The sequence below is a fragment of the Shewanella sp. NIFS-20-20 genome (genome assembly GCF_019209865.1).
In the GTDB taxonomy this organism is placed as follows: Bacteria; Pseudomonadota; Gammaproteobacteria; order Enterobacterales; family Shewanellaceae; genus Shewanella.
Map to the genome: position 1 here is coordinate 1 of NZ_JAHUTT010000015.1, position 57,671 is coordinate 57,671.

At 48.9% G+C, this 57,671-nt stretch carries 47 protein-coding genes, 1 tRNA gene, 2 rRNA genes and 1 pseudogene (1 of these 51 running past the window's edge); 25 read left to right on the forward strand and 26 right to left on the reverse strand.

Going from position 1 to position 57,671, the window contains the following annotated elements; translation table 11 throughout:
- The 3 genes from KU855_RS06805 to KU855_RS06815 form a co-directional block, all read left to right on the forward strand.
- Positions 1 to 93, forward strand: a 23S ribosomal RNA gene (locus KU855_RS06805); the annotation flags it as partial.
- Between the two features lie 97 nt (positions 94 to 190).
- A 5S ribosomal RNA gene (gene rrf, locus KU855_RS06810) occupies positions 191 to 306 on the forward strand.
- A gap of 78 nt (positions 307 to 384) precedes the next feature.
- A tRNA-Asp gene (locus tag KU855_RS06815) sits at positions 385 to 461 on the forward strand.
- A 415-nt stretch (positions 462 to 876) separates the two neighbouring features.
- Here KU855_RS06815 and KU855_RS06820 read toward each other — a convergent pair.
- Positions 877 to 1,917: pseudogene (locus tag KU855_RS06820) on the reverse strand (IS110 family transposase).
- Between the two features lie 249 nt (positions 1,918 to 2,166).
- Between KU855_RS06820 and KU855_RS06825 the strand changes: the two are divergent.
- Positions 2,167 to 3,438, forward strand: coding sequence for a CinA family nicotinamide mononucleotide deamidase-related protein (locus KU855_RS06825; RefSeq protein WP_218529557.1), 1,272 nt, complete (start codon positions 2,167 to 2,169; stop codon positions 3,436 to 3,438).
- Positions 3,439 to 3,488: 50 nt separating this feature from the next.
- Here KU855_RS06825 and KU855_RS06830 read toward each other — a convergent pair whose 3' ends face one another.
- The 3 genes from KU855_RS06830 to argE all read right to left on the reverse strand — a co-directional run bounded on the left by KU855_RS06830 (position 3,489) and on the right by argE (position 7,963).
- Positions 3,489 to 4,037, reverse strand: coding sequence for a DUF1439 domain-containing protein (locus KU855_RS06830; RefSeq protein ID WP_218529558.1), 549 nt, complete (start codon positions 4,035 to 4,037; stop codon positions 3,489 to 3,491).
- A complete protein-coding gene (gene ppc / locus KU855_RS06835) occupies positions 4,034 to 6,667 on the reverse strand; it encodes a phosphoenolpyruvate carboxylase (RefSeq protein WP_218529559.1) in 2,634 nt (877 codons plus the stop codon). Before ppc ends, KU855_RS06830 begins: the two co-directional genes overlap by 4 nt.
- 123 nt (positions 6,668 to 6,790) lie before the next feature.
- The gene (gene argE, locus KU855_RS06840) at positions 6,791 to 7,963 is read right to left on the reverse strand and encodes an acetylornithine deacetylase (RefSeq protein WP_218529560.1); all 1,173 of its coding nucleotides are present in this window, start codon (positions 7,961 to 7,963) and stop codon (positions 6,791 to 6,793) included.
- A gap of 258 nt (positions 7,964 to 8,221) precedes the next feature.
- Between argE and argC the strand changes: the two genes are divergently transcribed.
- The 5 genes from argC (at position 8,222) to argH (ending at position 13,638) form a co-directional block, all read left to right on the forward strand.
- A complete protein-coding gene (gene argC, locus KU855_RS06845; RefSeq protein ID WP_218529561.1) occupies positions 8,222 to 9,208 on the forward strand; it encodes an N-acetyl-gamma-glutamyl-phosphate reductase in 987 nt (328 codons plus the stop codon).
- 15 nt (positions 9,209 to 9,223) lie between these two features.
- Positions 9,224 to 10,009, forward strand: a complete 786-nt coding sequence (gene argB, locus KU855_RS06850) for an acetylglutamate kinase (RefSeq protein WP_218529562.1) — start codon at positions 9,224 to 9,226, stop codon at positions 10,007 to 10,009.
- Positions 10,010 to 10,028: 19 nt separating this feature from the next.
- Positions 10,029 to 10,937, forward strand: coding sequence for an ornithine carbamoyltransferase (locus KU855_RS06855; protein ID WP_218529563.1), 909 nt, complete (start codon positions 10,029 to 10,031; stop codon positions 10,935 to 10,937).
- Between the two features lie 41 nt (positions 10,938 to 10,978).
- Positions 10,979 to 12,196 (forward strand): argininosuccinate synthase, encoded by a 1,218-nt coding sequence (locus KU855_RS06860; RefSeq protein ID WP_218529564.1) that lies wholly within the window; start codon positions 10,979 to 10,981, stop codon positions 12,194 to 12,196.
- Positions 12,197 to 12,270: 74 nt separating this feature from the next.
- A complete protein-coding gene (gene argH / locus KU855_RS06865) occupies positions 12,271 to 13,638 on the forward strand; it encodes an argininosuccinate lyase (RefSeq protein WP_218529565.1) in 1,368 nt (455 codons plus the stop codon).
- A 65-nt stretch (positions 13,639 to 13,703) separates the two neighbouring features.
- Here the strand turns inward: argH and KU855_RS06870 are convergent, their stop codons facing one another.
- The 4 genes from KU855_RS06870 to gmk form a co-directional block, all read right to left on the reverse strand.
- Entirely contained in the window at positions 13,704 to 15,374 is a 1,671-nt protein-coding gene (locus tag KU855_RS06870) for an AMP-binding protein (protein ID WP_218529566.1), read from the reverse strand.
- A gap of 247 nt (positions 15,375 to 15,621) precedes the next feature.
- Positions 15,622 to 17,724 carry a bifunctional GTP diphosphokinase/guanosine-3',5'-bis pyrophosphate 3'-pyrophosphohydrolase gene (spoT, locus tag KU855_RS06875; RefSeq protein ID WP_218529567.1) on the reverse strand — a complete coding sequence of 701 codons (2,103 nt, stop codon included), beginning with the start codon at positions 17,722 to 17,724 and terminating at the stop codon, positions 15,622 to 15,624.
- Positions 17,725 to 17,759: 35 nt separating this feature from the next.
- Positions 17,760 to 18,038 carry a DNA-directed RNA polymerase subunit omega gene (gene rpoZ, locus KU855_RS06880; RefSeq protein ID WP_218529568.1) on the reverse strand — a complete coding sequence of 93 codons (279 nt, stop codon included), beginning with the start codon at positions 18,036 to 18,038 and terminating at the stop codon, positions 17,760 to 17,762.
- Between the two features lie 60 nt (positions 18,039 to 18,098).
- Complete coding sequence (gene gmk, locus KU855_RS06885) at positions 18,099 to 18,722, reverse strand: guanylate kinase (protein ID WP_218529569.1); 624 nt, start codon at positions 18,720 to 18,722, stop codon at positions 18,099 to 18,101.
- 217 nt (positions 18,723 to 18,939) lie between these two features.
- Between gmk and KU855_RS06890 the strand changes: the two genes are divergently transcribed.
- The 5 genes from KU855_RS06890 to KU855_RS06910 all read left to right on the forward strand — a co-directional run bounded on the left by KU855_RS06890 (position 18,940) and on the right by KU855_RS06910 (position 24,704).
- On the forward strand, positions 18,940 to 20,088 hold the full coding sequence (locus KU855_RS06890) for a hypothetical protein (RefSeq protein ID WP_218529570.1): 1,149 nt from the start codon (positions 18,940 to 18,942) through the stop codon (positions 20,086 to 20,088).
- A 54-nt stretch (positions 20,089 to 20,142) separates the two neighbouring features.
- Complete coding sequence (locus KU855_RS06895; protein ID WP_218529571.1) at positions 20,143 to 21,003, forward strand: NTP transferase domain-containing protein; 861 nt, start codon at positions 20,143 to 20,145, stop codon at positions 21,001 to 21,003.
- Positions 20,996 to 22,069 carry an aminoglycoside phosphotransferase family protein gene (locus KU855_RS06900; protein ID WP_218529572.1) on the forward strand — a complete coding sequence of 358 codons (1,074 nt, stop codon included), beginning with the start codon at positions 20,996 to 20,998 and terminating at the stop codon, positions 22,067 to 22,069. Before KU855_RS06895 ends, KU855_RS06900 begins: the two co-directional genes overlap by 8 nt.
- Before the next feature lie 231 nt (positions 22,070 to 22,300).
- Positions 22,301 to 22,786 (forward strand): DUF3015 family protein, encoded by a 486-nt coding sequence (locus KU855_RS06905; protein ID WP_218529573.1) that lies wholly within the window; start codon positions 22,301 to 22,303, stop codon positions 22,784 to 22,786.
- Between the two features lie 64 nt (positions 22,787 to 22,850).
- Positions 22,851 to 24,704 (forward strand): DUF4105 domain-containing protein, encoded by a 1,854-nt coding sequence (locus tag KU855_RS06910; protein WP_256260909.1) that lies wholly within the window; start codon positions 22,851 to 22,853, stop codon positions 24,702 to 24,704.
- Here the strand turns inward: KU855_RS06910 and KU855_RS06915 are convergent.
- From KU855_RS06915 to rbsD, 6 genes are all read right to left on the reverse strand, one after another.
- The gene (locus tag KU855_RS06915) at positions 24,701 to 25,705 is read right to left on the reverse strand and encodes a substrate-binding domain-containing protein (protein WP_218529608.1); all 1,005 of its coding nucleotides are present in this window, start codon (positions 25,703 to 25,705) and stop codon (positions 24,701 to 24,703) included. The genes KU855_RS06910 and KU855_RS06915 overlap by 4 nt on opposite strands.
- Positions 25,706 to 25,825: 120 nt before the next feature.
- The gene (rbsK, locus tag KU855_RS06920; protein WP_218529574.1) at positions 25,826 to 26,749 is read right to left on the reverse strand and encodes a ribokinase; all 924 of its coding nucleotides are present in this window, start codon (positions 26,747 to 26,749) and stop codon (positions 25,826 to 25,828) included.
- Positions 26,750 to 26,763: 14 nt separating this feature from the next.
- The gene (gene rbsB / locus KU855_RS06925; protein WP_218529575.1) at positions 26,764 to 27,648 is read right to left on the reverse strand and encodes a ribose ABC transporter substrate-binding protein RbsB; all 885 of its coding nucleotides are present in this window, start codon (positions 27,646 to 27,648) and stop codon (positions 26,764 to 26,766) included.
- A 9-nt stretch (positions 27,649 to 27,657) separates the two neighbouring features.
- The gene (gene rbsC, locus KU855_RS06930; protein WP_218529576.1) at positions 27,658 to 28,641 is read right to left on the reverse strand and encodes a ribose ABC transporter permease; all 984 of its coding nucleotides are present in this window, start codon (positions 28,639 to 28,641) and stop codon (positions 27,658 to 27,660) included.
- Positions 28,638 to 30,143, reverse strand: coding sequence for a ribose ABC transporter ATP-binding protein RbsA (gene rbsA, locus KU855_RS06935; RefSeq protein WP_218529577.1), 1,506 nt, complete (start codon positions 30,141 to 30,143; stop codon positions 28,638 to 28,640). Before rbsA ends, rbsC begins: the two co-directional genes overlap by 4 nt.
- Before the next feature lie 26 nt (positions 30,144 to 30,169).
- Positions 30,170 to 30,589 carry a D-ribose pyranase gene (gene rbsD / locus KU855_RS06940; protein ID WP_218529578.1) on the reverse strand — a complete coding sequence of 140 codons (420 nt, stop codon included), beginning with the start codon at positions 30,587 to 30,589 and terminating at the stop codon, positions 30,170 to 30,172.
- A 292-nt stretch (positions 30,590 to 30,881) separates the two neighbouring features.
- Here rbsD and KU855_RS06945 point away from each other — a divergent pair, with 292 nt between their 5' ends.
- Positions 30,882 to 32,315 (forward strand): MFS transporter, encoded by a 1,434-nt coding sequence (locus KU855_RS06945; RefSeq protein WP_218529609.1) that lies wholly within the window; start codon positions 30,882 to 30,884, stop codon positions 32,313 to 32,315.
- A 45-nt stretch (positions 32,316 to 32,360) separates the two neighbouring features.
- Here KU855_RS06945 and KU855_RS06950 read toward each other — a convergent pair whose 3' ends face one another.
- From KU855_RS06950 to KU855_RS06960, 3 genes are all read right to left on the reverse strand, one after another.
- Positions 32,361 to 33,020: a sulfotransferase gene (locus KU855_RS06950; RefSeq protein ID WP_218529579.1), complete on the reverse strand. Its 660-nt coding sequence runs from the start codon at positions 33,018 to 33,020 to the stop codon at positions 32,361 to 32,363.
- A 223-nt stretch (positions 33,021 to 33,243) separates the two neighbouring features.
- Positions 33,244 to 34,149: a 30S ribosomal protein S6--L-glutamate ligase gene (gene rimK, locus KU855_RS06955; protein WP_218529580.1), complete on the reverse strand. Its 906-nt coding sequence runs from the start codon at positions 34,147 to 34,149 to the stop codon at positions 33,244 to 33,246.
- Positions 34,146 to 34,583, reverse strand: a complete 438-nt coding sequence (locus KU855_RS06960) for an ATP-dependent zinc protease (protein ID WP_218529581.1) — start codon at positions 34,581 to 34,583, stop codon at positions 34,146 to 34,148. The genes rimK and KU855_RS06960 overlap by 4 nt, the downstream gene beginning before the upstream one ends.
- Positions 34,584 to 34,956: 373 nt before the next feature.
- Here KU855_RS06960 and yjjG point away from each other — a divergent pair, with 373 nt between their 5' ends.
- Positions 34,957 to 35,658 carry a pyrimidine 5'-nucleotidase gene (gene yjjG / locus KU855_RS06965; RefSeq protein WP_218529582.1) on the forward strand — a complete coding sequence of 234 codons (702 nt, stop codon included), beginning with the start codon at positions 34,957 to 34,959 and terminating at the stop codon, positions 35,656 to 35,658.
- Positions 35,659 to 35,712: 54 nt separating this feature from the next.
- On the opposite strand, the gene KU855_RS06970 is transcribed toward yjjG, so the two are convergent.
- The 3 genes from KU855_RS06970 to KU855_RS06980 all read right to left on the reverse strand — a co-directional run bounded on the left by KU855_RS06970 (position 35,713) and on the right by KU855_RS06980 (position 43,998).
- The gene (locus tag KU855_RS06970) at positions 35,713 to 36,345 is read right to left on the reverse strand and encodes a paraquat-inducible protein A (protein WP_218529583.1); all 633 of its coding nucleotides are present in this window, start codon (positions 36,343 to 36,345) and stop codon (positions 35,713 to 35,715) included.
- Positions 36,346 to 36,521: 176 nt separating this feature from the next.
- Positions 36,522 to 41,036: an SslE/AcfD family lipoprotein zinc metalloprotease gene (locus KU855_RS06975; protein WP_218529584.1), complete on the reverse strand. Its 4,515-nt coding sequence runs from the start codon at positions 41,034 to 41,036 to the stop codon at positions 36,522 to 36,524.
- A 427-nt stretch (positions 41,037 to 41,463) separates the two neighbouring features.
- Positions 41,464 to 43,998, reverse strand: coding sequence for a UvrD-helicase domain-containing protein (locus KU855_RS06980; protein ID WP_218529585.1), 2,535 nt, complete (start codon positions 43,996 to 43,998; stop codon positions 41,464 to 41,466).
- A gap of 191 nt (positions 43,999 to 44,189) precedes the next feature.
- Between KU855_RS06980 and KU855_RS06985 the strand changes: the two genes are divergently transcribed.
- The 7 genes from KU855_RS06985 (at position 44,190) to KU855_RS07015 (ending at position 51,594) form a co-directional block, all read left to right on the forward strand.
- The gene (locus KU855_RS06985; protein WP_218529586.1) at positions 44,190 to 44,924 is read left to right on the forward strand and encodes a hypothetical protein; all 735 of its coding nucleotides are present in this window, start codon (positions 44,190 to 44,192) and stop codon (positions 44,922 to 44,924) included.
- Positions 44,925 to 45,038: 114 nt separating this feature from the next.
- Positions 45,039 to 46,076, forward strand: a complete 1,038-nt coding sequence (locus KU855_RS06990; protein ID WP_218529587.1) for a P1 family peptidase — start codon at positions 45,039 to 45,041, stop codon at positions 46,074 to 46,076.
- 94 nt (positions 46,077 to 46,170) lie between these two features.
- Complete coding sequence (locus KU855_RS06995; RefSeq protein ID WP_256260910.1) at positions 46,171 to 46,827, forward strand: LuxR C-terminal-related transcriptional regulator; 657 nt, start codon at positions 46,171 to 46,173, stop codon at positions 46,825 to 46,827.
- A gap of 155 nt (positions 46,828 to 46,982) precedes the next feature.
- Positions 46,983 to 47,510, forward strand: coding sequence for a hypothetical protein (locus KU855_RS07000; RefSeq protein ID WP_218529588.1), 528 nt, complete (start codon positions 46,983 to 46,985; stop codon positions 47,508 to 47,510).
- Between the two features lie 81 nt (positions 47,511 to 47,591).
- Entirely contained in the window at positions 47,592 to 48,278 is a 687-nt protein-coding gene (locus KU855_RS07005; RefSeq protein WP_218529589.1) for a molecular chaperone, read from the forward strand.
- A gap of 51 nt (positions 48,279 to 48,329) precedes the next feature.
- Positions 48,330 to 50,741, forward strand: coding sequence for a fimbria/pilus outer membrane usher protein (locus KU855_RS07010; protein ID WP_218529590.1), 2,412 nt, complete (start codon positions 48,330 to 48,332; stop codon positions 50,739 to 50,741).
- Positions 50,728 to 51,594 carry a hypothetical protein gene (locus tag KU855_RS07015; protein WP_218529591.1) on the forward strand — a complete coding sequence of 289 codons (867 nt, stop codon included), beginning with the start codon at positions 50,728 to 50,730 and terminating at the stop codon, positions 51,592 to 51,594. The genes KU855_RS07010 and KU855_RS07015 overlap by 14 nt, the downstream gene beginning before the upstream one ends.
- A 1-nt stretch (position 51,595) precedes the next feature.
- On the opposite strand, the gene KU855_RS07020 is transcribed toward KU855_RS07015, so the two are convergent.
- Positions 51,596 to 51,946 (reverse strand): hypothetical protein, encoded by a 351-nt coding sequence (locus KU855_RS07020; protein WP_218529592.1) that lies wholly within the window; start codon positions 51,944 to 51,946, stop codon positions 51,596 to 51,598.
- A gap of 67 nt (positions 51,947 to 52,013) precedes the next feature.
- Positions 52,014 to 52,253, reverse strand: a complete 240-nt coding sequence (locus KU855_RS07025; protein WP_218529593.1) for a hypothetical protein — start codon at positions 52,251 to 52,253, stop codon at positions 52,014 to 52,016.
- 175 nt (positions 52,254 to 52,428) lie between these two features.
- Between KU855_RS07025 and KU855_RS07030 the strand changes: the two genes are divergently transcribed.
- Complete coding sequence (locus KU855_RS07030; RefSeq protein WP_256260911.1) at positions 52,429 to 53,160, forward strand: amino acid adenylation; 732 nt, start codon at positions 52,429 to 52,431, stop codon at positions 53,158 to 53,160.
- A gap of 688 nt (positions 53,161 to 53,848) precedes the next feature.
- On the opposite strand, the gene KU855_RS07035 is transcribed toward KU855_RS07030, so the two are convergent.
- Positions 53,849 to 54,934: a hypothetical protein gene (locus KU855_RS07035; RefSeq protein WP_218529594.1), complete on the reverse strand. Its 1,086-nt coding sequence runs from the start codon at positions 54,932 to 54,934 to the stop codon at positions 53,849 to 53,851.
- A gap of 467 nt (positions 54,935 to 55,401) precedes the next feature.
- Here KU855_RS07035 and KU855_RS07040 point away from each other — a divergent pair, with 467 nt between their 5' ends.
- On the forward strand, positions 55,402 to 56,016 hold the full coding sequence (locus KU855_RS07040; RefSeq protein ID WP_218529595.1) for an inovirus Gp2 family protein: 615 nt from the start codon (positions 55,402 to 55,404) through the stop codon (positions 56,014 to 56,016).
- 53 nt (positions 56,017 to 56,069) lie between these two features.
- Here KU855_RS07040 and KU855_RS07045 read toward each other — a convergent pair whose 3' ends face one another.
- From KU855_RS07045 to KU855_RS07055, 3 genes are all read right to left on the reverse strand, one after another.
- Positions 56,070 to 56,630, reverse strand: a complete 561-nt coding sequence (locus tag KU855_RS07045; protein ID WP_218529596.1) for a tyrosine-type recombinase/integrase — start codon at positions 56,628 to 56,630, stop codon at positions 56,070 to 56,072.
- A 129-nt stretch (positions 56,631 to 56,759) separates the two neighbouring features.
- Positions 56,760 to 57,173 carry a DUF2787 domain-containing protein gene (locus tag KU855_RS07050; RefSeq protein WP_218529597.1) on the reverse strand — a complete coding sequence of 138 codons (414 nt, stop codon included), beginning with the start codon at positions 57,171 to 57,173 and terminating at the stop codon, positions 56,760 to 56,762.
- A 190-nt stretch (positions 57,174 to 57,363) separates the two neighbouring features.
- Positions 57,364 to 57,671, reverse strand: the 3' portion of a protein-coding gene (locus KU855_RS07055; RefSeq protein ID WP_218529598.1) for a type IV toxin-antitoxin system YeeU family antitoxin. The gene runs 34 nt beyond the window's last position; only the last 308 of its 342 coding nucleotides appear in the window; the start codon falls outside the window, past its right edge; it ends in the stop codon at positions 57,364 to 57,366.

Below are 57,671 nucleotides of genomic sequence, written 5' to 3' on the forward strand. Positions count from 1 at the left end.
GGCCGTCCGAGACTAGGACGTTGATAGGCAAGGTGTGTAAGCGTTGTGAGGCGTTGAGCTAACTTGTACTAATGACCCGAGAGGCTTAACCATACAACCCAGATGGGTTTTGCTGGCTATGCCTAAAGAATCGATAAATACTTGATTAAAGATTGAGTACTCAATACAGCTTTCTAAATTACCAAATTTGTCTGGAGACCATAGCACTGTGGCCCCACCTGATCCCATTCCGAACTCAGAAGTGAAACGCAGTCGCGCCGATGGTAGTGTGGGGCTTCCCCATGCGAGAGTAGGTCATTTCCAGGCGCCTATTTAGCTCGAAAGAGCACGTCTCCTAGCCATGACACGCTAGCGACGATAAAAGAATTTAGACTTCGGTCTAAAGGAGCGGTAGTTCAGTTGGTTAGAATACCGGCCTGTCACGCCGGGGGTCGCGGGTTCGAGTCCCGTCCGCTCCGCCAACATTATGATGAGCCCTAACAGCAATGTTAGGGCTTTTTCGTGTCTGTGATTTAATGTGTTTAAATGTAGCGGCCGTCCCGTCCAACAGCATCCCTGCTTAACAGCCCAGTTCGGTAAAATATATCCCTATATAAATGCCAGTTCGGCATATATGGACCCATCCGGTTTGCAAGACATTCGATAGCGATTTTGAGAAGAGTTCATTGCACCCATATATTCGGCCTGTTATTGAGGTATGCCTCTGGCCCTGATGGATATCTGCTTCTACTGTCCTTATCATCCTTGCGGCTTCATTATGAGCCTATACCGAGCTAAGGTTTTCAGTAGATCAGTCTGACTGTCTCATCATCAATTCAAGTGTCTTAGCAACTTGCTAGTTGGTTAATTATTAACGTTTATTGAATCTATTCAGCACTATACTGGAAGTCGATATTCTTCGTCATGCGCCGCGATAACCCATGCCATTCTGGCGAGTTTATTGGCGACGGCTATACAGGCTCGGTTAAAACCGCGGCGTTCTGCTAACTGGATTGCCCAGCAACTAAACTTATCTTGCTTATTCTGGCTGTGTTACAACACGGCTCTGGCGCCGTGGATGAACAGGGTGCGTAAATACGCATTTCCCCGCTTGCTTATCCCAAGGAGGTTATCTATACCTCCACTGCTGTGTTGCTTGGGAACTAAGCCACACCAAGCTGAAAAGTGCCTGCCATTAGTGAAATCTTTACCATCACCTGCGGCGGCATAAAAGGCGGTAGCGGTGACTGGACCAATAGCTGGGATAGTTTCTAAACGCTGGCAAATCACATTGTTCTTAATTTCAGTGAGTACTTGGGCGTCACAACCCTTAAGCCGTTTTTCTATATCACTAAACTCTTCATATAACTGATAAAAAATGGCCCGACCTTTGGTAGTCAGCGCATTGGTTTCATCCGCTAAAATATCTGGGAACTGTACTTTATAAGCCGATTTACTTTTGGTCATCACAATGCCGTATTCCGCTAACATCCCTCTGACTTGATTGATTAAGGCGGTTGATTGTTTGTTTAAACGCTCACGCATACGGTGAAGCAGTTGTACATCTTGTTGCGCGACGCCTTTGGGTTTTACAAACCGCATGTTGGGTCGCTGCGCAGCTTCAGCGATGGCTAGCGCATCGTTGTAGTCATTTTTATTACCTTGCCGAAAAGGCTCCACAAATTGAGGTGCGATGAGCTTGACGTTATGGCCCAACAGCTCAAATTCTCTGGCCCAGTAATTTGCTCCACCACAGGCTTCCATCACAATCAGACACGGCTCAATTTGAGCAAGAAAGGGAAGCAAGTCCTTGCGTCTAAGCATTTTCTTTTTGATTAACTTGCCTGCTTTATCGACACCAACAGCATGAAAAACAGACTTTGCGATATCTAAACCAATTGTAGTAATCTTCCTAAGTGGACCCGTCCTCTTTCTGATGAGTTTTAGCGACTACATCGTGGCCCATTGTGAGGCCGATTAAAAGTGGATGGGTCCATTCCATTATCCTTGCCTCTCGCTTGTAGCATTTGGCTGCCGCCAAGCTTACCTTGCCTCTCACTTGTAGTGTTTGCTTGCCGTTAAACTGGCGATTCAATGACATTGCCATCTGTTGATAAATCACCTATTTCCTTGCTTAAGGTGTGGGGGTAACTTAAGTTATCTCCATCATGAGCGAGGGATTTAGCAATGAAATTAGAAATGATCTGCACTGGTGAAGAGGTGCTATCGGGACAAATAGTCGATACAAATGCTGCTTGGTTTGCCAATGTGATGATGGATCATGGGGTCGAGCTGCAGCAACGGGTCACGATTGGTGATCGTCTTGAGGATTTGGTGCAGACTTTTATTGAGCGCAGTCATCATGCAGATGTGATTTTGGTAAATGGCGGCTTGGGGCCAACCAGCGATGATTTATCTTCTTTGGCAATGGCGCAAGCCAAAGGCGAACCGTTGGTGGAGAATTCGCTGTGGCGCGAACGTATCGAGGCATGGTTTAGTCAACGGGGATACCTTATGCCAACGAGCAATTTAAAGCAGGCGATGTTGCCGGCTTCAGCTGTGATGGTCGATAACCCCGTGGGCACGGCATGTGGCTTTAGGGTCAAGCTCAATCGAGCCTGGCTTTTCTTCACGCCAGGGGTACCATTCGAATTTAAGCAAATGGTGACTGATGAGTTTTTGCCATTTATCACCTCAGAGTTTGATAGCATTGAGCCATCAAAGGTGTGCAAGTTATTGACCCTAGGGCGTGGTGAATCGAGCCTAGCTGATGTACTCGAACCTATGCCATTACCTGCGGGGGTCAGTATTGGCTACCGCTCTTCAATGCCCCATATTGAGATTAAAATTTTTGCCCGTGGACAGGCGGCTATTGATGCGCTTGAGACCGTTATTTTTAGTGTCAAACAGTTACTTGGAGAGGCTATTGTGGCCGAGTCGGTACCGACCTTAGCTGCAGAAGTACATCAACGTTTGCTTGATCAGGGAAAAACGCTGGCCTTAGCTGAATCATGTACCGGAGGCTTATTAGCTAGCCAATTAGTGGCATTTGCGGGAAGCTCGGCTTATCTACACCATAGTCTGGTGACTTATAGCAACGAGTCAAAGGTTAAGATACTCGGAGTCAGTCCTCAGATCTTGGATGGTTATGGGGCGGTTTCTCTCGAAACTGTTGCAGCGATGGCAATGGGAGCGAGGGCCTTGTTGGACAGTGACTTTGCTTTAGCAACCAGTGGTATTGCTGGGCCTGGGGGGGGGAGCGAGCAAAAACCGGTGGGCACGGTAGCGATTGCATTAGCCCATGGTGATTGTTGTTATCAACAATTAGTTAAATTTCCTGCCCGTTCTCGCGATTTGGTTAGGCAAATGGCCTGTGCCGTGGCTTATGATATGTTGCGTCGCGCCTTACTTCGTAAGGACGTGATTGTCGATTATCAAAGTATCAATCGATTAGCCTAAAGTGACTAAGGATGAGGGCAGTAGCACTCATCCTTAGTATTGGTAGTGGGTTATTTGAATACAAATACCAGTTTTCCAGGTTTAACTTCCATCTTATCGACTAACTTTGCGGCCCACGCTTGATGGCTGTCATCTTGGTTGAGCACATAGACTGGCTGGGTTTCAAGAAAGCCACTGACAAACCCCATAATTTGAGGTCCGATATCCTTAACAATCTTGTCAATGTCCTGCGGGGTAGAGCTAACATCTACTAAGCGTAAATTCCGTAAATAGATGCTATGACTTTGATTGTCATACCAAGGCACAGCTTCAAAGCTGGCATTTAGTGTCGCGCGCAAGGGCAGCAGTGGATTGGTGATTTCCACTTGGCTGGCGGTGATGACCTTCATGGTATCTGGAGTTTCACCCAGTAGCACTTGCACTCGATTTAGCTTAATAAGGGTACCGATAAACTGATTACCTTGTTTGACTTCATAAGTCATTTCTTTGTTTAGGTAATCAGTTAGTTCATTTTGGCTTATGCTGTATTGGCTGGCGCAACCCGTCAATAAGCTGGTGCATATTAACCCCACTCCAGCGAGCAATCGCTTTAATGTCATCCGGTGTTCCTCATGCCAGCAGCTACTCCAGCAATAGTGAGCATTAACGCCAATTGCGCGCTATCACTGGTATTGCCCTTGCGGGTACGTGCTAGCAACTCAGTTTGCAAGAAGTTGAGTGGATCGATATAAGGATTGCGCAGCTTGACTGATTCTCGGCTCCATGGGGTATGTGCCATTAATTCTGTTTCACCGGTTAGCGAGAGCACGGCATCGATGCCCAATTGCAGGCGTTGACGCAAGGTGGTGCCGAGGTGATGTAAGTCAGACTTCACTAAACAGATCTCGTAATAACGAGCTAAGTTTGGTTCAGCTTTGGCATACACCATTTCAAGCATGGAAATTCGGGTGTTAAAAAATGGCCATTTTTGCTCCATTTCTATCAGTAATGGCATATCTCCTCGTTCACAAGCTTGCTGCAAGGCCTCTCCGGCACCGAGCCAAGCAGGGAGCATTAAGCGGTTTTGCGACCATGCAAATATCCATGGGATGGCCCGTAAACTTTCAATGCCGCCATCGGTTCGGCGTTTAGCGGGGCGGCTGCCTAATGGCAGTTGTCCTAACTCAACTTCTGGCGTTGCTGCGCGGAAGTATGCAACAAAATCGGGTTCTTCTCGGACAATTTGGCGATAGGCCTGGACCGAGTCTGCTGCGATTTTCTCCATGGTTTGGCGCCAGCTTTCTTTGGGCTCTGGCGGCGGTAGCAGGGTGGCTTCCATCACGGCTGAGGTATATAGCGCCAAAGATTGTACCGCCAGTTTGGGTAATCCAAATTTAAAGCGGATCATCTCCCCCTGCTCAGTGACTCGGATGCGGCCATCGACCGATCCTGGCGGCTGAGACAAGATCGCCTGATGAGCGGGTCCGCCCCCGCGACCTATGGTGCCGCCACGGCCGTGGAATAAGGTCAGATTAACACTGTGCTGTTGGCATACTTTAACGAGTTGCTCTTGGGCTTGATATTGTGCCCACGCGGCGGCCATGACCCCAGCATCTTTTGCTGAATCAGAGTAACCAATCATCACCTCTTGCATGCCTTTGGTGTATCCACGATACCAATCAATCGCTAATAGGCTATCAATACACACCGCGGCGTTATTCAAATCATCCAGCGTTTCAAATAATGGCACCACTCGCATTGGATGTTGGCAACCGGTCTCTTTGAGTAGCAACAATACAGTCAATACGTCGGAGGGTAAGCTGGCCATTGAAATAACATAAGACCCCAGCGTGTGGTGAGACTGCTTAGCGATCAACCGGCAAGTATTCAGGACTTCTTCTACATCCGCCGATGGCTGCCAATGACTGGGGATCAGCGGACGACGATTTGATAACTCTTTCAGTAAGAAGGCTTGTTTTTCGTTTTCGTCCCAATGGCTGTAATCTCCCATGCCAAGGTAACGAGTCAGCTCCGCCAGTACGTCGCTATGGCGCTGGGCATCTTGACGAATATCAAGCCTCAGCATGTGGATTCCAAAACAGGCAAGTCGTCGCAGCATGTCTAACAACAAGCCATTGGCTATCAGGCTCATTTTACAATCGCACAGGCTTTGATAAAGCATTTGTAATGGTTGGCGTAAATCGTCAACGTGTTCAATTATCTCGCGGGTGTGAATATCGCTGGTGTGCCCTTCGATGCGGGCATTGAGGTAATCAATGGTATTTCTTAGTTTTTGGCGCAATTGGCGTAAAACATCACGGTAGGGTTCTTTGCTACCACCGGTATGCTCGCTTAATTGGTCGTTCGCTTCTTCCATGGACAGCTCGCCAATTAAGGCGACGACATCTTTTAGATGCAGGCGCGCCGCGGCATGACGGTTTCTGTCTAATACTTCAGCTGTGACCTTGGCCGTGACAAACGGATTACCGTCTCTATCGCCACCCATCCAGCTGGAAAATTTAACTGGGGCAAAATCGCTGGCGAGTCGCTGGCCTGTTCGCTCGTTAACTTGATCATTGAGTTGTCTTAAGAAGTCGGGGACGGCCTGCCACAGCGAGGTCTCAATGGTGGCTAACCCCCAGCGCGCTTCATCGACCGGTGTGGGTCTTTCGTGGCGGATTTCATTGGTGTGCCAAATTTGGGCAATGAGTTGGCGCAGACGCAGGGTCAGGTTTTGTTGCTCACGTTCACTCAGTTGGTTGTTTTCGAGTTCGGTGAGGCAATCGATGATGCTGGCATATTTTTGGATCATGGTTCGACGTGATATTTCGGTCGGATGGGCCGTTAATACCAGATCGATATCTAAGGTTTGCAGGCATTGGAGCATTTGGCCTTGATCAATACGACCATTCAACATGCGCGCGAGCAATTGATCGACCGGGTCGGGTACACAGACTAGCTCATCACAGTTTCTGCTGATGGTATGAAATTGCTCAGCAATATTGGCAAGATTAAGAAATTGATTAAATGCTTTGGCAAACGGCACTAGCTCTTCGTCAGGAAGATCGGTCAAGAGTAATAGCATTTGCTCTCGTGCGTCAGCGTTGCCTTTGCGAGAATCTTTCGCTAGTTGTCGGATTTGCTCTACTTTTTCTACAAAACCATCGCCCAAGTGCTGAGCCATGGTATCTCCGAGGATTTGCCCCAGCATGCTGACATTTGATTTCAGCGAGGCATACATGTCTGCCATGGTTGCTCCCAAAGTTAACTCAAAAAATCTAACCTAAAATCCCTAAGGGTCATTTGGCCAGTTTGGTAATGAATGACTATAGCCACTTCAATTCAACTGTACAGTAAATATTGTGTCAATGTCTTAGTTAAGGCAGCAGTTATAAATCAACTCCTTAAATACAGATTGCGCTTGGGGTAATACAGACGTGTCAATAAATTCATTGGGCTGATGCGCCTGCTCAATACTGCCAGGACCCAGCACTAAGGTCTGGCAACCTAACAGGCTAATGTAAGGGGCTTCGGTGGCGTAATTGACGACTTGAGGGGCTTGCTGACAGAGGCGCGCTGCGGTTTGTGTCCATGGCGCATCGAGTTTTCCGCCAAAGGCTTCATTGCCTGGGTATAAGTTGAAAATATCGACAGCTCCGGGATAGTTTTGCTGAATAGGGCTGAGATACTGGCGGATTAGTATTTCTAATTCTTCTAACGGGATCCCGGGGATAGGGCGTAAATCAATATGCAGTTCGCAACAGCCACAAATCCGGTTGGCGGCATCGCCACCATGAATATGGCCTAAATTGAGGGTGGGGTAAGGCACACTAAAAGAGGTTTGCTGATATTGATTAATCAAGGCTTGCTTGAGCTTGGTCAGTTGAGTAATGACGTCATGCATGATCTCGATGGCATTGAGGCCTTTACTAGGATCCGATGAGTGACCACTGCGACCCGTGATGCGGATGCCCTTGGCTAAGTGACCTTTATGCATATAAACCGGCGCCATTCCAGTTGGCTCACCGATGATCGCAAACTCAGGCGTAAAATGCCGCTGGTTAGCGAATTGCTCAACAAAGGCTTTCGCTCCATTCATGGTGGTTTCTTCATCGGCACTGGCAAAAATGTACAAGGGTTTGGTGAGTTGCTTAAGCGGTAATTCTTGTAAGGCGGCAATGCAGATGGCAAAAAAACCTTTCATATCGCAACTGCCAAGACCATACCAGCGATTATCGCGTTCAGTTAATTGGAAAGGATCTTGATGCCAATGTCCTTCATCAATGGGCACGGTATCTGAGTGACCCGCTAGCAGCAGCCCGCCCTGAGTTACGCCATTACTGGGTAATAAGGTCGCCAGCAGATTGTATTTACCACGACTGTCTTTGACGGCCTGAGTTTGGCAATGAAAACCAAGGTCGGTGAGCCATGATTGCAATAATTCGATGACTTCAAGGTTGGAGTGATCGCCGGTCTCGGTTATCGCACTAATTGAATTGGCTTTAATCAACTGGCTAAAGCAGGCTTTAAGATCCGGTAATCCCATGGTTAACCTCTAAAAATAAGTATTCAATATTGTTGCATAATTAATTATGCATGTTAATCTGTCAATCAGTTCCAATAATTTAATCATATAAGGATACGATGGTGATTTACTTATTAATGCCCCGCATTGATTGGCGTCCATTTATATTCAACATCTACTCCCCCTCGCGACGATAAGCCGGTGATTGTTGCTAGCTTGCCACGGGTGTAAGTTGCGCCCCATTTTGTACATTAATTCATTAACTGACAGACCCTACAAATGAAAAAAATTGCCATTATTGGTGCCAGTGGTTACACCGGCGCACAAATTACTGAATTAATTGATAAAGAATCAGGAATTTCGGTTTACGGGTTATATGTTTCTGCCGCCAGTGCCGATGCCGGTAAGTTGTTAGCTAATTTATACCCCGCTTGGCCGCAGTTAAGCTATCCATTGCAAGGGCTGACTGATGAGGCTAAGCAAGATATCGGAACCCATGCCGATGCGGTCGTGTTAGCTCTCGACCACCATGTCAGTATGGAGTTAGCTGCCTGGTTTTATCAACAGGGGCTAGCGGTATTTGATTTAAGTGGCGCCTACCGTTTTAGTGATAAGAGCATGTACCCTAAATGGTATGGCTTTGAGCACGAGTATCCCCAATTAATATCCGAGGCTGCTTACGGCTTAACTGATTGGCACCAATCACAAATAAAGCATAGTCGCCTGATAGCTGTGCCCGGTTGTTATCCGACCGCATCATTATTAGCGCTGAAGCCGGTGGCCGATTTATTAACCAATACCCGACCGGTGATCAATGCGGTGAGCGGAGTCACGGGGGCTGGCCGTAAAGCGCAAATGAACACCAGTTTTGTTGAGGTGAGCTTAAGTGCCTATGGGGTATTAAACCACCGTCATCAACCAGAGATAGTGACTCAGCTGGGTCATCAGGTCATTTTCACTCCCCATTTGGGTAATTTTAAGCGCGGGATCTTGGCTACGATTACCGCAGAACTTAAGCCTGGCGTGTCCTTGGCTGATGTTGAGTCGGCTTATCAGTGTTATCAAGCTAACCCCAATGTATTAGTCCAGCATGGCATCTTCCCCAAATTGGATGAGGTGGTCCATAGCCCCCGTTGTCATCTGGGTTGGCAGTATGATGAGCACAGTCATTACCTGGTGGTGACCAGCGCCATCGATAACTTAATGAAGGGTGCCGCGAGCCAAGGGCTTGAGTGCATAAAAATTCACTTCAATTTAAATGTCTAGGCGCTAGGAGTTGTTATGGATAAGCAAGTCTCCAATGTATTGATCTTAAAAGTCGGTGGCGCGTTATTGGAATGTGAAATGGGAGTCACCCGTTTGATGACCACGGCCCGTGGTCTGATTGCCGCCGGTAAATCAGTCGTCATCGTTCATGGTGGCGGTTGTGTGGTAGAGCAACAACTACAAGCCAATGGGATGAAAACGCAAAAGCGAGATGGATTGCGGATCACACCTGATGAACAGATGCCAATTATTGCCGGTGCCTTGGCGGGTACCGCGAATAAATTATTGCAGGCTGCAGCGATGAAAGCCGGTATTCATAGCGTGGGCTTAGGCTTGGCCGATGGCGGCTTGTTAGTCGCTGAAGTCAAAGATGAGTCGCTTGGCGCCGTGGGTAAAGTGGCGGCGGGTGATCCTGCCTTGATTGAATTTGTCTTATCTCAAGGCTGGTTACCTGTGATTAGCTCGATTGCCATCAGCCCCAAGGGGCAATTGCTCAATGTGAATGCAGATCAAGCGGCTAGCGCCGTGACCTCTATGCTCAAAGGTCAATTGGTGCTCTTGTCTGATGTGTCGGGCGTATTAGATGGTAAAGGGCAATTGATCTCACGTTTAGATCAAGCCTCCATAGAAAACTTAGTGAAGTTAGGCGTGATTGAGTCAGGCATGAAGGTCAAGGTCGAGGCGGCCCTTGAAGTCGCTCAAATGTTAGGTCAACCAGTACAAGTGGCCAGCTGGCGTGATGCTCAGCAAATGTCAGCCTTGGTTAAAGGCGAGCAAGTTGGTACTCAAATACAGCCGTAGAACAATCGAGGATAGTAGGATGCAGCATTTATTAAGTTTACAAGATCTGACTCAAGCCCAATTGGTGCACTTATTAGCATTGGCTCAAACCATCAAATCTGATCCCCGCGCTTATCGACAGGCGTTGGCAGGCAAGAGTATTGTGATGTTGTTTGAAAAGCCATCGCTGCGTACTCGTGTGAGCTTTGATATCGGTATTAATAAATTAGGCGGACACTGTTTGTACCTCGATCAACAAAATGGTCAACTCGGTCAACGGGAGTCGGTGGCGGACTTTGCCAGCAACCTCAGTTGTTGGGCCGATGCGATAGTGGCGAGAACATTTAGCCACCAAACCATTGAAGAACTTGCAGAAAATAGCAAGGTGCCGGTGATTAACGCCTTGTCTGATCTCTACCACCCGTGCCAAGGTTTGGCGGATCTATTGACCCTGACTGAACAGCTTGGCGATCTGAGCCAAGCCACTATTGCTTATGTGGGTGATGGCAATAATGTCACTCATTCATTAATGATTGGTGCGGCGATTTTAGGGGCCAAGTTGCGGGTGATATGCCCTCCTGGCCACTTCCCCGACGGCCAAGTTGTGCTCAAAGCCCAAGCGTTAGCAGCGCAATATGGCGGGGAGTTGATATTATCATCTGATGTAAATGCCTTGGTGGGTAGCCAGGTCATTTATACCGATACCTGGATCTCGATGGGTGATGACACTCCACTGGCAAATATCGAGGCTAAGTTTGGTTCATATCAAGTCAATAAAGCATTGATGTCGCTGGCCGATGCCCAGTATTTCATGCATTGCTTACCTGCTCATCGTGGTGTTGAAGTCACCGATGAAATTTTAGATGGACCACAGTCCTTGGTACTGCACCAGGCAGAAAACCGTATGCATGCTCAAAATGCGCTGTTAGTGACCTTATTGGCTCAATAATTAGAATTTAGTTCAATCGATTTGCTTCAAAGGATGATGATATGTCTGTTCAACACAAAGTAAAAAAAGTCGTTTTAGCCTATTCCGGCGGATTGGATACCTCGGCCATTATACCGTGGTTAAAAGAAACCTACGACAACTGTGAAATCGTCGCCTTTTGTGCGGATGTGGGGCAGGGGGATGCCGAGTTACAGGGGTTAACCGAGAAGGCATTGGCTTCTGGGGCATCTGAGTGTCATATCGTTGATTTAAAAGAAGAGCTGGTCAAAGACTATATCTATCCCACCATCGCCACCGGCGCCATTTACGAAGGGACTTACTTGTTAGGTACATCGATGGCTCGCCCGATTATCGCCAAAGCCCAAGTCGAGGTGGCTAGAAAAGTCGGGGCGGATGCCTTGTGTCATGGCTGCACGGGTAAGGGCAATGATCAGGTTAGGTTTGAAGGATGTTTTGCGGCATTAGCCCCAGATCTGACGGTAATTGCACCTTGGCGTGAATGGGAGATGCGCAGCCGGGAAGATCTATTAGCGTATTTGGCTGCCCGTCATATTCCCACTTCGGCATCGGCGACTAAAATCTACAGCCGTGATGCCAATGCTTGGCATATTTCTCATGAGGGGGGGGAGTTAGAGGACCCGTGGAATCAGCCGAGTAAAGGCGTATGGACCATGACGGTTGACCCAGAAGATGCGCCTAACACCCCCGATTATGTCACGCTTAACGTCGAGAATTGCCGCGTGACGGCAGTCAATGGTGAGGCGATGTCCCCTTACCAAGCGCTGATGACACTCAATGAAATGGCTGCCGCCCATGGCGTTGGCCGCATCGATATCACCGAGAATCGGCTGGTGGGCATGAAGTCTCGCGGCTGTTACGAAACCCCTGGGGGCACGGTCATGTTTGCCGCGCTGCGGGCGATTGAGGAGTTGGTGCTGGATAAAACCAGTCGGACTTGGCGTGAACAAGTGGCAGGACAAATGGCGCATCTAGTGTATGACGGCCGCTGGTTTACCCCGCTATGTAAATCTTTGCTGGCGGCGTCAGAAGCGTTAGCCGAACTGGTCAATGGTGAGGTGGTCATTAAGCTGTATAAAGGCCAGGCCACCGCGGTGCAGAAGCGCTCGCCAAATAGTCTCTATTCTGAAGTGTTTGCCACCTTTGGTGAGGATGAGGTGTATGACCAAAAACACGCGGAAGGATTTATCCGCTTGTATTCATTAGCGAGTCGCATTCGGGCGTTAAATTCGTCTAACTAGGCGACAGGTGAGACTGCCGCGAGAGCGCTCGCGGCCAATTAATAAGGTATTTTGGTGGCAAAGAGGGTAGTTACATGGCTTTATGGGGCGGAAGATTTCAGGGTGAACCAAGCGCATTATTTAAACTGTTTAATGACTCACTGCCGGTGGATTATCGATTGTTTGAACAAGATATCCAAGGCTCCATGGCATGGGCTGATGCGATTGCGAGTGTGGGTATTATCAGTCGCGATGAATGCGCTGAGCTGAAACAGGCCTTACAGCAACTATTAGCTGACGTGCAGCATCAACCTGAAATCATTGTCGCCAGTGGCGCCGAGGATATTCACAGTTTTGTTGAATCCGCCTTAATTGCTAAGGTAGGAGATTTAGGTAAAAAGCTACACACAGGCCGTAGCCGAAACGATCAAGTGGCCACCGACCTTAAGTTATGGTGCCAGAGTGAGGGCTCGGCATTGATTGTTCGTCTGCAGCAGCTCATCCAAGCTCTGTTGGCGCTCGCCGAGCGCGAGCTTGATGCGGTGATGCCAGGATACACTCACTTACAGCGGGCGCAGCCGGTGACGTTTGGTCATTGGGCGTTAGCTTATGTTGAGATGTTTGAGCGCGATATTGGCCGCCTGCAAGATGCCTTAACGCGGGCCAATACCTGTCCGCTGGGAGCTGGGGCTTTGGCTGGCACGGCATATCAAATAGATCGCCATGCGTTGGCCGCCGCCCTTAACTTTGATAGCCCAACACTCAACAGCTTAGATAGCGTGTCTGATCGCGATCATGTGATCGAGATAGCCAGTGCCTCATCTATCAGCATGATGCACTTGAGCCGAATGGCCGAAGATCTGATCTTTTTTAATTCGGGAGAGGCCAACTTTATTTCGTTAAGTGATCAAGTCACCTCGGGTTCATCGTTGATGCCGCAGAAAAAGAACCCCGATGCATTAGAGTTAATTCGTGGTAAGACGGGGCGTGTCTACGGCAGTTTAATGGCGATACTCACTACCATGAAGGCGCTACCTTTGGCTTACAACAAAGACATGCAAGAAGATAAAGAAGGCTTGTTTGATTTGGTTGATTCCTGGGCCATATGTCTTGATATGGCGGCGCTGGCATTGAGTGGGCTTAAGGTCAATCGCGATAACGCTTACAAGGCCGCTCAGCAGGGTTATGCCAATGCGACCGAACTGGCTGACTATTTAGTCGCTAAGGGCATGCCATTTCGCGAAGCCCATCATGTGGTCGGGGAAGTCGTGGTGTATGCCATTGGCAACAATCAAGCCATCGAGGAGTTAAGTGTGGAGCAATTTCAAGGCTTTGCTAGCGTCATTAGCCAAGATGTGTATCAACATTTAACCATAGAAGCTTGTCTTGCTAAACGTGATGTACTCGGTGGAACTGCGATTAAGCAGGTGCAATTTGCGTTGGCAGCGAAGCGGCCAAAGTAAGGCTATCTTGATGAAAAAAGCACGCTACCAATAGCGTGCTTTTTTATCTCAAAATGATGGTGTGATTAAGCCTGAGAAGCCAGCTCCTCTTGCCAGCAAACCTTACCACCACGAGTGCCATCCACCATGGCGCTATAGCGTTGCTCTAGGACATGGCGCTTAATTTTTAAGGTTGGGGTCAGCACATCGTTGTCGATAGTCCATGGTTCATTGACGATCACAATCGCATCGATAGTTTCATGGGACTCTAGGGTTGGATTGATGGTGTCTAGCGTTTGCTTGAGCGAGCTTCGCACTTGCTCCTTGTTTTCATGTTGCGCATATTCAGACAGCTGGACTAAGGCAATCGGGTGGGGTAAGCCTGAGCCGATCACACAAATTAGCTCAATCAATGGGTTTTGCGCCAGACTGCGCTCAATCATCACGGGGGCAACGTATTTGCCTTTAGAGGTCTTAAAATTATCTTTCACCCGCCCGGTAATGCTAATGCAACCATCATCATCGATGCTGCACAGATCGCCGGTATGGAAGAAACCGTCAGCATCAAAAGACTTGGCGGTTACTTCTGGCTGCAAGTAATAACCTGACATCAAGCCCGGAGATTTAATCAGTAGCTCACCTTGATCACTTTGGCGGACATCGCAACCAATCACGGGTTTACCCACGGTGCCAATTTTAGTGACATCAAATGGATAGTTAATAATTGAATAAGCACAGTTTTCTGTCATGCCCCAGGCTTCGCAGATATTCATGCCAATGGAGTGATACCATAGGATGAGTGCTGGTGGAATAGGCGCTGAGCCAGATCCTAATAACCGACAATGTTCAAGGCCTAAGCCTTTTTGAATTTTACGTTTCACCAAGCGATTAAGCAGAGGGATTTTAAGGAGTAAAGATAACCTCTTATAACCGCCAGCTTGCTCAAGAATATTCTTCTGGAACAGGCTCCATAGTCTGGGCACCGAGAAAAATACCGTCGGCTGAGCACGTTTTACATCCGCCACAAATGAATCCAAGCTTTCGACAAAGGACACATTACTGCCAGAGTAAAAAGACGAACCTTGAATCGCCACGCGCTCAGTAATATGAGCCAAGGGTAAATAGGAGATCAGTCGATCGCTGCCGTCGGTTTTTAAGTCGCGGACCACGGCTTGGCAAGTCCAGGCATAACTGGCAAAGGTTTGAATGGCCCCTTTAGGTTTGCCGGTGGAGCCCGAAGTATAAATGATGGTCATGACTTGCGACGCCTCTGGGCGAGGAGCCTCAGTTAAGGGCTGACCCATACCGAGTAATTGTTGCCAGTGGTATTGAGCCTTCATGGTGTCATAAGGGAGGGCTAAGCGTAAAATATCACCGCCTACCCCCTCTTCTTGCTGCTGCCAGAAATCGAGTTTGCCAATAAGAATTGCCTTGGCACCACTGTGCTCCAGTACGTAGCGAATTGTGTCGCTATTGGCGGTAGGGTAGATGGGAACGCTAATGTAACCGCCATGCATTAAGGCAAGATCAGTAATAAACCATTCGGCGCAGTTCTTCGATAAAATGGCCACCTTATCGCCAGGTTGCAATCCTAGATGACGTAATGCCCCGGCCAATTGCTCAACTTGCTGCTTCACCTCTTGCCATGTGAAAGTATTTATTTGGCCGCCGACAGGTTGCTTTAGATAGACATCGTTTCCCTGGATTTTTGCCCAGTGGTACATCATATCCACTGGAGATTTATATGCATTTTCCATCCGCAAATCCCTGTTCTGTTGTAGTTTTTGTCAGTCTGATTTGGTTTCAGTATGGCGATTTTTGTGATCCGGCGCAAATAGTTTGCTGTTTTATTGTGCAAGCTTAATTAGGGCTTAATTGACCGTGATGACGAGGATTGATAAATAGGTATATACAAGTGAGGCGGCGTAAGGGGCAATGATGAGAAGGGCAGACTCTAACGTAGCAAGGCTAGCAGTGAGTAACTGCCAGCCAAACACATCGCAGTTATTTATTGCGTGAGGTACGAACGACCTCGGGAAGTACTCGAATCCGGCGCATGACATTGGCCAAATGGACACGATCTCGCACTGAAATACGTAAATTAATCAAATAAACTCGGCCATCACGCTCTTCGGTGCTGAGATTATGAATGTTGGAGCCTTCGGCGGCAATAATCGAGGTGATTTTAGCCAATGCCCCTTGATGATTAATAATTTCAATTTTGAGGTTTGCTTGAAACTCAGCCCCTTCGACAGTGTCCCATTGTACCGACAAGTACTTATTGGGCTCGCCTTGGTAACCGCGAATGTTAGCGCAGTTTTCCATGTGCACCACCAGACCTTTTCCTGGGCTGACATGAGCAATCACAGGATCGCCTGGGATCGGGCGGCAACAATTAGCAAAGGTGACCAACATGCCTTCGGCACCGCGGATAGGCATGACTCCAGGTGTGCTTGGATTTGAGTGGATAATATCGCCCAGTAAGCGCTGCGCGACCACTATGCTCATGGCATTACCTAGCCCAATATCGGCCAGCAATCCTTTTAGGTTGGCATGCTTGGTTTGTTTAACCACTTTGTCGATGGTTTCTTGCGGGAAATTATCCAGTTTATTAACGCCTAACGCATGATTTAACAAGCGGCGTCCAAGTGACACGGCATCATCTTGTTTTAGGTTTTTAAGCACCTGACGAATCCGTGCACGAGCTTTACCGGTAACGACAAAATTGAGCCATGCGGCATTGGGGCGAGCCCCTTTTGCGGTAATGATCTCGACCGTTTGGCCAGAAATTAACGGTTGGCTTAATGGGTAAGCTTGACGATTAACCTTGGCACCGACACAGGCATTACCGACATCCGTATGAACTTCGTAGGCAAAATCCACTGGAGTGGCGCCTACAGGCAATTCAAGGATCCTACCTTCGGGGGTAAATACATAGATTTCCACCGGAAAGAGTTCAGTTTTGACGTTCTCAACAAATTCAAACGAAGTCGACGCACTTTGCTGTAGTTCGAGCAAAGACTGCATCCACTTGCGTGCTCGCATTTGGGTGGTGGTGCCTTGATTGGATTCACTGCCATTTTTATACATCCAATGGGCAGCAACCCCTTTATCGGCCATCTGATCCATGTCTTCGGTACGGATTTGGATCTCTACCGGGACACCATGAGGGCCAAATAATGACGTATGCAATGATTGATAACCATTGGCTTTTGGGATGGCAATATAGTCTTTAAACCGACCGGGTCTGGGTTTGTACAAGCCGTGCATGGCACCCATGACGCGATAACAAGTGTCAATATTGTCCACTAAAATACGGAAGGCATAAATATCCATGACTTCTTGAAATTGCAGTTCTTTATTGCGCATCTTGTTGTAGATGGAATAGAGGTTTTTTTCACGACCTTTGACACTGCTTGGGATCTTAGCATCTTGCAGGCGTTCGCGAATGGCGACTTCAATATTATGGATCAGCTCTTTGCGGTTACCGCGGGCGGCTTTAACCACTTCTTTGAGTACCCGATAACGCATGGGGTAGTAAGCTTGGAAGCCTAAATCTTCAAGCTCAGACTTGATATTGTGAATACCTAAGCGATTGGCAATAGGGGCATAAATTTCTAAGGTTTCACGAGCGATGCGGCGCCGTTTATCAGGGCGAAGTGAGCCCAAGGTTCGCATATTGTGGGTGCGATCGGCGAGCTTGATGAGGATAACCCGAATATCTTGGGTCATGGCCATCACCATTTTGCGAAAGTTTTCGGCTTGGGCTTCTTTCTTGTCGCGAAATTGGAGCTTATCAAGTTTCGAGACACCTTCGACCAACTCAGCCACACTGGTACCGAATAGCTCTGCCAAATCTTGGTGAGTGACATAAGTGTCTTCGATGGTGTCGTGTAGTAGGGCGGCCATTAGCGTCTCATGATCGAGACGCATATCCGCCAAGATGCGGGCGACAGCCACAGGGTGAGTAATATAGGGCTCACCACTGCTGCGCATTTGCCCTTCATGGGCATCGCGAGCCACTTGATAGGCCTGCTTGAGTAATTCTACCTGCTCAGCCTGTAAATAGGCGGAAGCAGACTCCTTGAGACCTTCAAACAGATACAAGTGGCGACACTCCTACGCAACTAAGACATTGGGTCTTACAGGGAACGACCTTCAGCAATGGCAGCAACTGCGGCTAATTCAGCAGCTTCACGCTCACGCACCGTTTGGCGCTCATCGGCTTCCAATGTTTGAGCATTGACTAAACCTAATTCGATTTCACGCAGGGCGATAACGGTTGGTTTATCATTTTGCTCTTCTACCATAGGGTCTTTGCCCTGGACAGAAATTTGGCGAGCACGGCGTGCCGCAACCAGGATCATGTCAAAACGGTTGCCGATTTGTTGAACGGCATCTTCTACAGTAACGCGAGCCATGTATTGGAACTCCAGTAATCTCGATAAGGAAAAACGACGGAAAATTGTACACTAAGGCAGCTATTGTGCCAACAGATCGTCAAGCATACCACTATGCCTTAGGGTCTGGCTAGCTAGCGTCAAACGCTGACTGGCGATAATAGATATTAAATCATTGATAGCAATGTCAAAATCATCATTTACTATCACGAAGTCATATTCATTATAGTGGGACATTTCTGAGACTGCCTGCTGCATACGGCTGGCAATCACTTCGGCGCTGTCTTGGCCGCGGCCAGTTAAGCGACGTTCTAACTCAGAGCGCGACGGTGGCAAGATGAAAATACCGATAGCTTCAGGCATTAACTTTTTGACTTGTTGCGCCCCTTGCCAATCGATATCTAAAAACACATCGATGCCTTGCGCTAAGGTGTGTTCAATCACAGTTCTTGAAGTGCCGTAATAGTTACCAAACACTTGCGCCCACTCAAAGAATGCGGCTTGTTCAATCAACTGAGTAAACTCTTCGACAGCAACGAAATGATAGTGCTGGCCATTAACTTCGCCCGGACGTGGTTGACGTGTCGTATGCGACACCGACACTTGCATATCCGCAGGATTGTCTTTCAGCAATGCTGAAATCAATGATGATTTGCCTGCACCACTGGGTGCCGAAACGATAAATAAGTTGCCACGCGCGCTCATAGCTCAATTCCGATGCTTAAATCAGGCTCGTTGCCGGCCGTTATGCCTCAATCAACGAGTCAAAAATGGGGTAGCCGTTAATTATACCCGCGAATGACCTCTCAAGTCACCTGACGAAAGTTGGGTCGAGTATTGCGGTTAACGCTGACAGCATCGGTGCAATTGGTTACTCTTGAAGCTTGCCAACTGGCGTAATGATTTAAAGGCAGGGGTTCCAGTGTTTTTGCAAACTCTTTTTAGCACCCGAGGGTGTGACAACCGTTATCGTTTTAGCAGCATTAGTGCACTGTGTTATTTGTTATTGCTGGGATTTGGCATGTACGTCAGTGCCGCATGGTTAGCGCTAATCGCCGTGCCCTTAGCGACGGCATTGCAATTATCAGCGTTGCGCCGTGGCCACGATGCTGGGCTGCGCAGTCGTGCCATCGTCTTTATATTGCTGCCATTTTTAGTGGTGTTTATCACCTTAGTCACAGACGTTGAGTGGCTGGCCTGGTTATTAACCGGGGTGCTGGCGCTGCCATTAAGCTTAATTTTGGCAAGGTTGGCGCCGGCCGATGCCATGGCAGATGTGCATTACCATTGGGGCTTTTGGAGCGAGCAAATGCCCAGTGTAGACAATACCCCCCGCCCCCGTGCGGCTCGAGTAGAGCCGGTGGTTGGTGTGGCCAGTGGCGCTGTTGAGTCTCAAGATCCCCAGGCTTATGACGACCCCATGCCAGATGACCCTTTGGTAATGACAGTGCCAGAGGCGGTGGATGTTGAGCCTGAGCAGGCGCAGCATTATCGCCGAGAAATGCGACGTCAGGGCTCGTTAAGTGCCTTACTGGCGCCGGTGTTGGAGCCAATAACTCATTATTTACAGCCACGCCTGCCCACGTTAACGCCATGGATATTAGGGATTAGTGCCGGTGTGGTGGTACTGGCTGCTGGTGGCTATTGGTTGGCCATGTCGCCCAAGGATAGCCAACGCCAGCCCGCGCAGCCGATAGCCCCTAAGGTCGACACCAGTGCTCGAGTTGCTTTGCCCGACGGTTTTTACTTGCAGCTAGATCAAGGCCAATTGCTATTGCAGTGGTTTGGAGAGACCAAGCACGTAGGCGAATTATGGTCATTAACCACGGCGCAAGGGGATAAACGTTGTAGCCAATTGGTATTTAATAATGGCAATCAATATCGGCCGCTGGTGGTCACAGTGGAGGCCAATAGTCTCACCCAAGCGCGCTTTTCACCATTAGATAGCGACCAAATTATTGAAGATGTTGCTTATCGTGGTCAATTGAGTGTGTGTGGATATCAATTTGCGTTGAAAGGAACCCAAGCGGTGCTCGAGAGCTCGCCTGAGTTTGCTCGAGCGTTGAAGTAGCCCTAAATCAACCGATAGCGTACACTTACGCCTTTCTTTTTTTAGGGTGTAGTCATGTCAACAAGCTTAACCTTGGTGGTGTTGGCGGCCGGTCTTGGCAGTCGTTTTGGTGGTGATAAGCAATTAGCGGCATTAGGGCCACAGGGGGAGTCCTTGTTACTGCTCTCAATGATGAGCGCGCAACAGGCTGGATTCACTCGCGCCGTGCTGGTTATTCGCCCCGAAATTGAAACCGCTGTCGCCCGCATGTTGGCACCCATCGAAGCCAGCATGGAGATTGTTTTTGTCTATCAAGATCTTGATGATATGCCGCTGGCCGATGCTGGAGGCGATCGCGTCAAGCCTTGGGGCACAGCTCAAGCGTTATTTGCGGCTAGGCATGTGGTCACCGGGCCGATGGCAGTGGTCACCGCGGATGATTTTTATGGCCAATTGGCCTTTAGCGTGATGGCAACAGCCTTAGCCAATGCCACGAGTGATTGGCACATGGTAGCCTATCAATTGGATCATACCTTGTCTGAGCATGGCGGGGTGAATCGAGGCATTTGCCAAGTCAGCCATGGCACCCTTGAGCGCGTTCAAGAGTGGGTTAACATCGAAGCCACGGCGACAGGGTTAGTCGGTGATTATCAAGGGCAAACGCTTGCGCTTGCTAATGATGTGCCGGTATCAATGACATTCTGGGGATTTACGCCAGCAATTTTCCCCTGCTTAACTCACGCGTTAACCGAATTTATTAAGCATCATGGCCAGTCGTTGACTGCCGAATGCTATTTACCTGACGTGGTGCAAACCGCCATAGATAATGGCCAAGTATTGCGGGTATGGCCAACCACAGATAAATGGCTGGGCGTTACCTACCCGCAGGATGCGCATCGCGTTCGTACCAGTTTAATGGAGTATTGGGGTGATTAATTTTATTGGGCGACACGTGTTGCCACACTTTGCCATTGATGAGGCCGCGGCAAAAATCTCGCCGTTAGGTAATGGCCACATTAACGACACCTTCTTGGTGCGTTGGCCACAAGGCGAAATGGTATTGCAGCGCCTCAATACTCAGGTATTCCCCAATGCCGAGGCATTGGTTGGTAATGCTGCTAAGATCAGTGAACATTTGCTGGCGCAAGCTAATGCCGGTGACTATCCACTGCAAGTGGTTGAGCCTGTGGTAACGGCCGACCAGCAAGCGGCTATCGATTTAGGTGAACGTGGCTACTGGCGGGCGATTAGCTATTTGCGCCATAGTGCGAGTGTTGAGGTAGTCGAAAATGCTGAACAAGCGCGCCAAGCGGCACGCGCCTTTGGTGATTTTGCGTTTGGATTGAGTGGGCTTGATGCCAATCACATCATTGATGTGATTCCTAAGTTCCACTATTTCCCCGGGCGTTTACAACAGCTACAAACAGCAGCTAGCGCCGATAGTGAACATCGGCTCGCTGAATGTCAGGCTTGGGTAGATTTTGCCTTAAGCCAAACGGCATTGATTAGTGAGCTGGATGAGCTAGAGCCTAAGCTCCCGTTACGTATCTGTCATAACGACACGAAAATCAACAACATGCTTTTTGATAGCCGCACCAAGTCGGCCATGGCGATTATCGATTTAGATACTTGCATGAAAGGGCACTTGATGTATGACTTTGGCGATATGGTGCGCACCTTTTGTTCGCCAGAAGCCGAAGATTCGACCGCGCTGGACAAGGTCGCGGCTCGCGCCGATATTTTTGCAGCTATCTGCGAAGGTTACACCGAGGCGTTGGCGCCAGTGTTAACGAGCGATGAGCGTCAAAGCTTATGGTTAGGGGCACGGATCATGCCGCTCATGATTGGGGTGCGGTTTTTAACCGATCATCTTAATGGTGATAAGTATTTCCATGTGCATCGTCCCAATCATAATTTGGCGCGTGCGGTGAACCAATTTAGCCTGTACCAGAGTTTATTAGCCCAAGAGACCGAATTTAAGGCCTTGCTAGGACAAGACTGAATTCAATTCATGTCTAGGTAAGCGATTGATCTAACCCATATTGGCCTGATTATTATCCGTGTTAAATGATAAGGATGTTAACAATATCTCAGCCAGTCGGCGGCTAAGCGATTACACTAGTTAATTCGGTGATGTTTTTTGCCATCCCCGAATTCTGCGCGCTTCTTACGGTAAGTAATAAGCTAGATAGGCGCAGCGGATTGTGAATATCGAATAATTAAGGAATGAATGATGAAAAAAGCATTATCTGTTGCAAGTTTATTGCTTGCCATGTTGCCCGCTTCACAAGTATTAGCCGACCAAGATATCGGTTGTGGTCTGGGTACTGTCCTGTTTGAAGGTAAATCAGGCGTGGCTCCTAAAGTTTTAGGTGCGACCACTAACGCCACTTTTGGTAACCAAACATTCGGTATCACCTTTGGTACCTTAGGTTGTCAATCTGAGGGAACCATTACCTCTCGCGCTAAGTTGACTATGTTTATCGATGGTAACATGGATAATTTGGCTCGCGACATTGCCCGTGGCAATGGTGAAACCCTGTCGACCCTGACCGAAGTTTGGGGCATTAGCGACGCCGACAAAGCGAGCTTTAACTTAGTGGTTAAGCAAAACTTTGCCGTTATTTTTAGTGGTGATGAGGTTAACTCTCAAGCCGTGATGGCCAACCTTAATCAAGTCGTGGCTAACAGCGAATTATCAGCATACACCTTATCATAAGGGTGATTTTGTGGTGGAAAAGTCAGTCAGTGATGGCTGACTTTTTTTTAGGGAATGTTTTATCTTGTTGCGATCAGCCATTTACACCCTGAGTGCACTCCTGCTGGCCTGTGCCTCAAGTTATGCCAGTGAGGACTTGAGCACCTTAGCTGTGGCACCCACTTGGCTCAAGCTTGGTCACTACCTTAAGCAAGGGGAGGGATGGCAGAGCCAAATCGATCACGGTCGATTCTTCTTGGCCGCCAACGGCAAGCGTGATCCTAAGGCCGAACTGGCTGCGACGGTAGCGGCATTGAGTCGCGAACAACACAGTGGTGATTTTAGCTTAACCTGCTTATATCCAGCGCGGTTTCAATGGTTACAAACTCAAGGGTACGCCCACTGGCAGACGCCCGCTTGCCCCGAGCGCGATCAATGGTTGGCCATTATTGATCCTGCGGCGATGACCTTAGTGTTTCCCACCGCCTTTATGAATAACCCCTCGTCGATGTTTGGGCATACCTTATTGCGGGTCGATGCCAAAGATCAGACCCGGCATCGCGAGCTGGTGGCGTTTGCAATTAACTTTGCCGCCAATGCTAATGAAGCCGATAACGCCATGCTTTATGCTTACCGAGGCTTGGTGGGTGATTATCCGGCGGCGTTTTCGTTAATGCCTTATTACCGCAAGGTGCGCGAATATAACGACTACGAGTCGCGGGATATTTGGGAGTATCGACTCAACCTCAGTGAGGCCGAAGTGCACTTTATCTTGATGCACTTGTGGGAGCTGCAAGATGCCTCGTTTGAGTATTATTTTCTCGATGAAAATTGCTCGTATCAGTTATTGTCCATTCTGCAATTAGCCAGAGACGAGTGGCAATTTACCCAAGCATTCCCGCTGCACGCTATTCCTGCTGATACGGTCAATATTTTGGCCGAAGCCGGCTTGCTGCAAGCGCCTCAGTATCGGCCAGCTTTTGGTACCCGCCTTAATCATTATGCCAGTCAGATGAGCGCAAGTGATGTCGAGCAAGCCTTGGCGATTAGTCGCGATGAACTGGATGTAGAGGGGGGGAACTTACCTGCTGAGCAACAGGCCAAATTATTAGAAATGGCCTATGAGATGCTCAATTTTCGTTTTTATCATGATGGCCTCGAACGCGCCACTACCGCGCCTAAGCTGTCGGCATTATTGCATCAACGCAGCCGTGTCAATGCTCCGTCCCCGTTTACTGAGGTGCCGGTGCCCGATGGCTCACCGATTGAGGGGCATGCATCAATGCGAACCGGCGTTGGGGTGAGTCGCGAAGGTGAGACGCAGGCGCTGACTTGGCAATGGCGCGGCGCGTATCATGATCTGCTCGACAACCCTCTGGGATTTGTACCCGGCGCGCAAATTAGCTTTTTAGATCTTGAGCTGGCGCTCGATGACGATGCCCAGTTACGGCTCAATCGCCTCTATTTACTCGATGCCATGTCGCTGGCGCCCTCCAATATTTTATTTGATTCATGGGCATGGAATTTACGTTTGGGTTCCGATAGGCAAACTCTCAATGATGGCCGCCAGAATCGCTATTTTGTTCAGGGTGGGGTGGGGAAGGCATTTGGCGATCCTCGCGGGGTGCATAGTTACCTTTTGGCCAGTGGTGAGCTTAATGCCGCGCCAGTATTGGCCAGTGCGCTCAGTGTCGGGCTCGGCGCCGAAGCGGGACTCGTGTTGGAGCAGAGCAATCTCGACAAATGGTGGCTCTCGGCGCAATACCTGTGGCAGAGCGATAAAGCCATTGAGGCGCGCTCGGCGGTCAGCCTTAAGTGGCAACTTAATTTACTCCCCCTTGCCGGCGGTCAGCAATGGGCATTGCGCACTGAGGTGGGCTATCAACAATGGCAAGACAGCCAAGCCTACGCCAAGCTGAATTTGCTCTGGTATTATTAGGCGGTAACGCGTTTCACCGAATCCCTGACCACTAAACTGGGCTCGAGTTGGATGGTTTGGCTGCTGCCGGGGTTGTCGAGGCGCGCCAGTAAGACGTCAACCGCGGTGTGGCCGAGTTGTTGTTTGGGTTGGTGAATGGTGGTGAGCGCTGGGGTTAAGTAGCGCGCCAGTTCAATGTCATCATAACCAATCACAGATAACTGCTCTGGGATCGCAACGCCTGCATTAAAGGCGGCGTGAATAAAGCCCATGGCCATCATGTCATTCCCGACAAACATCGCCGTCGGTAAGCTTGGGGCTTTGACTAAATCGGCAAAGGCTAGCGCGCCACCATCACATTCAAAATTACCACTAACTTGCCATTCTGGCCGCAGAGGCAGCTTGGCCTCGTTCATGGCATCCATAAAGCCGGCTAAGCGCTGCTGAGCCGGTAACTTATCGAGTGGCCCGGTGACACACCCTATGTGTTGATGGCCTTGGTCAATCAAGTAACGGGTGGCTAAATACCCGCCTTGACGGGAATTGTCTTGGATCTTATCGCACTGAAAATCCGTTGGCCCCCAATCCATCACCACCGTCGGTAAGTTCGGTTGGTTACTCAGTTGCGAAAACGCTTGGGCTTCGGCTTCGCTGCACATCAATAGCAGGCCGTCCACTTGCTTTTGCAGCAAGGTCGATAGGTGAAAGCGGATCCGCTCGGCATCGCCTTCGGTATTGCACAGCATTAGGCTGTAACCATGCTGATAGCAATGGGATTCCACGCCTTTTACCACTTCGGCAAAAAATGGATTGGTCGAGGTAGTCACCAGCATACCAAAGGTGCGGGTGTGCTTGGTCTTTAAACTGCGCGCTAGCGCTGAGGGGGCATAGTTAAGCTCGTTGACCGCGGCCAATACTCGCTGCTTTACTCCATCGCTAACAAAGCGAGTGTTATTGAGCACGTGACTGACGGTCGAGGTCGATACTTGCGCGTGCTTAGCGATGTCTTTAATGGTGGCCATGGGCGTGCTTAACTGTCCTAAAAATCGGCTGGCCGCAAGCGGCAATTGCAGCGCATTTAAGCTTAACTCAAGCAAGAAAGCAGAGCTTTTTAACTTAAATGCGCTCCTATAAAAGTAAAATTAACGGCGATGGGTCGCTAAGAACTCATCCACTTCGCTGCGCATCGGGATTGAGGTTTGCGCGCCAAAGCGGCTCACACTAAGGGCTGCCGCTCCATGAGCCAACACGATGGCATCAGGCAAATTCATGCCTTGCTGTAACCCGGTGAGCATGGCCGCATTAAAAGTGTCTCCCGCCGCGGTGGTGTCTTTTACCGCGACGCTAAAGCCGGCAATGTGCTGACCCTGACCGCGCTCACTTAAATACACGCCTTGGCTACCTAAGGTAATCATGACGGTGGCGATCCCTTTGGCATGCAACTCAGTGGCAGCCTGCGCCGCGTGCTCCAGGGTATCGACCTTAATGCCAGTCAGGAACTCGGCTTCGGTTTCGTTGGGGGTGATGATATCAACTTTTGCTAATAATTCATCACTCAATGCCATCGCGGGCGCGGGGTTGAGAACCACTAAGGTGCCAGCGTCTTTCGCGGTCGTGGCCGCGGCATAGATAGTATCAAGTGGGGTTTCTAACTGCATTAATAAGGTGTCGGCAGCCGCAATTAAGCCCAGATGCGGCGCTAATCGCGCCGGAGTTAACGCGGCATTGGCCCCGGGGGCGATACAAATGCTGTTCTCACCATTATCGGCCACTTGGATCATGGCGACCCCAGTGGTCATCTGCTCCGCAGTCATAAGGCCTGACACTTCCATGCCTAAGGCTTGATATTCAGTCAGCATACGTGCACCGAAGTCATCATCACCGACGCACGCAATAAAGGCGATATCGGCGCCCAAGCGGGCCGCAGCCACGGCTTGATTAGCCCCTTTACCGCCTGCAATCACTTGATAACCACTGGCCGTTAAGGTTTCACCAGGGCGCGGGAAACTCGGTACTTGCACCACATGGTCAGCGTTTACACTCCCTAAGACAACGAGCTTACTCATAGTGCTCTCCAATATTATTGACTGATAACTTTTAATGGCACAGGAATGAACGCCTCAAGGGCTTGGCCTTGTAATAATTGGTGCGCCGAGGCCACACCTAAGGCACCAATGAGTTCTGGCTGCTGGGCAATAGTGGCGGCTAAACGCTGGCGTTTGACGACGGCAATGCCTTCATCTGTGCCATCAAAACCGACGATTAATAATGATTTACCAGCAGCTTGTGCCGCGCGCACTGCACCTAATGCCATTTCGTCATTTTGGGCAAAGACGGCATTGGCAGTGGGATTGGCAATTAGTAAGTTTTCTAACACATTCATGCCTTTCGCGCGGTCAAAATCGGCAGGTTGGCTGGCCAGTACCGTCAGATTTTGTGCACCGGCGCCGTCGCTAAAGCCTTGGCCACGCTCGCGCGCTGCCGAGGTACCCGCAATACCTTCGAGTTGAATGACTTTAGCATCGCTGCCTAACTTGTCGGCAATAAATTGCGCTGCCAACTGACCGCCGGCAACATTATCTGAAGCTATGTGACTGGCGACAATGCCACGATTGGCGCCTCTATCCAAGGTCAGCACTGGGATGTTGTTGTGATTGGCGAGGCGGATGGCGTTGGTGGCTGCATCTGAATCGGTCGGGTTGATCAAGATGGCTTTGACGCCACGGATGGTCAAGTCTTCTACGTTGGCCAATTCTTTGCTGGGATCATTTTGTGAATCGAGCACGATTAATTGATATCCGAGCTCTTGAGCTTTGGCTTCCGCTCCTTGCTTCATGGTGACAAAGAACGGGTTATTGAGGGTCGATACCACCATGGCTAAGGTTTCTTGGGCAACGGCGTGATTGGCCAAGGTTAACGACAGACCGAGGACGCTAGCGTGAATGGCACGTTGTAATGACTTCATTGGGTACCCTTATTTATGTTTATTATCGACCATCACCGCCAGCAAGATCACGCTAGCTTTGACAATCATTTGGAAGTAAGAGGAAACATCAAGTAGGTTTAGCGCATTGTTTAAAAAGCCGATAATTAAAGCCCCAATTAAGGTCCCCATAATGCGACCTTTGCCGCCGGCCAGGCTGGTGCCGCCTAAAACCACGGCCGCAATCGCATCGAGTTCATAACCCATGCCCGCGGTAGGTTGCGCTGATGACAGGCGTGATGTCACGATAATGGCCGCTAGCGCGGCTAAGGTGCCACACAGGGCGTAGACGCCAATTTTAACCCGATCCACATTAATACCCGACAGTTTGGCGGCGGCTTCATTGCCACCGACGGCATAAATATATCGGCCATAACGGGTGTGATTTAACAGATACCAAATCGAGGCGAACACCATCACCATCAGCCAGACTGGCACTGGAATGCCAAGGGCTGAGCCCGTTCCAAACCAGGCAAACTGATCGGCCACATCGGTAAAGCCGGTAGAGACTGGGCGGCCGTCGGTATACACCATAGTGACGCCGCGCAGCAGTGTCATGGTCACTAAGGTTGCAATAAACGCTTGGACTTTCCCTTTGGCAATAATAATGCCGCTGATTGCACCAAGTGTGGCACCTGCAACTAATGCGGTAGGCACGGCCACGAGTACGGGGACTTCCATACCAATCAAGCTGGCCGCGAACGCGCCGCACAATGCTAGGACTGAGCCCACACTTAAATCGATGCCCGCGGTTAAAATAACCAAGGTCATGCCAACCGCAATAATGGCATTGACTGAGGTTTGGCGCAGAATATTAAGCAGATTATCCACACTGAAAAAATGCGGATTGAGCAAGGATACCAACGCAATCAACAATATCAGCGCCAGTAGCGATTTTTGTTCGATCATCCAAGTTTTAATCCGTGCGCTTGGCAGTGACGGCGCGGCCGCAGGCTGAGTGCTGACAGACTTCATAGCGTTCCCTCTACATGGTATTTGCCGATGGCAGCGGCAAGAATGTGTTCTTGATTGGCTTGATGACGCTCAAATTCGGCGCTGATCTGCCCTTGGTGCATGACGACAATGCGATCGCTAAGCCCCAGCAATTCCGGCATGTCCGATGACACCATGATCACCGCGAGTCCCTGGGCCTTACATTGATTGATGAGTTGGTAAATTTCTTTACGAGCGCCCACATCCACGCCGCGGGTCGGCTCATCTAAGATCAGTACTTTCGGGCGGGTCATTAAGCCTTTTGCTATCGCCACTTTTTGCTGGTTTCCGCCCGAAAGCAGACCAATGGCTTGCTCTTGGCTTGGGGTTTTAATATTAAAGGCCAGAATAAACTCAGCCACTTGTTGTTGCTCGCGCTGATGCTGAATTTGACCAAACTGCGATAGGGCCTTAAGGCAGCATATCGACATGTTCTCTTTGACCGACAGCTCAAGTAACAAACCATCGCCTTTTCTATCTTCTGAGATATAAGCAATCCCTTGCGCTAGGGCATCTTGGCTCGACTTAATCGTTAGCACCTCGCCATGGAGTTTGAGCGTGCCCGAATGATGAGCCGTGGCGCCAAAAATTAGCTTCATCAATTCGGTGCGACCCGCGCCCATTAAGCCGGCGACCCCAAGTAACTCGCCTTGTTTAAGTGAAAAACTCACGGGGGGAGTCTCGGGGGCGCAATAATCTTGTAATTCTAAGCAGGTTTCAGCGCGGCGATGATCTTGGTACGGGTATTGTTCATCGAGCTGACGCCCGACCATGAGCTCAATCATGGTGTCTTCGTTCAAATCGTCAATGCTACGTTCAGCAATGAACTGACCGTCTCGCAACACGGTGACATCATCACAAATGGTAAAAATTTCTTTCAGACGATGGGAGATATAAACAATGCCGCAGCCTTGCGCTTTAAGCTCGTTGATGACCTTAAATAAACTCAAGGTTTCCACGTCAGTGAGGGCGTCGGTGGGTTCATCCATGATGATGACTTTGGCCTCAAATGAAATCGCTTTGGCAATTTCGACCAGTTGCTGCTCGCCTAAGCTTAATTGCCCCAATGGGGTGCGACTGCTGTGCTTCACATCTAAGCGCGCCAATAATTGATCCGCTTGCTGATACATGGTTGGCCAATCGATGGCACCAAAACGATGACAAGGCTCGCGGCCCAAGAAGATATTTTCGGCAATGGATAATTCAGGGATCAAATTAAGTTCTTGATGAATAATGCTGATCCCAGCCAATTGTGATTGGCGAGGCCCGCCAAAACGCGTGGCTTGGCCTTGGTATTCGATGCTGCCGCTATCGCAATCGTAAATACCGGTGAGCACCTTCATTAAGGTGGATTTGCCAGCACCATTTTCGCCCATCAGCGCCATGACTTTGCCTGGATACACCCGCAGGCTAGCACCATCAAGCGCCTTAACGCCGGGAAAGGTTTTGACTATCTTGTATAATTTGAGGATGGCTGATTGCATGTCTGTCAGACCTTATTGGCAGTCAGTTAAAAGGGCACACCACAACTAAAAATCACATTGGCGTAGGGGGTACACTCGCCGCTGCGAACGATGGCGCGACTGTGATGACTTTGCTGTTTAAACGCATCATGGCTGATATAAACCACCTCAATCTGGCGCCCGCTATGGCGCTGCTCTTGCTCGATACGTTGCAGAATTTGCTGATGAACTTGAGGGTTAATTTCAATAATTTCAGTGGCTAACGTCACCGATTGAATTTGTAGTTCAGTGAGGAGGGCATCAATACAGGCCACTAAGCTTGGGACGCCGGGTGATAGCGCCATGTCAATGCGCTCAACGTGAGCTGGGATCGGCAGGCCAGCATCACCCACAGTAATTTCATCAAAATGCCCGCATTGGGCGACTAAGGCTGATAACGCAGGGTTAAGTAGGGTTGTTTTTTTCATGGGTACCACGATGTTTATTCAGCACGGGCGGTCATGGCTGGTTAATCATGCTGACTGAAAGCCGTCATCGTGAAAAACACGGGCGAACCGTTTGCGCAATCGTTTCGATGGCTGGACTTTAGGCAGTTATTGGCGTTAATGCAGCTACAAGTGGTTAAAATTGTGAGTGCTATCACGCTTAAATTGATGGGCGTAACAAGCGCGAAACAAGGCTGGCTGAAAAATGAGCTTTGTATGATAATTGGCCGATAATAATCACAAAATTAATGGTTCAGCGGTGACAGGGAAAGAAATGGAATCTGGGGCTTCGCAACTCACCTCCCCGATAGACGGTATTAATTGTCATCGCCGCTGGCGCAAACTGTGGTTGCGCTTAACCTTGCGCCGCTCGCAGCAAGAAGCCGTGGCCTCATCAACCATGACGGCGACTAGCGATAACTTCTTTAATGCCTACGCCATTTTTTTGGGCGCCAGTTTGGCGCAAATGGGCTGGGTCACTGGCCTGCCTCAATTGTTTGGGGCGATTACGCAATTACTGTCCGTGTGGCTAGCCAGTCACTTTTGTCGTAAACATTTTATTGTGGCCTGTGCGGCGCTGCAGGCGCTGGTGGTGGTGGCTATGGCGGCGGTGGCGGCATTTGAGCCTCTGAATGCCGTGTGGATATTTATTGGATTAGCCGTGTTTTATCAGGTATTTATTAATCTTATCCAGCCCCATTGGCGGGCGTGGATGGGCTCGGTCGTACCGGCACGCCGCCGCGGGGCATTTTTTGCTGCGCGAACGCGGTTAACCATGATGGCCTCACTCAGTGTATTTGTGATTGGCGGGCTGATCTTGAACCAAACCGATAGCCATCAGCTGGCTTGGCTTGGGTTTAGCTTGTTATTTTCTATCGCCGCAATGGGGCGGCTCGTGTCGGCGTGGTTGTTATGGCAAATGCACGATCCCATCGCCACCCTGCCAAAAGTCAAAGGTGTGTTTGGGCAAACCTTGGTCAATTTTGCGGGGGCATGGCGCGACAAGACCTTCCGTCACTACAGTTTATTTGTCGCGGGTATGCAGTGTATGGTGGCCATTTCTGCGCCATTTTTTGCCGTGTATATGCTGGAAGATTTGCAGTTTACTTACTTTGAATTCGTGATGGCCAGCGTGGCATCTGTGCTCACCCAGTTTGTCACCTTACACTTTTGGGGGCGCTTTAGTGATTACTATGGCAATCGCTTAGTCATGATAGTCACAAGTTGTATGATCCCCAGTTTGCCGCTGCTGTGGCTGTTCTCCGACAACTATGGCTATATCTTGGCCGTACAGGCATTTTCAGGATTAGCGTGGAGCGGTTTTACCTTAAGTACCGCCAACTACCTGTATGATATTCGTCCTTTTCGCAGTGATTTTGCCACGTATGCTGCGCTGCAAGCGGCACTGAGTGCTGGCCTCGTCTTTATTGGCGCCATGTTCGGTGGCACTATCGCTAGCTATGCGGCGGATTTTTTAGTTTGGAGCGGGTGGGGCACTTGGTTAACCAGTCCGATTTTTGTGGTGTTCTTAGTGTCGGGATTACTGCGCGGGCTGGTGGTACTATGGTTTGTACCGCGTTCGGTCGAGCCGAAAGTGCGGCCTAGATTACAGCTGCGTAAAATCGTGTTCCGTATCCGCGGCTTTAATGCCATCTCGGGCATGAGTCTAGATTGGCTGACGGTGGTGAAGCGGCGCCACCGAAAATAACTCTGAATAAAGCTCGCCAGCCTTGCCAACACTCCCGCGGCCGTATTACACCGGATAATCAAAATACTTGCGCTGTAAGGGGCCGGCGGCATGACTGCTGATCTTATTGGGATGCTTATATTCGCCCCAACCGGCGACGTCGGTGCCGCGATTTAACCGAGGGAAATCCAGCGGTGACTCGGCACCAGCGGTTGGTGCTCGCCCAATAAAGCTCAGCAACTGCGACAGACTGCCAGAACCACTGATATCGAGCCTTAACAAATCATCGCGGCCGGCAAAATAGCGCAATACTTGTCGTTGGTGGTTGTGATAGCAGTGGGCTAGATGTTGCTCATCGAAGGGGGTGTCCACTTGGTCGAGTTTGAAGGTTTGATTAAAACTGCGCTTCATTATCGGGTGGAATTTGCCATGGATTGGGTCGAGGTGTGGCAGCATTTTTTTCAGTAGCATCTGCATGGAGGGGATCCATGCTCCGAGCGGCCGCTCGAGATAGACAAACTTAGCCCCAGCGAACAAGACGTCGAGTTGACGATAATCACTGAAAATAGGCACATCGGATAGGGCATCCGCTTGCTGCACGCAATGCTGAGTGAACGCCATATGGGCGACATTAAGCCCGTGCTCTAATAAGGCCACACTGACACTGGTGGTCCCCGTGCGTGGCAGGCCGATGATAAATATCTTGCTTGGTTGATTTGATGGCATAGGCACCGCATTAGCACACAGACATAGGTCTCAAACAGGAAAGCGCCAGCAGCGCCGCTGATGATTACATAACATATTGAGCCTATCAATGCATCCTCCTGCACCCTACTGCGGGGGGCTTGAGGCATGCTATCTCAGCCTTATATCAGTGATGACGGTTGATGCGCCATGCCCCTAGCCGCTGGCATGGCGCAGATGAGCTAAGTTAATCGACGTCGAACAACTAGCCGGTGCCTTTAGTCTTAGTGCTTTTGCTGGCTTTATCGGACTCGAGAAACGTAATGATTTTTTCGGCCACATTAATGCCGGTGGCCGTTTCTATACCTTCGAGGCCGGGTGAGGAGTTAACTTCCATGACTAATGGGCCGTGCATGGAGCGAAGAATATCGACCCCAGCCACATTTAAGCCCATGGTTTTGGCGGCGCGAACCGCGGTTGATCGTTCCTCTGGGGTTAATTTGACTATGCTGGCGCTACCTCCACGATGAAGGTTAGAGCGAAACTCACCGGCGAGTGCTTGACGTTTCATGGCGGCAATCACTTTGTCACCAATCACAAAGCAGCGGATGTCGGCGCCGCCGGCTTCAGAAATATATTCCTGCACCATGATGTTGGCTTTAAGTCCCATAAAGGCTTCAATCACGCTTTCTGCCGCTTTGCGGGTTTCGGCCAAGACCACGCCGATGCCTTGGGTGCCTTCGAGCAATTTAATCACGCAAGGCGCACCGCCCACCATGTCGATAAGGTCGGGAATGTTCATGGGCTTATTGGCAAAACCTGTGATTGGTAAGCCAATGTTTTTTCTAGATAATAACTGCAATGAACGGAGTTTGTCCCGTGAGCGGGTAATGGCCACGGATTCATTGAGCGGCTTGACCCCCATCATTTCGAATTGGCGTAATACTGCCGTGCCATAAAAGGTAATGGAGGCACCAATTCTTGGGATGACGGCATCAAATTTAGGTAATTCTACCCCCTTCACATGGATGCTGGGTGAGGTCATATTGATGTTCATATAACAGGTGAGCGGATCGACAATTCTCACTTGGTGGCCACGTTCTTCAGCGGCCTCTTTTAAGCGGCGAGTCGAGTATAAGTTACTGTTGCGAGACATTATCACTATGTTCATTGTGTGGCTCCGGTTAAGAAGGAGGCTTGCGAGTCGACCACAAATCGGCCGGCTAATGCGCGACGTCCAAGTAGCATTCTAAATTTCATGTTGTCACGATTGGTAAGCGTGAGTTCAATGGTGAATTGATGTGGACCTAAAATCAGGGTCGACTGGATGACATAGCGTAATTGTTTATGACCACCAGAATCAGTGACATAGCGGCGATCAAATACAGGGCTTTCGCAAATTACCTCGTCAGTCGAGTCTTGCTGAGGGTGAAGCCAAAATCGAATCCAAGCTTGGCCCTTCCTTGTAAAAGGCTTTATTTTAAATGCATGTAAACATGAAGTTTTTGCACCAGTATCGACTTTTATTTTGATCGGCGTCGTGACAATATCTGGCAGCAACCCCCATTCTCTCCAGCCAATCAATGGCAATGGTTGTGCTGTCATGTTTCGTCCTTGGAAGCGTTAGTGTATTTACATCGGTTGATTAGCATGGGCTCGTGTGTTTCAACAACGAGGCCGTATGCCGGGGAGTGTTTACATAAATACACTGCCGTATCTATCGGCCTATTCGGCAAAAAATAGCGGATATATTTATATAAAAACAATGCGTAGTGTTGATGTTCAAGCTTGTTACTCGCACGTGGCTTGAGTGAACATTAGCTGCCAGCATGGTTAATGTTAACATTTTAGCAGCATTTGTGTAGCCAAAATTTGGGCATGCATCAAATTATTTATATGAGAACCTAGGTTATCAAAATAAAGACAAACTGTGGCATTGACGTCATACTAAGTACTGACAGAAGTAGAGGGTGTGGTCATGAATCTAGATGCTTACCAGTTCGACTGGATTCTGTTTGATGCCGACGAAACCTTGTTTCATTTTGATGCGTTTGCCGGTTTAAAACTGTTGTTCAGTCGCCATGGAGTGGCTTTTAGTGAACAGGACTTCGAAGAATATCAATTGATTAACAAGCCGTTGTGGCTTGAATATCAAGAGGGCACCATTGATGCCCAACATTTGCAGCTCACCCGATTTGCCGCTTGGGCCAAGAGGTTAGGTTGCAGTGCCAGCGAGCTTAATCAAGGCTTCTTAGCGGCCATGGCCGACATTTGCCAGCCCTTGCCCGGGGTGACTGAGTTGCTGGAAGTGATCCGTGGCCATTATCGGCTAGGGATCATTACCAACGGCTTTACTCAGCTGCAGCAAGTACGTTTACAAAAAACCGGCTTGAGTGAGTATTTCTCGCTGGTGGTGATTTCCGAAGAAGTGAGAGTGGCTAAACCCGCTCCTGCGATTTTCGAGCATAGCCTAATGTTAATGAGTGATGTCTCCCGCAGCCAAATAGCACCCCATAAGGTGCTGATGGTCGGTGATAATCTGCATACTGATATCGTTGGCGGCAACCGCATGGGTTTAGCGACCTGCTGGTATAATCCGCAGGGACATCCGCGAGATCCTGCGGTATTGCCAACCATTGAGATTTGTCATCATGACCAATTAAGGCAGCTGCTGAGCTAAATCGGTGGCTCATCTTAAGGCCTGCCCGTGGCGTATAGGCAGGCCAAGTCGGGTTTATTGACTGTGGGCTGATGGCCGAGCTTGGCCAGAGGCTCTGCTCAGTAAGTGGCTGGATACAATGGCAAACAAGCAGTAGCCGCAAAACAGCCAGAAGCCCAGGGCTAACTCGGCATGCATGATGATAAGATCCCCCATTTGCCCCGAGGCATTGCCAGCCATGTAGCTGACAATAATCGCCACCACAAACACATCTACCATGCTCCATTTGCTGATGGCACCAATGAAGCCATACAGCGCTGTGGATATTTCTCCTTGCTTGATCACGAGCAAGGCGGCTTGCGATAGCAGTTTTAGGGTGGGCACTATGATCGAAAACAGCGCAATTAATAGCCCAACCACGACATTACCACTGCTCATCAAGTCTTCTACTGTGCCCCAAATACTGCGGCTCTTATGAAATATCTCGACTTGCCCCTGCAACTGATCTAAGCCCATCAATGCCGAAATCGAGCCAAGAATGCCGCGCACATCTTGATCTGCTGTCATTAATTCTATGGTCGTTTTCGCAAATTGCGCTTTGTCGGCATTGGCGCTAAGGCTCAGCATCGGCTGAGTGACGCCTGGGATCAGCAGCGCGAGGGCGATAATGATCAGCAGCAAATGGGCCATGGTGCGTTTAGATGACATGGTGACTCCTGATGGTTGGATACCAGATGGGATACTACTGTAGAACCGACTCGTATTTCGAGTGGAATTTGCATTATCAGGGCAACCCTGACCTAGGCGAGAGGTGTGGATGAATGCCGACGCCGTGACATCATCCAGCGGCGCGGGGCCGCTGGATGCGCTGTGATGAGGGGATGTTAGAGACGAGTGAGCTGTCTTGGGCGGTTCACCTCGCTCACGCTATCAATCGTCAGCGGGTCTTTGCGAGGTTGTGGCAAGCTAAGGGCGTTGACCTTGTTAATGCCGTTACGGCTAATCCCGCCCTCATAACTGGGGCTAGTGCTTGCAGGCGTCATATAGGCAGTTGCGCCGGGATTCCAAGCCTTAAAAAACTCACTTAAGTCAGTTTGACTGGCGTAAGAGGCGCATAACATCAAGCGATCGCCTTTAGTTAAGCTGCTATCCGCCTGCTGGCAAAGGTTGTCACCGGGTAAGGTAAACTGGCCGTCATCGGCATTACGCGTCAAGCGATGCATTAAGGTAAACAAGTTCCAGCCTTGCATGCCTTGACGATCACTGTAGTAATCTGGCACGGCGCCTTGATACCAATCCTGAATGGCAAACTCGGTTTCGGCCCACTCTTTGAGTTGCGCAAACATGACTAAGCGCTCACCGGCGCCACCATCAGCCCACGCTTGGCCGTTGGCTGCGGCAAGGTAATCAGGGGCGATCCGGATATCTTGAGCCACACGCTCCATAGTGCCAAGGTGCTTATCTTGCATATACAAGCCGAGCAAGTTGTTGGCAACCTCAGTGGCGCCCTCGACAGTAAACGGCGCTTCGGCGGCGTTATGGCCGACTTCATGCCACAACAACCAATTATTGAGCGGCGTAATCGTCAGATTGCGACTGTTGGCGTTGAAGCTACTATTCATCACCGGATAACCTGAGTGCGCGGCGCCGATGCTGATAGCGACATCGTTGACAAAGTGATGTCTATGGTTGCCAATACTGTGATCGGTAGCTTGGCGGTTATGTTGGCCATCAAGGTCTTCATCGCGTCCATAAAAGCGATTCAAATCCGCGCTAAATTGATCCAGTTCCACGCTAAACTGGCCGAGATCACCCTGATAGTTGTCGGCAATCAGGTTGGCCTTGGCGGCTGTATAGATGAAGCTTTGGCTAACCACATCGCCGATGGGTGCCGGTGATGACTGCGGGTTAATCCACTGGCCTGCGTTGCCATCATAGCGATACAAAGGCGCATCGACCGTGCCGGCGAAGGTCAGGGTGACCGTTTGTGCGTGGCGGCCTTGGGCATAAATTAAGCCACCATAAGGGACTGTTAGCTCATAGCTAGCGCCAATATTGGTGCCGTTATTTAGGGTAAAGCTTTGGCTGATCCGCGGTGGACGCATCAGGCCAAGCTCGTGTTTTTCGCGGCCGGTTAAATCATCGTTTAAGGCCACGGTAATGGTAATAGGCTCATCGCTATCAACACTGACGCTAAAGGCTTGTTGCGCTACGGCCCACTGACCTGTGGCTTGGCGATGACCGGCAAACCACGCCGCAGTATGACCGCCTAATTCGACTTGGCTACGGCCTTGGCTGGTGGTGCCATTGGCTTCACCTGGGTATTGGCGAATATCGACTTTGATATCCAGATCCCAAAACGAGCGGCCTAACATTAAGCGGGTGACGGGCTTCTCCATGTAATTGAGTGGATAGCTGGGGTTCATGTAGCCGGCATAACGGCCATCGGTGTCACCCAGCAACATGCCAGTGCTCTGCATTTGTTGATGCACATCTGCAGGGCAAGTGGTGCCACCGCCGGCGCGATTGGCGCTATAACAGTTGAGGAACTCGGTAAACCGCTTAAAGCCAAGCTCATCATCCAGCCCTGCCTCAAAGCGATAATCTAAGTTATTCCACAGCCAGACCGTCATGTTGTGGTAGAGGCGGTTAAGATCCACGCTGCTTAAGCGCTCGCCTTGTTTCCCTTTGCTGCGGAAATATAACTCGTGTTGATATAAGCGTTCGATATTGCTGCCGAGGTTGGCGGCTTTGATCATCGCCTTGGCCGTGGGATCGCTCAAGCTCAGTTCAGTGTAACGGGGCACCATCATCCCGCCGGTGAGCGGGATGTTATTGCCGGGACGATACTCGAGGCAATTGATCTCATAGTGATAGCTTGGATCTTGACACTCTTGGTAAAGCGGGGTGCCATCCTCAGCGGTAAAGGCCCCTAAAATACGTGCTTTATCGGCCGCCAGATCGGTAGAATTGCCTTCATCAATAAAGGCGAGCAATTGAATGATCTCACCTTTATCGTTCGTTTCACTCCATTTAGCCACTTCCAGAGTGGGCTTATCGTCGGGCTTATTGGTTTGTTGATACAGCCAAGTGACGCTGCCATCGCTGTTGATGGTGTAAGGTGCCACGGTTTGGTCTTGATCGTTTTTGACGGCGCTATAGCGCTCGATAACCCATATGGCATGCTCGTGTTGGCTCCGCGGTCTGTCGGCATAACCGCCATTGGGGCCATTGCCATTACTCACGACTGAGCCGCCCTGACCGAAGGCGATACCGGCGCTGTCTAGCAGACGGGCATAGGCGGTGTCCTTGTTGTTAGATATCAAGGTTTCCATGATCAAGATACTGCCGCCACGACTCATATAGTCAATTAAGTCGCTGACATCATCTTGGTTGATCTTCGGTTGAGTGACATCCGCGCTCATGACCAGATGGTAATGGTTACCATTGGTGGCGAGGGCGTACTCAAATCCATTAAGGATCAGTAGCGGCATGGTAGCAGGATCGAGCCCTGCAAAGCTGGTCAGTTGCTCGGTGGTGACACCAAAATCTGGATGGATAATGAAGTCGGCGCTATTGCCCGGCACTTGCCCATGACGCTTAAAGTAAACGGTCGCAATATTGGTGCCGACAGTGAGTGGTTGATCAAGCGTAGCGCCGGTTTGACCTGCGCTCAGATAGTTAAAGACGTTTAGGAAAAAGCCTTTCATATCATCGCTATCGTTGGATTTCATGCATTGGCCGTTGGCAACGCCACCTTCCCAACTGTAGCCATTAGGGCACACTAATACAGAGTTATATCTTGCATTGCCCATGACCATCATTTTGCCTTGGCCAACGTCACCTAAGCTAATGAACGGGAGGTTAAAGGTGGCGGTTTCGGCGCTGACTTTATCAACGATCACCTGAGATGGCGCTTCGGTAATATAGGCTAAGCTGTGTGGATCCCATGCTTGCTTGCTACCAAAGGGCAACCAATAGTTATTATCGTTGCGAGCCATTAAGATCGGGAAGGCAGAATTGGCAATATTAACCGTGCTTTGACCGCGAGCATTACCTGTGCTGCCGTAAAAGTTAGTGCTGTCATGGAACACATGGAATTTGTTCACCGCCTTCCAGCCTTGTTGCTGCATGGCGCTGGTACTACCCCAAAGCTTTTGCACCTCAGCTAAAATCTTGCCGGCGTCATCTTTAGCAGTGACTGCTGCGCTGATGATCTTTGGCGTATCGCTGCGTAAGCAGTCGTTTTTGCATAAGATACTATCGATTTGCTGGGCTTGGCCTTGGTTAAATTGAGCTAAAAACTCGCCCGCAACGACTTGGGTTTGGCCGTTGCCGAGATCCAATGACTGATCGTGTGCGCTCAGTCTTAAGGCAATGATTTCGTTAATAACGTTAGGGTATTGGCTAAAGGTTTGACCGACCAAAGCCGGGATGAGCCAATGATCGCCCTTATCTTCGCTATAACGCGTCACTAAAGTTTGGATATTTTGGCCTAAGTCTCCCTCGCCCAATTGTGACAAGCGAACTTGTTGCTGATTGCCGCGAGTGCTGCCTAAGGTCAAGGTATCAATACCAAATTCAACGGTATCGCCCCAAGCAAAAGTAAACACACCTTGGGCGTTAGTGATGCCACGGCTCGCGCGACTAAAGAATTCCACTCCTGCCACGGGTTTGTCGTCTGCGTCGGTTAAGGTGGCGCGGCTTAAAATGGTATCTTTGGGCTGATAGTGATAATTCGCTTCGGCATTGGCAGCCACAAACGAGGCGCCTAAATCGCTCGATGCCCCAGGGGTGACAGCCGGCTGACTGTCGGGCACATGAGTCGATGGTAATTTACCGACTTGGTTATCATTGGCTTCTTTTTGATTAATAAGCTCTGCAAAAGCATCATGGTCCATCTGGAGATCATGCTGATAATAATTGCTAAATTGCAGCGCTTGCAGGGCACTCAAGCGTAAATCAATAAACTGACCTCGGCTGGTGCCCATGGTGCTGATTAAGGTGTGAGCATTGCGGGTGGCATTGGGCTGTTCACTAAATTCATCACTGCTTGCCAGCAACAGTTGCTTGCGCTCAGTGCGAGTGCCTGTGCGCGCTTTATCGGCCTGTACATTGCTAAAACTTGCCAGCAGAACGTCTTGACCTTGGTCTTGATAATGGCAGCTGACAGAGTCACCGACAGTGATTTCAAAGGCTGAGGCATCTTGCTGATTACACTTAACGCCCTCGCCAAAGGTGCTGTCACCATCGAGGGAGAAACTGGCATGGAGCTGCGTTGGGATCTCAGGCTCTGGGATCTCGGGTTCCGGCGGCGTGGGGGTATCGTTAGAGGAGCTGCCACCACCGCAACCGCTAAGTGTGGCGATAAAGGCCAAAACAATAAGGTGTTTATTCATGAATGTCCTAACACAAAAAAATGAGTCGTTAGCCCATGTCAGCAGCTTGGCTACCTGGGGATTAATTACTAAACGGTGGTTCTACTCTGAAGGTGTCACTGTGACAAAAACACGGTGAGATGGGATTGGAGTCGACCTGAGTGTATGAGTCTATTTTAAGTAAATTCTACTAAAATTAAAATTATCTTATTGAATAGAAACTGGTTTCTGCATTATTTATCGCCACAACCTGTTTGCTTGCTGCTTTATCCACCGCTGCCCACCATCAAGGTGTTGGCTAAGGGGACTGGCGCTGCGCCATGTGGCCGCAACTAGGGTAAGAAGTGCTCACCCCGCCTGCGGTCAGTCACGGCTTGGCAAGGTTTCTCGGCGCCAAGGGCTGGGGCGATAGTGCCATCGCCGCGCCGCGAGTTATTTGGCCCGTCGATTAGGCAAGCTCGGCGATAAATTCGCTGGGATTGTGGCTATCACTCAGCAAGTACACCTGATGCTTGGCGCGGGTGAGGGCAACGTAAAATAAACGCCGCTCTTCGGCGAATGGGTAGGCTTCCGCCGGTGGCAGCAGCGCATCTAGCATAGCTGGTAATGGCTGACGAGCAGGGAGGCCAAATCGGCCCGACACTAACCCAGTGATAATGACTATATCGGCTTCCATGCCTTTGCTGGCATGAATGGTCATGGCATGCAGCGATACGTGGGGCCACTGTTGTTGCCATTGCCGCAGGCGTTCGGTGGCAGGTAATTGGTGGCGAAACCTCGCGAGGATTAATACCCGAGTCACCGCCTTTACGGTCGTGGCATCGACGCTTTGGGTTGATGTAGCGATGCTTGCTAGCAGTTCAGCAATGAGCGAGTCGCTATGTTTATCCAATTGAGGCCGCGACATCATGCTGATGGCGTTGTGCGTCACTTGGGTTAAGCACGCTATCTGCTTGGTGAGTTGTTGGGGGTTTTGCTGGACAAATTGACTCGCTAGCTCGCCGATGGAGTTATTAAAGCGAAAGCTGGTGGTGAGGCAATGGATATGTGCATCGCCAAAATGATCGCTGAAATCGCGGGTATAGCTGATATCGGCACCGCTAAAACGATAGATAGCTTGCCAATCATCGCCGACACAGCAAAGCGAGGCGCCGTTGACTTGGTCGCGTAGGGCTTTGATAAGCTTGGCTCTTGGCCGTGAGATATCTTGAAACTCATCTACCATGATCCAGCGCCAGGCGCTAACAAATTGGCCGCTGTCGACATAATGGCTGGCCCGAATAATCATGTCGTTAAAATCAATCTGCCGCGTCTGTTCAAGCTGGGCTTGATAACGGGTGACTATGGGTTCGAGCAAGACCAACGATGCCCGCGCGGCCGCTTGGTTCTGCGGGGAAAGGGCGCGTAACCAATGGGCGCGCGCCTTGGGATCCTCCAGTCGATGCAACTTGTATAGACCAATTTGGGCGGCGAATTGCTCGGTCAGCTCCGGCAGTAATTTTTGCGCCAATGTCGGCTGCGCACTCAACCAGTTTTTCTCCGGAATAGCGCTCGGTGCAATGCCAAGCTTAGCGAGGGCGCGGCTTAAGCATTGGGTGAGTTTGCCTTGTTGCAGTTGATGATAATACAAGTGGATATGCGGGGATTGCTGCCGTTGATAGTGAGCGAGTTTGGTATCAATTTGCGCTTGGTAGTCCGTAGTGGCCAAATACGCGGGCCCCTGATATGAGCTATCAATACTGAAATAATTGAGCCAGATCCCCAATGCCGGTAAATAAAAGTCCGCCAGTAAGCCGCCACTGGTATCGCCTTGTGTTGAGGTGCTTTGACGGTATTGGAACGCAATGCCGCGACTGAATAGCCAATTGGCGATGATCAAGTCACCAAAACAGCAGACGCGATCGCCACTGAGGCTACATAACTGATGGTCGGCTAAATAGGCTTGGTGCTGCTGAGCTAACGCAAAGTCATGGGGGTGTTTTTCGACGATGCGCCAGCGTGCTAAATAGTGTTGTAATTGCTGATGGTAGCTTGGATTTTGTTGTAATTGTTCGAGTTGACTCAGCAACCAGCGTTGCAGCGCTTGCGGATCTTGCTCCCACGGCGACAATTGCGGCGCAACGCCTTCCACTTGAGTAATGATGTGCTGGCCGAGGCTGTGAAAGGTAGTGGCCTTTATCGATGTTAGCCTCAGCTTGCTACTGATGCGCTCGCCGAGCTCTTGGGCGGCATCGCGACCAAACGCCAAGAGCAAGAGTTGCTCCGGTTGGGCTTGGCCACTCTCCAATAAATAGGCGGCGCGGCCGACCATGACACTGGTTTTTCCGCTGCCTGCGCCGGCCAGCACCAGATTATTATGCTCATCAATCACACATGCCCGTCGCTGGCTTGCGGTCAGCGGTTGGCTCTCTAGTTGGTCAAATAATGCTTGATGCTGCGCTAATTGGTCATCGACGTAGGCGTGCTGAATGGCCTGTTTGTCTTGGTCTTGCCAGTGGGCGATGGCGATGACTTGGGTGATCGCCTCGGATAATTCGGCACTGATTGGCAGTTTGGCGGAGGCGATAGCCGCTTGCGCCCATTGCCATTTTTGTTGCTCGCGCAGGGCGCGTTGCTGGATGCGCTCGAGCTGACGTGCTCTGGGATACCCTTGCTTAACCCCGCACTCTATTCGCGTGACTAACCCGAGCAATGAAGCCTGATGCTTAGCAATCCAATAACGCAGCATGTCAGCTTGATAGTGGCGGCGGGCGGGATAATTAATCATGGCTATTTGCCATGTTTTGGTCGAGGTGCGCAGCTGGAGTAACCAACCAAAGAGACTTAAATGCCACCGCGGCGGAGCCACTAAGCTTTGCCAAGTCAAGCTGATGCTTTCACCTAGTTGCTGAAACATGATGCTATCTGTGCTGAAGTGCAAGGCCGCTGCCTTGGCACCACAAATGCGGCCTATCAAGCTGCTTGGGATCGTGTTGGAGGGCACTGCAAGCCTTATGGAAAAATGAGCATGGCCAAACTTAGTCGAGTTGCGCCAGTGAACGCAATCATTAGTGTTGACTGCTTCGCACAAATGCATAAATTTCACCCACAAAGTTTACCTCAGCCGCTTGACTGACTATGTTGAAATAACAACACTGAATTAATACCTTAGCTAATTTCTATGCAGGGGATGCTATGACGACAGCCATTGTGTATTGGGTCGCTGCATGCGCGCTTTGTGTGTCGCTGGCGGTAGGGTTGGCAGCACAACAACTGGCGCTACCCGAACTGGCAGTATTGCTGGCGGTATTGGTGTTTATGCCCGGCGCAGGCGTGGCGGCAGCCTATTTGATTTTAGGCTTGTGGATATATCTCAGCACCTTAAGTGGCCAGTCGTTAGAAATGAGTCTCAGTGTGTGGATCATGGTGCCCGTGATCATTCAAGCGTTAGATAAACAGCGGCTATGGCAATTTCGCGCACTCTTGGTCGCCATGGCGTGCTCGTTATTTTTTGGGCTAGTGGTCTTGCAAGCCGAAGGCCGCTTGGCAGGCGAAGCGTCGTTGACCTTGTGGCAAATCGTGGCGCTGGTACTGATTTGTTTCAGTGGCCATCGCTGGAAACCCAGTACACCGGCCAATGCATGGCTGCTACTTCCGGCCATGATCTTACTGGGATTGGGGCAATGGCTAGCCTTAGCCATCGTGGTGAAACTGGTGTTACTTATCTATTGTTTGCAGCAACTTAAATCCTTACCTGTGCCGCATTTCTTGCCGGCCATTAGCTTAGCCATGCCCATTGCCGTGTTTGGCGGATTAAGTGCGATGCTCAATGGCCAAATATCCGCACCGACCCTATTAGCTTGGTTGCTGACCTTAGTGTTTGTGTGGCTTGGCGATCGGGTGTATCCCCAAGAGCAAACTGAAGAGTAACCGCAAGGATGGCTGTGCTTAGCTGGCTCACAATGGCGCAATGTTCGGCTTAATTCATGGATAAATTCAGGTATGATGCCGTCATAAGTCATTGAGAACCCCTAGGTGAGTTGATTGAACAAGTACCTCTGTTTGTTAGCGCTGAGTTTAACTGTCAGCGCCAGCACTTTTGCTGCCGATAATGCTTGCGAGGCGATCTTTGCCATTCAAGGACTGCAGGTCGGGCAGATGTCAGATCATCAAGGGTTAACCGGGGTTACTGTGCTGCGGTTTGATCAGGGTGCGAGCGCTGGCGTGGATGTTCGCGGTGCCGCTCCCGGTACACGTGAAACCGAATTACTGCGGCCAGAAAATCTAGTGGATAAAGTCCATGCCATCGTGCTGTCAGGCGGCAGCGCCTTTGGGCTTGATAGTATGACGGGCGTGAGTCAATACCTTGAGCAACAAGGCATTGGCTTTGATGTTGGGGTGGCGAACGTGCCGATTGTAACCGGCGCAGTGCTATTTGATCTCGCCTTAGGGGATGCTAACGCTCGTCCAGATGCCAAAATGGGCTTTGCGGCGGCTAAGGCTGCGCATCGACTCGGTGTCGAGGAAGGCAATGTCGGTGCCGGCACCGGTGCCAGTGTCGGTAAAATTGCCGGCATGGCCCGCGCTACCAAGGGCGGCTTAGGCTGTTATAGCACCACCTTAGCTAATGGTGCCGTGATCGGTGCCTTGGTAGCGGTGAATGCCTGGGGCGACGTGGTAAAGGACAATACCTTAGTGGCGTCCACCCGCAGCGAAGATGGCAAACGCTTTGTTTCTGGAACACAATTACTGATAAATGGTGTTGAAGGTCAAGGGTTTGCTGGTGCCAATACCACCATAGGTGCGATTGTAACTAACGCTAAGCTCACCAAGGCACAGGCATTAAAAATTGCCCAAATGGGTCATGATGGCTTTGCTCGCGCGATTCGACCGGTACACAGCCTGTATGATGGTGATACCTTATTTGCCGCCGGCACTGGCGAAGTCACAGTGAACGACATTAACTTGCTTGGGGTGGTTGCCGCTGAAGTGGTTGAGCAAGCCATTTATCGGGCGGTAGCCAAGGCGCGCTCTGCAGGGGGGATCCCTGCGGCCAGCGAGATCCCCGCGCAAGCGTTATAAACCTGCACGAGCTCGGTTGTAACAAAATGTATCATCAAATTAAGTTAGCTTGTTGATTTTAAAGGTGTAAGGTAAGGTTCTTGCTGGTTAAATAATGACAGCAGAGAAAAAAATGGATTGCCGCACTATATACGTTGCCTCAGCAAGTCCGGGGTGGCTAACCATGGTGGTTGCCGGACTTAGCAGTATTTTTGAGCGCTATCAATTTATCGCCGTTAATGATGCCAGCGCATTATGGCATCTCGATAGCGAGACGTTAGTGATATTTGATAAAGCGTCCTTAGGCAATCCAACCTCATTATTAATTAATCCCCTTGAGCGTGGCGGTGCTTGGTTAATTGTTAATGCTGAGACCATTGACGAAGAAAGTGTCCCTGGGCTTATTTCGTTGGGCTATTCTGGGCTTATCATCAAAAATACCACCTTAGAAATGATGCCGCGGGCCATTAGGACTATTATCGCAGGAGAGTTGTGGTTTAGTCGTCACGCCATGTCTTTGTCGTTAAGGCAAAACTTCAGAAAGACTCCGCAACCCACGCAAACCATTCATGAACTGAGTACTAAATACAGCTTTTCAATTCGTGAGCAACAAGTATTTTTATGCCTCATTCAAGGGAAAAGTAATAAAGACATTGCCATGAACATGAGTGTCAGTCCCAGCACCATTAAGAGCCATGTGTCGAGTATTTTGTTAAAAACAGGCAAGCAAGGCCGAGGACAATTAACCTCGTTGTTGCTCGCAGAGGCCTGATTAGTGTGATCTGGATCACCACTTTGGCGGTTTAGGTAGTTTCTCCCTCCTCATTGCCATGGCAATTGGCCATCTGGCCGATAGTTAATTTGGCAGCAGATTTATACAGTGTATTGGAAATAACCACACACATAAATCTGGGAAGGAGTCCGAAAATGAAAGCCTCTACTGTTAGTTTAATGATTGCCGCTATGTTCACTGCCACTGCTGGCGCAGCCAATTGGTCAAGCGAAGCACGTGATGACGGTCAAACTCAATTCTACGTCGATCTGCAAGGTGAAGTGCCACAGCGCTGCCGCATGGTTACTAAGCAAGATCTCACCATGACGTTGGACTTGGAAAAAGGCCAAGCCAGTGAGTTTAAGTTTAAAGCATGGTGCAATATTGATAGCAGCAATGGTTTATTAGTGGTCGGTGCTCAGCCATTCATTAATCAGAATAACAATGAAGATATTATCCCATTAGTGGTTAAGTTTAACGGTGAACAAGGCCGTATTGATGCCAACACCAATGCGGGTTCTACTGAGAACTACCACGCGATTTCTAAAAACTTCACCGTGAGCAATGCCACAGTGAAAGACATGGGTAGCATGAACGTACTGACCGTTCAGCCAGAAGTTAACTCATGGGAGAAAGCGGGTAAGTACGCAACTTCTATGTATGTATCTCTGTACCCACAGTAAGCTAATTTCAGGACAAACCCCAACATGAGATAGTGAGATTGGGGATAAACAAGGGGCCGCGGGCCCCTTTTTGAGGATTATATGCGCCTAAGTGCCGTACTACTGAACGCTGTGTTGTTATTCTCCCCGTTAGCTCATAGTTTTGAGCTATACCCCATGGTCGATTTTCTCAAAGATCAAGGCCAGCAAAGTGAACGTTTTTTCCAAGTGCTCAACCCTACTGAACAACCGTTACCGGTTGAAATATTTGTAAAAAAACGACAAGTGGCCGGTGAAGCGCCTGAAACCCTTACCGATAGCGACGACTTTTTTATCTTTCCTCCACAAGCATTAATTCCTGCCGGTAAGAGCCAAACCATTAAGGTCAAATATATTGGCGCCCCCGTGAGCGAAGCGCAGTCTTACCGCGTGGTATTTAGTCAGTTGCCCATTAAAGATCAAGAGGCAGATAACAGCATTAAAATGCTCTTTCAAATCGGGGCTCTGGTATTTGTTTCCCCGCAGCAAGTGCTGCCGGCAATGACCACTGAGATCCATGCCGATGGCTCTGAATTACTCATGACCAATCAAGGCAATGGGGTGATCGTATTGCCACAAGTTCGCTTTAGCGCCAACAGCCAGCAACAACAATATCAGTGGCGCTGGGACGATTTAAAAGCCGGCGCCGAACGTCAATTTTTGGCACCAGGCCAGAGCGTACGCATTAATGTCCCCAGTGTGATTAGCGATGTAGAGCCATTGATTGAGGTTGAAGCGCAAGGATATTAAGCCAAGATCGCGCTAGCAATTGGCGCTGCCGTCGGCGAACAAGGACAGTAAATGAAAGGTGGGATGTGGCTTAGTATTATCTTCGCCTTGCTGGTATCACCGTTACCACTGATGGCCATGACAATGTCATTGCCCTTATGGTCAGGTGATCGCGAATTAGGTGATGTGGCTGTCACACTGCAAGGCATGGACATTGGCGCGGTGTCTTTACCGGCGTTGCAAGCGCAATTGGGCGGTCGTGTCGCTGCGTCGACCTGGCAGGCATTGGCTGCCAACCCCCAAACTCAGGGAATGGTGAGTGTATCGACGTTAGCTCAAGCGGGCATTAGCGTCACATTGGATAGCCAAACCTTGTCATTATCTGTGGTCATCGCCACGCACGCGATGGGCGAGATAGGCGTCGATTTTGCTGAAGACTATATTCCCTTTGTGCCATCGGCCAGCAGTGATTTTAGTTGGTTAAATAGCTTCAATTTTGCCCATACCCAAAATTGGCAAGGGGATGAGCAGAGCCAAAATAGCGCCATTGATTGGTTGGCTCAATTTAATATTGGTGGTGCCTCAGGGCTGAATATCACCACGGCCAATTACCTCGAGTTAGATGAGGGGCAATCGCAATTTTTACGGGGCGAGTGGACGGCATTTTACGATAATCCCCACTTACCCATGCGCCTATCGTTAGGGGACGTGACCTCGGGCACCTCGGGCTTTTTATCGAGCCTTAATATCGGCGGGTTCAGCCTTGAAAGTGACTACGCCAAATTGCAACCCAACCGGGTGATCGGCCCTAACAATCAGCAAATTTTGATCTTGCAAGAGTCGGCCGACATTGACATCGCCGTCAACGGCCAAATCATTTATAGCGGTCGCCAAGAGGCGGGCCGATTTAATTTAGCCAACTTGCCGATGAACAATGGCGCGAATGACATCGTGGTGTATGTACGCTACTTGTCGGGCAAAACCGAAACCTTAACTTTCAGCCAGTTTTATAACAGTACCTTGCTGCAACAGGGCATAGTCAATTACTCCTTGAGTGCAGGGGTACCGTCTATTTATGGCGATGATGGCATTGCGTATTTATCGACGTGGGCGGCTAACGGCTTTGTCGAATATGGCTGGACCTCATGGTTGACCATCGGGGTCAATGCCACGGCCGCTAAATATGGCCAAGGGCTAGGAAGCACCGCCACCATTGGCACCGATGTCGGCAATCTGAGTTTGCGTGCATCGCTGAGCAATACTGATAGTTTTGGCTCTATTTATGCCGTGAACTTTGAAAGTACCGTGGTTGGCGCTTCGCCGAGTCAAACCCCGAATTTACGGCTCGCCTTTGAATACGCCGATAACTTTATGGGGATGCCGTGGGAAGATGAGGCCTATGGCCTGAGTTATCAGCGGATGCTATTTAACTATGTGTGGACCATTAACGGTCAGTGGGATGCCAATGTCTCAGGGGCCTATTACCATACCCCTGACGGTGAGAAGCAGCTCAATAGCACCGCCATTCTTAATTGGCGCTCAGGCAATATTAACCTTGGGGCGGGCATGAGCTACGGCGAAAATAGCGAGTTCCCCCAAGGGGATTGGCAGTATTTTTTGACCTTCGATTGGCACTGGGCCAATGCCGAGCGAGGCTACAACTTAGGCACCAGTTATAACACTGAGGCTAATCGTTCGCGGCTTGATTTTAGTCGTCTCAATAATGATCGGGTCGGTGATATGGGCATGCGCGCCTTGGTTGAATACGAAGATCAACGTGACCGCCAGCTTGCTCAAGTAAGTTATAGCGGCAATCGTGGTCGCTGGGAGGCGGTGGCCGAGCGCACCCAATTTAACGACAGCGATCCTCGTTATTCGGCATCCATTCGTGCCAATACCGCCATCGGTTTGGCTGGCTCACATGTGGGCTGGGGCCGAGCTCAACCGGGGCCATTCCTCGTGGCCGAGTTACACCCAACGTTGGCCGAGAGTGAATTGCAATTAGAGGTGAATCAGAGCGGTGAATATACCGCCGCAGCTGATGGCACCCTCAATGGATTACTGCCACTCGATGTGGCGTACTCGATTAATAACATTGATATTAATGTGCCCGATGCCCCCTTAGGCTATGACTGGGGAGATAGTCGATTGACCATCTCGCCGGGGGCGGCCACTGGCCATGTGGCCGTGATTGGTTCCGACAGTTCGTATACGGCGATGGGGATCTTACGCAATCACGAAGGCGAACCATTGGCTTACTTGCAGGGTGAGATTGATAATTCTGGGCAAGGATTAGCATTCTTTACTAATAAGCAAGGTCGCTTTTATATTGCCGGCGTGAGTCCCGGCGAGTATGAGATGCGCCTAGCTCAGCCCGGTTGCCAGCCGATGTCGGTCACCATTGAGGCCAAGGCCTCAAGTTTAATTGACATGGGCATCTTGTCCATGACCTGTACCAAGGAGGATAACCATGAACGCCCTTAAGCTAATGCTTGGTGTGTGGCTCGGTTTCGCGTTGATGAGCGCCGAGGCGATGGCCGAGTGCGAAGGCCGCTGGCAGCTCGACTTTGTCACGGCCGCAGCCCAAATCGATACCAATAATGATGGCGTCTGGATCCCAGCACATTTGCACCTCGATAGAGGGGTTAGCACCTGTGCCAAACAACTGATAGTGCGTCAACCGCAAGGCGGGCCATTACAGTTGCAGGGGCAAGGCACCATGGCCAACTATCAAATGATGCGGGCCAATCGGCAACAGCTCAATCACTTGGGGCGAGATCATCATGTGATGTCCTTAAACGGGGCTCAGCAATATGATCTTTGGGTCTATATTGCTCAAGGCAAGTTACTGTCTCCTGGGCGCTATCAAGGCATGCTAGATGTGAAGTTAGCGGGGGGCAAGCTTGACCAGCGAGGCTGGCAGCGCCACGGCTTTGATTATCAGGTGAATCCATTTGTGCAAGTAAAATTGGCTGGCGTTCAAGGCGGTTGGCTGCAACCGGCGGGCACCTCAGTTCGATTGCACTTAGGAGATTTAACTCGGCGTAACCAGCGTGAATTACCTGTGTATTTAGAAAGCAACACCATGGTGAGTATGCGGGTGAGCTCCAAAAACCATGGCGCCTTAGTGCACGTGGAACAGAGCCAACATCAAGTGCCATACCAGATGTTGTTTGCCGGACAAGTCATCGATTTAGCGAGCGAAGCGCAACTGGTGATTGCCGAGCGGGCCAAGACAGGTAAAAACGTAAGTTTAGTGTTTGAGAACCAAGCCTCGCCCTATGCGCGCGCGGGCCAGTATGAAGATGTGGTGACTGTGAGTATTTTTGCCCGTTAAATTACAAGGTAATTAATAGCAGTAGTCCGACGCTAAAGGCCAAAACGCTCACCAAGTTGTAGCCACGGTGATCGCCTTGGCGCCGACTGCGCCGTTTAAGCAAATAAAACGCCGTAATCGATAACAAGGCGCAGCCTAACAATAACAGGTACAAAAAAGGTTGGGTGCCATCGAGCCATTCGCTGCGAATGGCGATGTCCATGTGGCGCAAAACCCCATAATCAATCTCAGGACGGCCGTAATGAAATACGCCGAGGGCGATAAAAAATAACAACCAGCACAACAAATTGACCACGCGAATGAGCATGCTGAGGGGATCAAGGGCGCTGTGGCGTCGATTGATTTTCATCATTCCCTCAGACAATAGTGAATAGTATTGACACCAGTCTAACTAAAATTGCCTTGAGGGTAAAATGGCCTTAAGCGCGTTTCAGTTGCTCAATTTCACGGCGTAATTGTTGTTGTTCATCAACGGCTAACGCCTCAAGCACTTCAATTCTTTCCTTAAGTTTTGCGACCTCTTTTTGGAGCTCATCATGTGCCGTCTGTTGGTGACGACTGATATCTTGTTGCGACGATTTTATTTTAACAATGGAGATAATGGCGCCACACACAATCGCCACAATCGGGATGAGTAACACTAAGGTTGCAGCATTCATAACAAGGCTCCTACGGTTCGTCCTGAGAATCTTAATCATCAAGTATGCGGTGTTGCGGCTAAATTAACCAGTCAGCCACCGCAGCAATTGGTCACTAAATGTGTCGTTACCCTCATGATTGAGCGCAAAGCCCAAGCTAAGCTGCTAGCATAAAACTTACCCCAGCTAACGGTAAATGATGATGGCGCTGTTATTAAGTTTATCTAACTCATTGTGTAAGATGCTAAATTGGCCGCTCGAGCGGATAACTGACGCCGAGGGGGCACATCCAGGGGTACAATCCATTAGCACCAATGCCCATCGAATGAGCTGGCAGGGCCAAGTGATCCACCTGTCGGGCAAGCAATGGTATCCCTATGATGACGGCAGTTGGCTGGTGGTCTTTATGGAGGCGCATAGCCGCTACTGCATGCTCAACCACTATCCGATGAAGCCTAATCGCGAGCAGGTGTTAGCAGATTTTTATCAATACTGGAAATTGCATCTTGTGGGTTGGCTGCGGGCAAGGGGGGTGATGAGTACCGATGAAGATGGCATTTGGGTGCTGGATAATATTGAGCATTTCTTTGAACAGAGCCAAGTGACTTATTTTCGCAATTTAGATCCTTCGATTGGTGCCCACATCGCGGATCTCAGCGCGTATCTTCATGAATATTTTGATAACTATCGGCCGCCTGGTTTTGAGCACGACACCGCCTGGGCACTTAGCATTTATATCAATCAGCGCCCCCGTAGAGTCAAGGGGCAGCGACGCAAGCAAGATCAATTTTATCCCGCGCTACGCTTTACCGAAGATGCCCTCTATCGCTTTGCCAGCGGCCTGAGCACCGAGCGCTATCCCAATGTTAACGCCGGCGATTTCCCTTGCCCCTATCCAGAGGCCCCCGCACTAAGGGTGCTTGAGTGACCCCTCAGTGATGGTGACATAAAGCAAAAAGCCTCAAATATTGAGGCTTTTTAAGGTGTTTTGTGAGCTAGTCTAACCGCTTCAATCTTATTCCACGTTCTGAATTTGAATGTGTATTATTTTATTAAAAGCACATTAAATCAAATCGTTGGTGTTTATTTGTTGCTGTAATACGCATTACTGCCCACCAATTTACCCACCACATAGTTCAGGTGAAAGCTTGTATGTTGAACGGGGAGTGTGGAAGTCAATAGTCGCATCCTAAGAACAACTATCTTACATACTCATTCAGCTCATTGTGGTTAGCCCTTTAGGCTTTATTTACTTCATTTTAATCTTATGCTTAAGCGACTGACTTTTGCGAGTTACAGCCCCACTAGTAAACAAGTTAAGCCTTTTTAAATCAAGTGTGTAAAAGGTAACTAGAAATGCATGTAGTTATTGATTCTACGCTTTGAAGTTGACAACTAAGTACTACTAACATTTGTAACGGAAAGTGCGATAATTTTTGGTAGATTGAGTATGCAATACTAAGAAATGTAGCCCATAAATGATATGTCACGGCTGTGAATTATCATAAGAAACAGGTAATTCCTTGTTATTTTAAATGTAGTGCAGCCCTATCAAACAACTCATTAGCCCTAAATCTTGGGAAAAGGGTTGGCCATTTCTATTTTCAGAAAACTGACTAAAATAGACCATTATTTGAGGGTGCTGTGATTATCTCCTTGATTTCTTCAATGAGGCTGTCATTTCTTTCACTGATTTCATCTATTTGGGCATCAGCCTTTTTATTTATGCTCAATTTGTCAGTATTTTTTTGTATTGAATCGAGTTGAGATTTTAATGAGTCTGCTAAATACTTCAATTCCTGTATAGCTTTATCATGATGGTTATTAATGATATTTTTATCTAAATTTTTATTTTTGAGCCTTAAGTTTCTCATTGTAAGAGATTTTCTTAGCCTTTTAAGATACTTATCTGTGTTCTGTTTATCTTTTTTTATTGCAAAATGAATAGCTGTGATGGAACATTCATATTTGTCTTGGAGGGTTATTGGTAATAAATGATTAGAGTATAAGTTTTCACTTACACTATTCCAAAGCCAATCTATGTCTCGTGCATCAATTTTTACTAACCAACTTATGTCTTTTAGTGTGTATGATTCATATTCTCTTAATTCATTTTTTAAACACTCTATTAAGTGTGTTTTTGCATTGTAATGCACCGTTACCGTAGTTTCCCATAAGTCTAAAAAATATATTATTGAATTAAACCTGTGTATTGAGTTGTCAAGATAATAGCTTCCAATTATTGTTTCGTAAACCTTTGTTGTATTGTCCTGATAGTGACTAATCGGTGGTTCTTTATCCGTTTGGAATGTAGGTGCATACTGCGTGTGGTTTATATCTTTCCCTGTCCTGATGAAATACCAACATATTAAAGTTCTTAATGAGTCTTTTTGGTTTAACCAAGAGAAGTGACTTTTATCTAGTATGTTTAATTTGCAAGATTCCAATATCTCGTCATTTATTTTTTTAATGTTTCTATATGTGAATTTTGTTTCGTCATTTAATTCCAAATAAGCATTTGCGATATTACTTTTTAATATCCTATTTGGAGTTAATTCGAAATATTCACTAATTAAGCTGTGAATTTCTCTCTTACTTTTTGTTGATAAATCTAATGTTAGCGATTTTGATTTAATTAATTTTTTTAGTAGGAACCTATTCTCTCTTTCTTCCTGTGAATCAAGTCTGCTCAGTATTAACATTGTGTTGGTTTTATTTATTTAGTTTGTTAAAGTCTACCATGTGATTCTGTGGTGGTCAAAGCGTAGTTTATTGGTAGTTTTCTTGTAGCTTTTTAGTGGCTTTTTAGTGGCTTAAGTATTTTTCTATTCACGCTATACAAGGCTTTTCGTCGTTTTTCTGTAGTTGTTTAATTGTGATTTCTCAACTTGTGTTAATAAGAGTGCTACGAGTGTTTTTGGTTTTTATAGTTAATGTCTTTTGATTTAATTCCAGAGTAGTAGTGGGGTAGTTTTAATGGGAGGGTGTAATAGCTTCTAAGGTGTAAGTTAATTTATTGTTTTAGCATTCCAGGGTATTGCCTGTAGGGTGTGATTCGGTAATGGTAATATATAGATAACTCTTAACTCCGTACGTGTTTAGAACAATAATTATGTAAAAGATTACTCAGATGCATAAACCTATGTAATTAATCATAGGAGTATGAATCATGTTTCAATTAGAGTCTTTCCACCAGCTAAATACACCGTCTAAATATCATCATGTAGAGAACTATTTATCAGTTCTCTATAAAGTAATTCAGCAGCAGTTAGCGTGTAATAATCGTATAACTTGCTTACGAATAGACTTACATTTCCCTGACAATATTCACTATCAAGACTCAGCCTGTATATCGCGGTTTATTGATGCATTTAAAGTAAGACTAAATACATGGAAGTCACAGCGTAATCAACATCATCCACTAGGGTTTAGTTATGTGTGGGTAAGGGAGCGTGCTAGATCTCATAATTGGCACTATCATCTAGTACTATTTTTTAATAAAGATGCATTCGCTCACATAGGAGCTTTTGACTTAAATCGAGACAATATGTATTCACGTATTGTAGGGGCCTGGTCGAGCGCAATAGGTATGTTAGACATAGAAGTTAAGGCATCAGTTCATATCCCTCAGAATGCTATTTGTTACTTAGATCGAAACTCAATTGACTGTCATAGTCAACTTGATAGCTTTTGGCAACGGTTTACCTATTTGGCTAAAGTAGCAACCAAAGATATAAATGACGGTAACCGTAATATCGGTTACAGCCGAAAGGTGTTCTATTAGACAAAAAATAAAGGAGGGCGTTAAAGGCCCTCCGATAGCAAACCAACAAGGTTTCATATCTCTAAGTTAATGAAGTCTTTATCAACATCCTCTTGTTCAATGCCAATGTAACGAAGAGTTGTCTCCTCACCGCTATGCCTAAGCATCTTCATTACCCGACCAATATCTTTGGTTTGTTGGTACAGTAGGTAACCACGAGTCTTACGCATAGAGTGAGTCCCTAACGCAAGTTTGACCTCTTCGCCTATCATCGCAAGCGCTCTACCTACGTAGCGTCTGGACAGTGGTGCAGGCTTGGCGGTCTTAGCACGTTGGTTACGGTAGGATTGAAACAGGTAGATATGGTTAGGATGGTCATCACGGATACGAGTGATCCGCTCAATAGTTGTCGAGTTAAGTTGAATATTGGCAACTTTACCAGTCTTAGACTCCTTAATGATAAGTCTGTCGCCTTGGATGTCGCTGAATCTAATTGAGAGTAGATCAGAAATACGTAGAGCAAGGTTAAGGCCTATATTCCACACATCGGCTAGTTGTTGACTAAACTGTCTTTCTAACAAGTAGCTAATGAGTTTAACGGTATCATGATCTTTAACGGCTTGGACCTCAGGCATGGGCATGTTCCTTTTTTCTGCTATTTCGATGTTTTGGGCACTTTGGTTTCGCAAAGTCCCGTGGGGTAAGGGATTGCGTGTTCCCGTTTTACCAATATGGGAACTTGGCGTTGAAATATGAATATAGAGTCAACCTAGGCAATGGCTTATCTGATAGGCCCCCATCTGATGGTAGGCAACGAAGTTGTGACTAAATAGGTCGATTAGTTCTTGCCCCTCTTGTTGGCTTATCCAACCACTGAACACGCTATACACTTGCTTGGAGTTAAAGCAGATATCAATGTCCTTAACTAGCTCTGGATAGGGGTGGCCGTGATAAGCCAAATCGGTGACGTACACGAGTCGCCAATAGTCTTGCTGTTTCTCTAATCTCACCTCTACTGGATGATAGCCGCCGCTTTCGGCGCTGTAGTCGGGATCACGAAAGTTCAGCGTGATGACATTAGCCTCTTTGGGCGTGAGGCTTTGAAGTTGTTGTTCAAGCAATTGATAGAATGCGCGAGGCATTTTAGGTGTTTGAGTGTTGTCGATTTGTATGGTCATGAGTTATTCCTTAAAGAATTAGATAGTAAGTGGCTACCACCAGCACATGGCTTAGTGATATTGAAGCGGTTACGGATGTCGCTAAAGGGCTAACTTAAGGGGAAGCTTAAGTGCTATCAGCGTTGAATGTTCGCGGCTAAACCTTGGCTTTGATAATAAGTTTTGAGGGCTGTACGGAGCGTTAGTTGTCTTAGTGCTTAGCTGTGGTTGGATAGATCGCAATATAGAGGTAGCCGTGACTGCCGAGGGTATCGGCCTCACAGGTAAAGCTAGCGTGTTGTAAGGTTATGCTGCGTTGCTGACGCGCATCGAGGTGACCCAGTGATACTTGGTTCTCAAGTTGCTTAATGATCTCTGGGAAGGCGTCGTTGAGTAGCTGACCTTGCTCTGGGGGAAAGTTGCCGACAAAGCCTGAGCGATCCCACAGGAAGTCTAAACGACTGCCTTGCAGAATAAGCCGCGCACCAAATCGCGGCGTAATATTACGCTGTAAGCCCC

Bases quoted from the DNA above. Each gene is read 5' to 3' on its own strand.
- KU855_RS06825 (WP_218529557.1), top strand. From the start codon at position 2,167: ATGAAATTAGAAATGATCTGCACTGGTGAAGAGGTGCTATCGGGACAA.
- KU855_RS06830 (WP_218529558.1), bottom strand. From the start codon at position 4,037: ATGACATTAAAGCGATTGCTCGCTGGAGTGGGGTTAATATGCACCAGC.
- ppc (WP_218529559.1), bottom strand. From the start codon at position 6,667: ATGGCAGACATGTATGCCTCGCTGAAATCAAATGTCAGCATGCTGGGG.
- argE (WP_218529560.1), bottom strand. From the start codon at position 7,963: ATGGGATTACCGGATCTTAAAGCCTGCTTTAGCCAGTTGATTAAAGCC.
- argC (WP_218529561.1), top strand. From the start codon at position 8,222: ATGAAAAAAATTGCCATTATTGGTGCCAGTGGTTACACCGGCGCACAA.
- argB (WP_218529562.1), top strand. From the start codon at position 9,224: ATGGATAAGCAAGTCTCCAATGTATTGATCTTAAAAGTCGGTGGCGCG.
- KU855_RS06855 (WP_218529563.1), top strand. From the start codon at position 10,029: ATGCAGCATTTATTAAGTTTACAAGATCTGACTCAAGCCCAATTGGTG.
- KU855_RS06860 (WP_218529564.1), top strand. From the start codon at position 10,979: ATGTCTGTTCAACACAAAGTAAAAAAAGTCGTTTTAGCCTATTCCGGC.
- argH (WP_218529565.1), top strand. From the start codon at position 12,271: ATGGCTTTATGGGGCGGAAGATTTCAGGGTGAACCAAGCGCATTATTT.
- KU855_RS06870 (WP_218529566.1), bottom strand. From the start codon at position 15,374: ATGGAAAATGCATATAAATCTCCAGTGGATATGATGTACCACTGGGCA.
- rpoZ (WP_218529568.1), bottom strand. From the start codon at position 18,038: ATGGCTCGCGTTACTGTAGAAGATGCCGTTCAACAAATCGGCAACCGT.
- gmk (WP_218529569.1), bottom strand. From the start codon at position 18,722: ATGAGCGCGCGTGGCAACTTATTTATCGTTTCGGCACCCAGTGGTGCA.
- KU855_RS06895 (WP_218529571.1), top strand. From the start codon at position 20,143: ATGTCAACAAGCTTAACCTTGGTGGTGTTGGCGGCCGGTCTTGGCAGT.
- KU855_RS06905 (WP_218529573.1), top strand. From the start codon at position 22,301: ATGAAAAAAGCATTATCTGTTGCAAGTTTATTGCTTGCCATGTTGCCC.
- KU855_RS06915 (WP_218529608.1), bottom strand. From the start codon at position 25,705: ATGGCCACCATTAAAGACATCGCTAAGCACGCGCAAGTATCGACCTCG.
- rbsK (WP_218529574.1), bottom strand. From the start codon at position 26,749: ATGAGTAAGCTCGTTGTCTTAGGGAGTGTAAACGCTGACCATGTGGTG.
- rbsB (WP_218529575.1), bottom strand. From the start codon at position 27,648: ATGAAGTCATTACAACGTGCCATTCACGCTAGCGTCCTCGGTCTGTCG.
- rbsC (WP_218529576.1), bottom strand. From the start codon at position 28,641: ATGAAGTCTGTCAGCACTCAGCCTGCGGCCGCGCCGTCACTGCCAAGC.
- rbsA (WP_218529577.1), bottom strand. From the start codon at position 30,143: ATGCAATCAGCCATCCTCAAATTATACAAGATAGTCAAAACCTTTCCC.
- rbsD (WP_218529578.1), bottom strand. From the start codon at position 30,589: ATGAAAAAAACAACCCTACTTAACCCTGCGTTATCAGCCTTAGTCGCC.
- KU855_RS06945 (WP_218529609.1), top strand. From the start codon at position 30,882: ATGGAATCTGGGGCTTCGCAACTCACCTCCCCGATAGACGGTATTAAT.
- KU855_RS06950 (WP_218529579.1), bottom strand. From the start codon at position 33,020: ATGCCATCAAATCAACCAAGCAAGATATTTATCATCGGCCTGCCACGC.
- rimK (WP_218529580.1), bottom strand. From the start codon at position 34,149: ATGAACATAGTGATAATGTCTCGCAACAGTAACTTATACTCGACTCGC.
- KU855_RS06960 (WP_218529581.1), bottom strand. From the start codon at position 34,583: ATGACAGCACAACCATTGCCATTGATTGGCTGGAGAGAATGGGGGTTG.
- yjjG (WP_218529582.1), top strand. From the start codon at position 34,957: ATGAATCTAGATGCTTACCAGTTCGACTGGATTCTGTTTGATGCCGAC.
- KU855_RS06970 (WP_218529583.1), bottom strand. From the start codon at position 36,345: ATGTCATCTAAACGCACCATGGCCCATTTGCTGCTGATCATTATCGCC.
- KU855_RS06975 (WP_218529584.1), bottom strand. From the start codon at position 41,036: ATGAATAAACACCTTATTGTTTTGGCCTTTATCGCCACACTTAGCGGT.
- KU855_RS06985 (WP_218529586.1), top strand. From the start codon at position 44,190: ATGACGACAGCCATTGTGTATTGGGTCGCTGCATGCGCGCTTTGTGTG.
- KU855_RS06995 (WP_256260910.1), top strand. From the start codon at position 46,171: ATGACAGCAGAGAAAAAAATGGATTGCCGCACTATATACGTTGCCTCA.
- KU855_RS07000 (WP_218529588.1), top strand. From the start codon at position 46,983: ATGAAAGCCTCTACTGTTAGTTTAATGATTGCCGCTATGTTCACTGCC.
- KU855_RS07005 (WP_218529589.1), top strand. From the start codon at position 47,592: ATGCGCCTAAGTGCCGTACTACTGAACGCTGTGTTGTTATTCTCCCCG.
- KU855_RS07010 (WP_218529590.1), top strand. From the start codon at position 48,330: ATGAAAGGTGGGATGTGGCTTAGTATTATCTTCGCCTTGCTGGTATCA.
- KU855_RS07015 (WP_218529591.1), top strand. From the start codon at position 50,728: ATGAACGCCCTTAAGCTAATGCTTGGTGTGTGGCTCGGTTTCGCGTTG.
- KU855_RS07020 (WP_218529592.1), bottom strand. From the start codon at position 51,946: ATGATGAAAATCAATCGACGCCACAGCGCCCTTGATCCCCTCAGCATG.
- KU855_RS07025 (WP_218529593.1), bottom strand. From the start codon at position 52,253: ATGAATGCTGCAACCTTAGTGTTACTCATCCCGATTGTGGCGATTGTG.
- KU855_RS07030 (WP_256260911.1), top strand. From the start codon at position 52,429: ATGATGATGGCGCTGTTATTAAGTTTATCTAACTCATTGTGTAAGATG.
- KU855_RS07035 (WP_218529594.1), bottom strand. From the start codon at position 54,934: ATGTTAATACTGAGCAGACTTGATTCACAGGAAGAAAGAGAGAATAGG.
- KU855_RS07040 (WP_218529595.1), top strand. From the start codon at position 55,402: ATGTTTCAATTAGAGTCTTTCCACCAGCTAAATACACCGTCTAAATAT.
- KU855_RS07045 (WP_218529596.1), bottom strand. From the start codon at position 56,630: ATGCCTGAGGTCCAAGCCGTTAAAGATCATGATACCGTTAAACTCATT.
- KU855_RS07050 (WP_218529597.1), bottom strand. From the start codon at position 57,173: ATGACCATACAAATCGACAACACTCAAACACCTAAAATGCCTCGCGCA.